Genomic DNA, 56,549 nt, shown 5'->3' on the forward strand with positions numbered 1-56,549 from the left:
TCCGCCAATCAACGATCCGGCAATCTGGCGACGCTTGAAGATCAGGTTGAACACGTCGGGAGACGGATGCGGCTCACCGGGCGCGCCCACCAGCGTCATGGTGCCGTCACGCTTGAGCAAGGAAATGAACGCATCCAGGTTGTGCGAGGCGGCCACGCAGTTGAGGATGAAATCAAAACTGTTCAGGTGTGCATTCATCTCGTCCTGATTTTTCGACACTACCACTTCGTCAGCACCCAGTCTCAACGCGTCGTCTTTCTTGTCGGGCGAGGTTGTGAACAGTACGACATGGGCCCCCATTGCATGGGCAATCTTGACTGCCATGTGGCCCAGGCCGCCCAGACCAACAACACCTACTTTCTTGCCCGGGCCGACCTTCCAGTGGCTGAGCGGCGAGTAAGTGGTGATACCGGCACACAGGAGCGGTGCAACGGCAGCCAGATTTTCGGTATGGGTGATCTTTAGAACAAACTTTTCGCTGACGACGATATTGTCGGAATAACCGCCATAGGTATTCTCGCCGCCAAAGACCGGGCCGTTATAGGTGCCAACGAAACCGTTCTCGCAATACTGTTCAAGCCCTTCATTGCAGGAAGAACATTGCTGACAGCTATCGACCATGCACCCTACGCCAGCCACATCGCCTACCTTGAAGCGGGTCACATGATCACCAACCGCTACGATACGACCAACGATTTCATGTCCCGGTACTGACGGGTATAGCGTGTTCTTCCATTCATTGCGCGCAGTGTGCAGGTCCGAATGGCAGACGCCGCAGTACAGGATATCGATCTGTACATCGTGTGGGCCTACATCACGCCGGTCGAAGTTGTACGGTACCAGTGGATCCTGAGGGGAATGAGCGGCATAGCCCTGAGACTTGATCATGCTTATCGTCCTCTTGCAGAAGGCCGTAACGGCCAGAAAAAGGCAGGAAACAGTGGACTCGTTTCCACCGGCAAAGTTACCGTGCCCCTATCGGGTCCTGGCGCGCCTTGATGCAAACGCCACCACCCTCTTTAGCAAGAAGGACATGACCGCATGACAACCCCTATCATTTTCGACACCGATCCGGGCATTGATGACGCCCAGGCCATTGCCATCATCATGGCTGATCCGGGCATCGAAGTGGTTGGCCTGACCACCACCTTCGGCAATGTCTCGATCGAGACGGCCACGCGTAATGCCTTATCGCTTGTCGAGCTGGCGGGTCAGGACATTCCCGTGGCCCAGGGCATGGGTACTCCGCTGGAAAAAACGCCTCACCCTGTTCCCGCCCATGTGCATGGCGATGACGGCCTGGGCAATCTGAACCTGCCCGCCCCGACGCGTCAGGCGGTGTCCCAGAGTGCGGCCGAGTTCATTGTCGAGGAAACGCGCAAGCGTCCCGGCGAAATCACTCTGGTGGCTGTCGGCCCGCTGGGTAATCTGGCTAAGGCCCTGGAGCTTGATCCAGAGGTTATCCACCGCGTAAAGCAGGTGATCGTTATGGGCGGCTCGATCCGTGAGGGCGGCAACGTTACGCCACTGGCGGAAGCCAACATGTTTTCCGACCCGCATGCAGCCGCCCGCGTCATGACGGCTAGCTGGCCGCTCACGCTGGTAGGCCTGGACGTTACCCACCGCACCTGCCTCGATCCGGTGCGCATGCAGCGCATCACCGAAGCGCACCGCACCCTGGGTCCACTCTTGGCCCATAGTTACGCCTTCTATGCCAAGTTCTACAAATCGGCCCTGGGCATAGACGGCTGTACACCCCATGACAGCTGCGCCGTGGCATTCCTGCGTCATCCGGAGTGGTTCCAGACCGTACGCGGCCACCTGAACGTGATAACCGAGGGGCTTGCCGAAGGCCAGACCGTATTTGCACCCGAAGGCCGCCAGTTCGTAGGAGACCGGTGGAGCCAGTCACCTCTCGTCGACGTGTGCATGGGCATCGATGGCGAAGCAGTCGTGCACTGGATGGAAGAGGTCCTGACGGCCAATACCTAAGCCCGGTCATGGCGCTACGGCTCATTTCGTAGCGCCCGCACGATGGGTGGAGTACAGCGATACCCATCGCCTCTACCGCCACAGCTTTTTCTGCTCAAGCATTGCCGTAGTTCTCAGTTTTCAGGCTCAACCACCGCAGACAGCCGCTTGCGTGGCCCTCGCTGGAACTAACGCAAAGCGGCTGTCTTCCAAGCGACATCATTATGAGAAGGGGGAGTACACCATGCGCCAATGGTTAGCCATCCTGTTTACAGCCTTGGCCCTGACAGGACTCGGCGGGTGTGATGACCAGCCTGAGGACCGCCGCAAGGAGGCTGCTGAACACGCGCAAAAGGCCAAGGAGCATGAAGCCGCCGGTAATCAGCAGGCAGCCGATGCCGAGCGTGCCGCCGCGGCAGAAGCCGATCATGCCGCGCGCCTTGAGGAAGCTGAAAAAGACCCTCAGAAAGAAGGTAATGCCGAATCACCGCGTTAAGCCTTCCAGGCTGACTCACGTAATAACCTGTCTTAAAACCGACCGTGACAGCCCCTACACGGTCGGTTTGCACAAATAGACAAAAAATTTCGGATAAAACCTTCCATATCCTCCGGAACCCTTTGTTTTCAGGGGGATCAAGACAATTTAAAAGCTAAAAAACACGCCTGGATACAATCTCCTGATGGCTCAGTGCCGCTTGTTCATAATTCTGTAACATATTTGTCGCTTTAATTTCACGTACACAAACTAGCTTCTGCCTCACTTAACAGCCAGACATGCCTAGGAGGCATCGTGTACGCCACTCGCACTTTCCGTCTTGCCGCTCTTCTGTCTGCTCTCTGCCTGAGCACGGTCGCTCATGCCACAGACGTTACAGGCGCCGGTTCCAGCTTCGTCTACCCGGTACTGTCGAAGTGGTCTCAGGCTTACAGCCAGAAAACCCAAAACCGTATCAACTACCAGTCCATTGGTTCGGGCGGCGGTATTGCCCAGATCAAGGCGGGCACGGTTGATTTCGGTGCCTCCGACGCCCCGCTGAGCACTGACGATCTGCAAAAGTCAGGTCTGGGTCAGTTCCCCAGCGTGATCGGCGGTATCGTACCGGTCGTCAACGTGGAAGGTGTTGCGCCCGGCCAGTTGAAGCTGGACGGCGAAACCCTGGCCAAGATTTTCATGGGTACCATCAAGACCTGGAACGACCCGGCCATCGCCGCGCTGAACCCGGACCTGAAGCTGCCTTCGGCCAACATCACCGTCGTACACCGCTCCGACGGCTCGGGCACCTCCTACAACTTTACCAACTACCTGGCTAAGGTTAGCCCTGAGTGGAAGGAAAAGGTCAACTTCGGCACTACAATCAACTGGCCGACCGGTGTAGGTGGCAAGGGTAACGAAGGGGTTTCTGCTTACATTAAGCAGATCAAGAACTCCATTGGCTACGTGGAATACGCCTATGCCCTGCAAAACAAGATGTCCCATGCTCAGCTGAAAAACGCGGCAGGCACCTTTGTTGAGCCGAACGCGAAGAGCTTCCAGGCCGCTGCTGATACTGCAGACTGGGGCGCTTCCAAGGACTTCAATCTGTTGATGACCAACGCGCCAGGTGCTGACGCGTGGCCAATCACTGCCACGACGTGGGTGATCATGTACAAGGAGCCGAAGAACGCCGAGCGTAGTAAGGTAGCCTTCGATTTCTTCAAGTGGTCCCTGGAAAACGGCCAGAAGGATGCCGCTGCACTGGACTACGTTCCGCTGCCGGACTCCCTGGTCAAGAAGATCGAGGCGTATTGGGCATCTGACTTCAAGAGCTGATTCCCCACTGCCCCTCCCCGTGCACCCTGCCTCGATCGTCGAGGCGGGGTGCACTGCTGAAGGATCCTGAAAAATGCCCGCTATACCCTATACGACCGCCACCCGGGAACAACGAGAGCAGCGTGCCAGACGCGATACGCGCCATGACCGCTGGTTCCGTATTACCCTGCTGACCGCTGCACTGCTTGTCCTGTTCGTCATGCTTGGCGCAGCGGTATCCACACTCTGGGGTGGTCGCCTGGCCTTTACCACCTTTGGCTGGTCCTTCTTGACCAGCAGCGAGTGGGACGTGGTCAACGGACGCTTCGGCGCCCTAGTGCCTATCTACGGCACACTGGTTACCTCTCTGATTGCGCTGATTCTGGCCGTACCGGTCAGCTTTGGTATCGCGCTGTTTTTAAGCGAGATCGCGCCACCTTGGCTGCGTACGCCGGTTGCGTCCGCAGTCGAACTGCTTGCCGGCATCCCCTCGATCATCTACGGGATGTGGGGCCTGTTCGTATTCGGCCCGTTCATGGCGGAGTATCTGGCGCCCTGGATCAATGACTATCTAGGCGCTATTCCGGTTATCGGCGGTCTTTTCCAGGGCCCGGCGCTGGGTATCGGTATGCTGAGCGCCGGCATTATTCTGGCGATCATGATTCTGCCCTTCATCACATCGGTGATGTACGAGGTCTTCCGAACCGTTCCACAACAGCTGAAAGAATCAGCCTATGCATTGGGCTCGACGACATGGGAAGTCTGCTGGGATATCGTTCTCCCCTACACTCGCTCAGCAGTCGTCGGCGGTATCTTCCTGGGCCTGGGACGGGCGCTTGGAGAAACCATGGCCGTGACCTTTGTATTGGGTAACGCCCACCAGCTTTCCCTGTCGCTGATGATGCCCAGCAGCTCCATTGCTTCGGTCATCGCTAACGAGTTCAACGAGGCCTATACTGATTTGCATCGCTCCTCGCTGATCGCCCTGGGCTTCTTGCTATTCGTCGTCACGTTTATCGTGCTGATGCTGGCCCGTCTCATGTTGGCGCGTATGTCGCGTCGGGCAGGTAATTGATGGCCGTCAACGAAAACCTCTATCGCGCCCGCAAGATCAAGAACGCCATCGCCATGACGCTCAGCAGCGCGGCGGCGATTATCGGCCTTGGCTGGCTGGTCTGGATTCTGGCCACTACCCTGATCAAGGGTGGTAGTGCGCTGAGCCTGACGCTCTTTACCGAGATGACGCCACCGCCCGGCGCCGAAGGAGGCTTGGCCAACGCCTTGTATGGCAGCGTGCTGATCAGCCTGCTTGCCCTGGCCATTGGTGCGCCTATCGGCATTCTGGCTGGATTGTGGCTGGCCGAGTTCGCTCGTACCTCCAAGTTGGGCACGGTGATTCGTTTCGTGAACGATATCCTGTTGTCTGCCCCGTCCATCGTGATCGGTCTGTTCGTCTACACCGCCGTCGTGATCCCGATGAACCAGTTCACCAACGGCTCGATCAGCTTTTCGGGCTTTGCCGGTGGACTTGCGCTTGCCATGCTGGTGATTCCAGTGGTGACCCGGACCACGGACGAAATGCTTCAGCTGCAGCCTGCCTCCCTGCGTGAGGCGGCCCTGGCGTTGGGTATCCCGCAGTGGAAAGTCACTATTGAGATCCTGCTACGCGCGGCCAAAGCCGGCGTGGTAACAGGCGTTCTACTGTCCATGGCGCGTATCACCGGTGAAACAGCGCCTCTGCTGTTTACCGCCTTTGGCAACCAGTTCTGGAACTCCGACCTGCTCAAGCCGATGGCCAGTGTGCCGGTCACCATCTTCCAGTTCGCCATGAGCCCGTTCGAAAGCTGGCAAGCGCTGGCGTGGGCAGGTGCGCTGTTGCTGACTATCTTTGTTCTGGTCCTGAGCCTTCTATCCCGTTTCGTTTTCTCCCGTAATAAAGGTGCCCAATGAGCAATCTTCAGACGCATATGCCAGAAATCTGCGCGCGCAACGTTGGGTTCCAGTACAAGAACCATATCGCGCTGAAATCCATTAACCTGGATATCCCGGCCAACAAGATCACCGCGATCATTGGCCCATCCGGCTGCGGCAAGTCCACGCTTCTGCGTATCTTCAACCGCATCTACGCCGAATACCCCAATCAGAAGGCTACCGGTGAGATCCTGCTTGATGGCGAGAACATCCTTGATCCTAAGTATTCGCTGAGCCGCCTGCGCAGCACCGTGGGCATGGTATTCCAAAAGCCGGTGCCCTTCCCGATGTCGATCTTCGACAACGTGGCCTATGGCATTCGCCATCACGAGAAACTGTCCCGCGTCGAAATGAACGATCGCGTAGAGCAGGCCCTTCGCGGCGCGGCATTGTGGGATGAGGTGAAGGACAAGCTCCAGCAGAGCGCCTTGGGTCTTTCCGGTGGTCAGCAGCAGCGCCTGTGTATTGCTCGGACCATTGCCCTGCGTCCCCGCGTACTGCTACTGGACGAACCCACGTCAGCGCTCGACCCGATCTCAACCATGAAGATTGAACAGCTGATCACGGACCTGAAAGAGCAGTTCACTGTTGTGATCGTGACCCACAACATGCAACAGGCCGCCCGCTGCTCGGATATCACTGCGTTCATGTACCTGGGTGAATTGATCGAAGTGGGGTCGACAGACCTGATCTTTACCAAGCCTAAGCAAAAGCAGACCGAAGACTACATCACCGGACGGTTCGGTTGATGTAACGCAACAGCACGCCACGCCTCGCTTATGGGTGTCTCTCAAGAACCTTGAGCGAGGCGTGGTGCTTCTACCCCCTTTACGTTGTACCGCCCTCCCTGCACTATCTCTTGCTCCCCATTACGAGAAGAGATGATTCACATGCTCTCACCTGAGCAATTCTTAAGCTTTCTGGCCTTGGCTCTTTTGATCACCGCCTCGCCGGGTCCAGACAATTTGATGGTTTTAGGTATTGGCGTCTCCAAAGGGCGATTGCGCGGCATGGTATTTGGCTTTGGTTGTGCACTCGGCTGTCTGGCGCATACCGCCTTGGCCGCGCTGGGCGTTAGTGCGCTGATTGCCGCCTCGGCCACGGCCTTCACTGCCCTCAAGATTGCCGGCGGGCTTTACCTGATATGGCTTGGTATCCAGGCGCTTCGCAGCACCGGGCAGACGCGTATCGACAATGATGTTCAGATTGATGAGTCGCTGAGCAAGCTGTTCTTCAAAGGTCTGTTCGCCAATGCGATCAATCCAAAAGTCGTGCTGTTCTTCCTGTCCTTTTTGCCGCAGTTCGTGATTGCCGAACAGGGTCATGCCAGTCTGCAAATCCTGCAGCTGGGCGTACTGTTCACACTTCAGGCGGCGGTGCTGTTTGGTCTGTTGGGGTACTTCTCGGGCGCAGCCGGGCAATGGCTGCAGCGAAAGCCCCGTATTGGGCTATGGCTCGATCGAGTCGCAGGCGGCATTTTCGTCGCGCTGGGCGTGCGTCTGATCGTTTCACGCTGATAGGCAGGCGGGGCAAGCGGGCCCCGCCATGCGATGTTTACTGCCCGCCCAGCGCGAAGTTGGGCAACTCGCCTACAGGTCTGGCGAAGCGGAAAGGAATGGACACCAGCGCATCCCCCTCGCCCTGCTGAACCACGAAATGCAGGTGCGGCCCGGTACTGCGTCCGGTATTGCCTGACTGCGCCAGGGGTGTACCTGTCGTAACCTTCTGCCCTTCCCTTACGACAACCGAGCCACGCTTGAGATGCAGATAGGCACTCTGCGTACCATCATCATGCTGGATACGAACAAAGTTGCCTGACGGACTCGGTCCATGCCCGAACTGGCGATTCTGGATCTCGATGACAGTACCGCTACGCGCCGCTACGACGGGCGTGCCTTCAGGCATGGCGACATCCACGGCATAACGGCCCTTGGGCGTATGATGGCTGAAGTCACCGTTCGCGCCCTGGCTGATGAAGAACGGACCGCCCTGCCAGGGCAAGGAATAGGCGTAGCCGGCTGTAATACTGGCCAAACTGTTGGGGTTGCCCAGCCCGCCGCCACTGCCTGGTGCGAAATGAGGAGAAAAGCTGAACGCCTGGTCATAGTGCATCGGGAAGCCCTGCTGACGTTTCTGCAGCGTGGCCACGCGAAGCTGACTATTGGCTGGGACCGTCTGGCGAATCACGCCATTACCAACCCCGCCTACATTGACAGTCCGGCTCAAGCGCACCGTCACCGTTACGGGTACGTCCATATCATTGCGGACTTCCAGCGCTTTGCCTGCTTTGGTGTTCAATGTCAGGAGACGAACACCGCCCTTACGCTTGGCACGAGGCTTTTCCGTGAGGCTCGTTTGATCAGCCTTGCTGATCAGGGAGGTTTCCTTGCTTTGCTCTGCCATGGCCCACGTGGGCGAGGCCAGCAGCCATGAAGTCAATAAAGCTGAACACAAATAGCGCATGCTGTGATCCGTCACTCGGTAAGGTCTGTGCCCACGCTTGATTGGGCGGGCGAAGGGTCGCCGATTGCATGGCGGGATCGGCCTATGATCCAGAGCGAGGAGGTTGAGTTCCAGCGCACACTTTCAAAGTGAGAGGCAAATCAAACTTCCTGATAGCGACCTGACATCAGGCATTACCGCCTATCGGCTCTATGACGCCTAGCCCAGCTCAGGTAGACCATTCATCGGTCAGTAAGCGGGTAGCCGATCTCTTCATTTCGGTTTGATCTTTAAGGTTTGTTACTTATGACCAAATGCTCATAACAATGACCTGACCAAGCATTTTGACTTCCTATACTGAAAACAGGCCGCACCTCTCGCAGCGGCCTGCTGCGGAGGACTTACAACGTTTCGCCGATAGCGTCCTTCGGCGAAAGTGAGGTGTGTCATGATCAATCACGTTTGGGGCCTTCTGGCCCATCCTGATCGTGAATGGAAGCAGATCGATAACGAGAGGGAGTCGGTTTCCCATGCGTATGCGCATCACATCCTCTGGTTGGCTGCCATTCCAGCAGTCTGCGCCTTTATTGGCACGACCCAATTGGGTTGGAGCTTTGGCGGTAACCATCTTCTTCGCCTGTCACCCTGGACAGCCTTCACGATAGGGGTAATGTCCTACGCCTTGATGCTGGGCGCCGTTTACGTGATGGGCAGTGTGATTCACTGGCTGGCACGGCGCTATCCTGACCGGCCCAGCAAGGAACGCTGCGTAGTCTTTGCAGGTTACATTGCCACGCCTATGTTTTTAAGCGGCCTTGTTGCGCTTTACCCGCTGGTCTGGCTATGTGCATTGGCCGGGATTGCCGGGCTCTGCTACACCGCCTACCTGCTCTATGTAGGTATCCCGAACTTTCTGAATATCGATCGCCGTGAAGGCTTCATCATGTCAGGCTCGACACTGGCCATTGGCGTGCTCGTGCTGGAACTACTGATGGCGATGACCGTATTGCTTTGGGGTTACGGTCTTCAATTTGGCTGATACAGTGACGCCGCTCCTGCGGTCGGAGCGGCGTGCTCCACGCCCAGCATGAGGGATCGCCAACGCGTTGCAGGAACCTTTAGGCGTCTGACGCTAGCCAGACGCTATAAACCCTGTACCTGATCGCCTGTCTTGACGCCCTGTCGCCTGAACCATCCCTTGTTCATTTCCAGCGCATGCGTGACCTCGGACGGCGCACAGTGCAAGTCCTCGCTTAACGGCTCCATATCCTGAATATCGACAATACGGCCTCGCGCATCGAGAAAGGCAATCGAGAGCGGCAGTATCGTATCGTACATCCAGAAGCACACTTTCTTGGGTTCATCGAACACAAACAGCATGCCATGCATTTCTGGCAACTGATGCCGGTGCATGAGCCCCTGCTCACGCTTACTAGCGGTATCGGCAACCTCGACCGTGACCGTATGAATGCCCACCTGCATCGATTTACGCTCGAATGCCTGAGCATATTCAACCGAGGCGATGAGGACTCCCAGAATAACCGATAGGTCTCGCCGCCGCAGCGCTGAAGCCCGGCGCGCCCAAAAGCACAGCGATGAATACGGCATGATTCCAGAAGCCCTGATGTGATCAACGGAAGGGTAAGGCATGAAACCCAATCGAGCCGCTTAAAGTCCATTTAAGAGTAGCTAAGGCATCGACGTCAGGACAGCGACAGACCCTATCATGACAATAGCCAGGAATGCCGTTCTGCCTTTCTCCGACGGGTTTGTATTTCATATGGGAAGCGAGCATGGTCCTGGGCAAAAGCGATTTCGAACGTGAACAGGCGATTAAGGTTGAAGGCGACGGCCAAAGCGCAGGCGTACCGGCGTCCGGCGAACTGGAAGGCAATGCCTATAACCCCTTGGGCAATCCCGGCGAAAACCATTGGCAGGCAGGTTACGTTACCCACACAGGCCTTGATGAACGTAACAATATCTTTTTTGCCGCGGTGCAGATGACCCGCATGCCGATGGTCGTCTGCGATCCCAATCAGCCTGATACGCCCATCGTATTCGCCAACAAGGCGTTTATGGACCTGACGTAATATACTGAAAAAGACATCCTGGGTCGCAATTGTCGCCTCCTTCAAGGCGAGCAGACCGACCAGACTACGGTTGCCGAAATCCGCACTGCGTTGAGTGAACATCGCGCAGTGGCTGTAGACATTCTCAACTATAAAGCTGACGGAACGCCTTTCTGGAATGCGCTGTTCATGGGGCCGGTGTCGGATCAGAACGGCAAGCTGCTCTACTGGTTTGCTTCGCAGATGGATATCACCCAGCGGCGGCTCACCGAAAACTCGTTTCGGCAGGCACAGAAGATGGAGGCTATCGGGCAACTCACCGCGGGGCTGGCCCATGACTTCAATAATCTTCTACAAGTCATTACGGGCAACCTCGAACTGGCGGGTCAGTACGCACATACTCATCCGATCCTCTCTCAGGCCATTGAGAACGCACAACAAGCGGCCGAACGGGGCGGCAAGCTGACGCAACAGCTGCTGGCCTTTGCTCGCAAACAACGGCTCGAACCCAAACGCCTTAACCTGAACGCCCTGATCGTCGATTTCAGCGAAATGCTGGTGCGGGCGTTGGGCGAGCGAATCGATCTGCGCCTGGACCTCAAACCAGGCCTGCCTTATTGCACGATCGACCCAACGCATATGGAGATGGCGCTACTCAATGTGCTCATCAACGCACGCGACGCCATGCCCAAGGGCGGCAAGGTGACGATTGGAACAGCCACGATAACCAACCGTGAGCGCATTGATGTGCACCACCTGCCTCCGGGTGGGTATGTGGTGATTTGTGTCATCGATGAAGGCGAAGGCATGTCCCCCGAAGTGATTCGCCGTGCAACAGAGCCTTTCTTTACGACCAAGGCGCCAGGCACCGGATTGGGGCTGGCTATGGTTCACGGTTTCGTTCAGCAATCCAATGGACGCCTGGAAATCGAAAGCGAACAGGGCAAGGGGACGGCCGTACGCATGATTTTCCCGATTACGCAGGAGCAGGCTTTTTCTCCGCACCAGCAGCCGTTTCGCGCCTCAACACAGCCTTCAGAGTCGGGCACCATTCTGCTTGTAGAGGACAGTGAAGATGTACGTCGGGTAACTGAGGATTACTTGAGTTCGCTGGGTTATACGGTGCTCTCGGCCCAGAGCGGCGAGGAAGCACTTCAGCTGCTCGACCGCCATGGAAAGGTCGATCTATTATTTACGGATGTGATCATGCCGGGAGGCATGAATGGCCTGGTACTTGTAGAACGTGTCAGGCAGCGGCTGCCTAACCTCCCTGTCCTGCTTGCCACGGGATACATGGATGAGCTGGCCAACCAGAACGTTAGAGACGCTTCGATGAACGTTCTGAGTAAACCCTATCGCCGTAACGAGCTGGTGGACCATATCCATGCGGTGTTCAAGCGTGACAAGCCTTCTTCCACGCCTTGATGCCTTGTGTTCAGTCTGAGGAATACATGCAACACATTCTGGTAGTAGATGACGACACGCAAATCGCCATGTTGTTTGAAGGTTTTCTGGAGGCCAGCGGTTATCGCGTAACCGTCGCGAACAATGCCCTGGCAGCGCTTGAAGCCGATGCCCGAGACGCCGCTGATGCGGTGGTCACAGACCTGTCCATGCCCGGCATGAATGGTCGGGAGCTGATCGATCAGTTGCGGGCGCGGCGGCCACACCTGCCCGCCATGATCGTATCAGGCTATCCCTGCAACAATGATCTGGATAAGGCCAACCGGATCGTAGTACTTATGAAGCCGGTCAGGCTGATGCAGCTTGCCGAACGGCTCAGGGATATCCTGGCCGATGCGCAGACGGCTCATAACCTGACCGCTTAGAGTACAGACCGGAATCACCACCTGATGGGCGCTGTCCAGACGATCTCGTCTAGGCGACCCCGTCTAGGCGACCCCGTCTAGGCGACCTCATCTGCCGATACCCTGTTTAGGCTACACCTTCGATGACGCACATCGGGGTGCCGGCGCAGGGCTCTTTCATGACCTGTACCCGGACGCCAAACACCTCTTTCACCAAAGCAGGGTTGATAACCTCGTGAGGTGAGCCGAGCGCTTGCAGGGCACCCTGTTTCATCACAGCCAAGTGATCAGCATAGCGACAGGCCTGATTCAGGTCGTGCAGTACGGTAATTACGGTCTTGCCCTCTTCTGCAAGCGACTGCATCAGTTCGAGCAGCTCGACCTGATGGCAGATGTCCAGATAGGTTGTGGGTTCGTCCAGCAGAACCACGGATGCATCCTGCGCCAGTACCATGGCCAGCCAGGCGCGCTGACGCTGGCCACCGGAAAGGTCCGCCAACAGCCGACCACGCAGTTCGCCAAGCCCCATGCGTTCAAGCGCTGCTTCCACATGGGGTTTGTCCATCTGGCGCAGACGCCCCCAAAGGCCGTTATGCGGGCTACGGCCGTAGCCCACCAGCTGTTCGACTGTCACCCCTTCCGGCACAGGCAACACTTGCGGCAGAAAGGCAACCTGCTGAGCGATCTCCTTCGCAGACAGAGAGGCATACGCCCTACCGCCCAGCCTTATTTCGCCCTGCGTGGGTGCCAGCACTCGGGCAAAGGCCTTGAGCAAGGTCGACTTGCCGCAGCCGTTGGGGCCGATCAAGGCTGTTACCTGGCCGGCAGGTGCCTTGAAGTGAAGCGTGTCGACAATGGCCTTGCTGCCATATCCCAGTGTCAATGCGACTGCTTCGAGCATGGAGTCACCCCTTGAGCCGCGTGAGCAGCCATAGAAAATACGGCGCGCCAATGATGGCCGTGAGAATACCGGCTGGAATCTCAACCGGTGGGATCAGCCCTCGCCCCAAGGTATCGGCCAGTACCAGCAGAATGGCGCCTACAATGGCGCTTGCTGGCAGTAGCCACTGATGACGGCCACCGATCAGGCGGCGCGCAAGATGCGGTGCGACCAGACCGATAAAGCTGACCGGCCCGATGATCGCCACGCCCAGACTCGTCAGGATCACGGCCAGTACCAGCACGGCGAGTCGTGCTGGGCCCAGGCGAACCCCCAGCCCCGAAGCGGCTTCATCGCCCAACCCAATCAGATTGAGAGGCTTAGCCAGCATAAGCGCCAAGGGCAGCCCTGCCAGCAGCGGTACGGCCAGTCCAACATGGTGCCAGGTGCGGCTCCACAGGCTACCGGTCAGGGCCAGCAGGGCGGTATTGATGTTAAGAGGGTGAGACAGGATTAGAAACTCGATTACGCTGCCAAGGGTGAGTGAGATCGCCACACCCGATAACGCAAAACGTACCCCGGAAAAGGATCGCCCGGCACTGTAGAGTGCCAGGGCACCTGCGCCAAGCGCACCTCCAAGGCAGGCTACCCCGGGTAGCCAGACAAGCGAAAGCGCAGGGAAATAGATCAGCGCGATGGTCAATGCCAGCCCCGCACCCTGGGTTACCCCCAGAATCTCAGGTGAAGCGAGCGGGTTGCGAATCACGCCCTGCACCAACGCGCCTGCCAGGGCAAAGCTTCCTCCGGCCAGCACAGCGATCAATGTTCGCGGCAGACGATGCCGCCAGACAAGAAAGTCCTGCGCGTCATGCGCGATAACGTGCTGGATCGCCTCGACAGGGCTCAACCATTGCGTGCCGATGCATAGACTCGCCAGGCAGACGACGAGCAATACGGCAATAAGCGCGATCAGGCTAGCGGCAGGACGGCTCATCGGGAGCGCCTCGCCAGCCATAGGAAAAACGGCGCCCCCACCAGAGCCGTCACTACACCAGCCGGCGTTTCAGCCGGAAACGCCACTGCGCGAGCCAGGATATCGGAGGCCAGAACGATGACCGCGCCAAGAGCGGCACTGGCGGGCACCAGCACACGGTAATCGTGCCCCAGCCAGTAGCGGGCCATGTTGGGCGCGACCAGACCGACAAAGCCGATCGGCCCGATAGCACAGACGCTCGCGCCTACCAGCAACAGGCTGACCGCAAAGACCAGCAGCCGCAGCCCGGCAAGCCGAACACCCAGCGAGCGGGCCGCGTCATCGCCCAGGTTGATGAGATTGAGCCGGGGCGCGCAGGCCAGCGCCAGGACGCTGCCGACCAGCACGGCAGGCCACAGCAGTCCAACCTGGCTGTAAGTGACGTTGGCAAAGGAGCCTGCCAGCCAGTTCAGGACATTCTGCGCCTGATCTTCGACCAGAATGATGGTCAGCCGTGTCAATGCCGCACACAGCGCCGCGACAATCACACCGGCCAGTACCAGACGGCCCTGGGTATCCCCCACCGACCACGCCTTGCCCAGGCTGAACACGATCCCCCAGGCAAACGCACCGCCTAGCAGGGTCATGATCATGGCACCGCCCGGCAATGGCAGCGCCACCAATCCGGTTGAAAAGAGCGCCAGCCCCAGCGCCGCTCCCGCCGTGACACCAAACAGAGAAGGCGATGCCAGCTCATTGCGGGTAATACCCTGCATGAGTGCGCCCGCCATGGCCAATGCAGCCCCTACCAGGGCAGCCGCCATTGCTCGGGGCACACGCAGCTGCGCAACAACAAAGGCAATCTGCGTACCGCCCTGGCCGCCGGAAAACAGCCCGTGGAAGGCATCCTGCCGGGTAATGACGAAGGGCGAGTAGACCGATAACGACAACCAGAACAGCCCAAGGCCTACCGCACTCATCGCCCCGAAAGCAAAGCACAGCGCCAGGGTACGGCTCACTCCTGGTCCTTGCCGGTCAGGATCTTCAGCGCATCCTCGGCAATCTGCTCGGACGCCATGATGCCGCGGTTGCGTGCCCAGACGTTACCGTCCACATCGGCCACATGCCCGACCTGTACCGCACCGAGGGCCTGCCACAGCGGCTGTTTGCTCCAGGCATCCACCAGACTCGGGTGGCGATAATGCCCGACCAGCAGCCAGCCGGGGTTTAGCGCCAGGAGCTGTTCGAGGCTCACGAACTCGGTCGGTGCTGCGCCAGCACGCACGCTTGGTACCGTCAGGCCAATGGTCTTAAGCACGCTGCCAGCATATGAGTCAGGGCCGTGTACGGAAAAGCTGTCTTCCCGGGCCACACCAAACAGAACCTGGGTGTTGGCAGGAATATTCGCCGCAATGTCCTTGAGGTGCTGGCGATTGGCCGAGATACGATCCTGCATGTCCACGGAACGGTCCAGCGCCTTGCCGATCAATTCAGCTGAGGTAAGGCTGCTTTCGTAATTCTCTCCGCGAGACGGCAGCAGCAGCGTAGGGGCAATGCTGGAGAGTTCGTCATAGAGACCGGCATGACGGCTCTCGTCTGCAATGATGAGGTCCGGCTTCAGCCGGGCAATGACCTCGATATTGGGTTGCGAGCGCAAACCGACAGACGTCCACTCACCAATGGCTTCCCGAGCGCGAGGCAGGACGCGGCTGGCATCGCCGTCATCGGCAACGCCCACCGGCGAGACATGAATTGAAGCCAGCGCATCGACAAAGGAAAACTCCAGCGCTACGACACGCTTGGGTGCTTCTGGCAAGGTAAGGGTGTGCTCGCCATCATTGAGCGTGATCGGATTGGCTTGGGCCGCCTGGGCGAAAACAACCGCCAGGGAAAACAGACAGAGAGACAGAAATGAGCGCTTGAACATGAGTGACCTGATAGCCCACGGGGCCATTAACGGTAAGGCGAAAAAAGCGGGCACTATTCCACATTGGCTCCGCGGGATCAAAACTCTTCACCGTAGCAAGTAAGAGTCATTACCATTTTCCGACCTTGCGGTGACGAATGAAACCCTCGCCGTCTTATGCTGCGTACTTTGCATACAGGCTTTGAACTTGCGCGTTGTTTCAAGCCTCCTTGTTTACAGGTACATATTCAAATCGAAGATGAGGTCTGCATGAGCATCGAGTCATTGAACAGTGAAGAGCATGTCCTGGGAGCCGTTCTGGACGGAGACCGCGAACATCCGCTTTTCGAAGCCTATGTGGCTTATTGCGATGAACGCACCGAGGCCATGCTGGCCTGCGTCAGCTTTCGGCAATGGCTGTCGGAACGTACCCATATCGAGCACGTTGCGGCTGAGCTGGCGGAACGTGCCCGTCAGGCTGGTATTCGGGAGTCGGCTCTGGATGAACTGGTTCGCGATGCGTCAGGGGCTAACCAGCCCGATGTCATCAGCATTCGTACGGACGAGGCGCCGGAGGATGAAGAAGGTGAGATGGAATCGCTGGATACGTTAGAAGCCGAAGATGCGCCACATGGGCTGGAAAGCCAGATCATTTTTCTGATGACCCACTTTGGCATCTCAAAGGTGGAAATCGAAAAGGAGCTGGGACTGCCGCTTGAATAAAAAAGCGGCTACGTCGCTCATGAGTCGACGTAGCCGCCAAACCAGGCCTCAAGGGCCTTTTGGGGAGATTACTTGACGCTGTCAGTCATGACGCTGGCCTGCGTGGGATTGTTTTTGCTATCCCCTTCCGGCTCGCCGGTGTCATAGAGGGTCACGTCCAGATCCTGGCCCGGTGCCGGACGGCCTTCCAACGGAGGCAGTGCCTTGGCCTTTTCGATATCAACACCCACACCGTCGGCCAGACGCTGACCGTAATCCGGATCGCAATGCCAGAAGTGCCAGATCATCCGCAGCTGGATGTTTTCCGGGCACTGCTTGAGATCGCCTGTGATGTTGTTGATCAGGTCCTCACGCTCCCAGTCCTCGAAGGTGCGATAGCGGTCACCGGCCTGCTTGTAATCCGCCGCGGTCTTGGTGGTCTGATAACGTCCCAGATGCCCTTCGACCCACTGGTGGTAGTCCTTCTTGGGCTTGGGTGCTTCACGCAGACCGCCCTGGGTGCTGGGCTCGTAGTTCACATGGGGATTTTCCCCACCATTATCCACGTTGTAGGCCATGAAGCCGTCGCGCTGGTTGGTGGCTACCGTTGTTTTTGCCGCATTGATCGGGAGTTGCAGGTAGTTGGCGCCTACGCGATAACGCTGGGTATCGGAATACGATAGCGTCCGACCCTGCAGCATCTTGTCGTCGGAGAAGTCGATACCGTCTACCAGCACGCCAGTACCAAAGGCAGACTGCTCGGTCTCGGCAAAGACATTGGACGGATTGCGATTCAGGACGATTCGGCCTACCGGCAGCAGCGGGAACTTGTCTTCCGGCCAGCGCTTGGTGTCATCCAGTGGGTCGAAGTCCAGATTCAGGTGCTCGTCCTCGGACATGACCTGGACACACATTTCCCACTCAGGAAATTCGCCTCGTTCGATGGCGTCGTACAGGTCGCGGGTGGCATGCCCCACGTCATTTTTCTGGATTTCAGCAGCCTGCTCGCTGGTCAGGTTCTTCACACCCTGCTTGGGTTCGAAGGAGAACTTGCACAGTACCGCTTCACCCTTGTCATTCACCAGCTTGTAGGTGTTTACGCTGGAGCCCTGCATGTTGCGGTAGGTAGCCGGGCGACCCCAGGGGCTCTTGACCCAAGTCACCATGTGCAGCGCTTCAGGATGATGCTGCACAAAGTCATAGAAGCGCCAGGGCTCCTGACGGTTGCTGATAGGGTCCGGCTTGAACGCGTGGATCATGTCCGGAAACTTGATCGCATCACGGATAAAGAAGACCTTGAGGTTGTTACCGACCAGGTCCCAGTTACCGTCTTCAGTATAGAACTTGATGGCGAAGCCACGGGGGTCCTGAGCTGTCTCGGGCGATTCCTTGCCACCGATCACGGTGGAGAAGCGCAGGAAGATAGGCGTCTGAACGCCGGTCTTGGTGAGCACCTTGGCTCGGGTGTATTTGCTGGCAGGCTCGTCGCCGATCTTGCCATAGGGTTCGAAATAACCATGCGCCGCCGTACCACGGGCATGCACGACGCGCTCCGGGATGCGCTCGCGGTCGAAATGGGTAATCTTTTCGATGAACTGATAGTTTTCCAGCGTAGCCGGGCCGCGCTCGCCTACGCTGCGCAGGCTCTGGTTATTACTGACAGGATGCCCCTGACGGGTTGTGAGTGTTTTCTGTTCGTCAGCCATAGCGATTTCCAAGCCTAAATTCACGGTTGTTGGAGTTATTTAGGTCTGGAAAGCTACGGGGAGTTCGGCCAAGCGAAGCGCCATTAGGCGGACATAGCATGACAATCAGGTGTCAGGCAGCATGGCAAAGTGCCGATGAGAACGGTCTAGCAAACCGCCCCGCCAAAAGCGCATGAATAGCTGGAGCCCTTGCCCAGCCTGCCTTCGGGCATGGTTTGAGTACTTGGAAACAGGGGGTTATTCGAAGTTGGCTTTCGCCTTTATTCAAGCGACCTCATTGATAACGTTAAACCCATCCATTAGTTCTTCTTATCGGTCGAATGTATCGGTTTGTAAAGAAGAGGTAAGGTCAGCCGCTACCTATAGATGCCGGTAGGGCGACTCGCTAGCATTCCGGCCCTGCCTTTTTGTTTTCGCCAGGTATCTATGGACCGCCAGCCTTTTCCTGCATCGCCCGTTGCTGATGAGCCCAGCCGCTGGACGGCCAGGGTCTTACTGGTCGATGACGACGCCCCCATGCGCGAGCTGATCGGTGATTATCTGGCGCGCTTCAATCTGTATGTCGACGGCGTGGCCAGTGGCACCGAGATGCGGCAGAAGCTGGGCGGCAACAGCTACGACATCATCATTCTGGATCTGATGTTGCCTGGTGAAGATGGATTGTCTCTGTGCCGGTGGCTGCGTCAGGACAGCAGTATTCCCATCTTGATGCTGACGGCCCAGTCGGAGCCCATGGACCGGATCATCGGCCTTGAGCTGGGTGCCGATGACTACATGGGCAAACCCTTCGAACCACGGGAGCTGGTCGCCCGTCTTCAATCCGTACTGCGTAGAACTCAGGATACGCGAGGCGTACGCCGGAATGTTGCACGCACGCATATCCGCTTCGATGGTTGGAAGCTCGATGGAGTGCGGCACCAGCTGCACTCACCGGACGGCATGGTCGTTCCGTTATCCAACGCCGAGGTGCGAATGCTCTGGGTATTTATCGATCACCCGCGTCAGGTGCTCAGCCGCGACAAGCTACTGGATGCCACCCGTGGACGCGCCATCGAGGCGTTCGATCGGAGTATCGACCTGCAAGTTTCACGGTTAAGGCAAAAGCTGGGAGACGACCCCCGCTCACCAACGCTTATCAAGACGGTGCGCGGCGAAGGCTACCTGTTCGACGCCCAGAAAATCGGAAACTGACCTGTGCGCCGTCTGGACACCTTATTTGCGCGTCTGTTCGGCGTACTGGTCATTGCCATCGTACTGGGCCACCTGCTGGCCTTCGCCTGGTTCCATTATATGGGAAGGCAGCCCGGCCCATCCCTGCTGCTGCCAGGCGCTGAGTCTCGTCTACCACCACCCGCGATCACAGCATTCAGTGGTCCTCACCCTCTGCCGCCTTTTACCAAGCCATCGCTCCCGCCTCCTGCCGGACCGCCGGTTTCGGCATTAGGTCAGCTTGGCTGGATGTTGGGCGGACCGTTCCCCTTTCAGTTAGGCACTCTGCTGGTTGCTGCCTGGATCAGTGCCCGTCTGCTGACCCGCCCTATCAGCCGTCTCACCGCGGCAGCGCAGGACCTGAGCGATAACCTGGACAGCCCTCCCATACCGGAAACGGGCCCTCACGAAACCCGTGAAGCGGCACGGGTGATGAACCAGATGCGCGAATGCATTGTGGCGCAGATCCAGCAACGCGGACGGATGCTGGCGGCGGTTTCCCATGATCTGCGTACACCACTGGCCCGCGTGAAGCTCAGGCTGGAAGACATCGATGATCCTCAACTGCGCAGCCGTGTAACGCAGGATGTGGACGACATGATCAACTTGCTCAACGCAACACTGGAGTACCTGCGCGAGCAACGCAGTGAAGAGCCCTGGGTGCTGTTCGATATTCAGGCTCTGGCTGAATCACTGACGGAAAACGCTCTGGATGACGGAGCCGATGTATCGCTGAGTGGCCAGTGCAAACCTGTTCGGGCCCAGGCCATGGCCCTGCGCTCATGCCTGACCAACCTGCTCGATAATGCACTGCGCTACGGGGGTAGCGCCGAAATCGTATTGAAGGAACATCCTGACTCCATAGAAATACAGGTGCGCGATCACGGTCCCGGCATTTCGGCCCAATACCGCGAGGCAGTATTCGAGCCGTTTTTCCGCCTGGAAGGCTCCCGTAACCGCAACTCCGGCGGCGTGGGGCTGGGCCTTGCCATTGCGCGGGAGTCCATTCAAAACCAAGGCGGCACGTTGCGCCTGGAAGAAACCCCAGGCGGTGGACTGACCGCCCTCATTATGCTGCCGATACGCTCGGCATGATGCCTTCAACCGCTGTGTATCTCGCCAGATACACAGTCACGATACCCACGACATACTCATGCGTGAAGCTTGAACCTGAGAACTCCCTTTAGCCCTTTCTCAGCCAGGTAGCCCCGTCATGATCAGTGGAATAGGTAACAGTCATTCCAGCTATTTCAGCAGTTACACTGCTAACAAGAACAGTACCACCGTACCCGCCAGCACCACGAGTGATGATGAAAATCCACTCAAGAATCTGTTCAAGGCCTTGGATGCCGACGGTGATGGTTCGATCAGCCAGAGCGAGCTGACCGCAGCCGCCTCCAGCAGCGGAGAGAGTGACGACAGCACGGCAATTGATGTCGACCAGCTGCTCAGCCTGATGGATCAGGACAGCAGCGATAGCATCAGCCCACGTGAATTTGCCAGTGCATTCGCACCACCACCGCCTCCCATGCCGGTAGCTGATGCAGACAGCGACGACCTGACCGACGAGCTGATCGTCAGCCTGGATGCTGATGCCAGCGGTACACTCAGTACCCTCGAACTGGCCGCTCTGGACGACACTAACAGCACGTCGCTGATGTCCGCACTGGACGAAGACGAGAACGGAGAAGTCAGTCAGGATGAATTGAGCCGTGCATTACAGGCCTCGATGATGGCGCAGACGGACAATGACGATAGCAGCACGTCTGGTACGGTCAGTGCAGCCAGCACCTCATCAACAGCCGCCAATGATGCCGTTAACCTGCTGGCGCAAGCGGTGATACGCAAGTACCAGAGCGTTAGCAACTATTCATTGGATGCGTCCAAGGCGTCCCGGATCAGCGTATCGATCTAAGTGAACACGAGGCCATTCTCCGAATGGCCTTTCTCTACGGGACCACTATCCGTTCACAGGCTTGCCGATCAGGTATTCCGTCAGCGTTCGGGCGCAGGCATCCATACCGTCATGCAGGACCACCTCATAGCCATGGGTATTTTCAGTTGGGATGGCGATACACCCTGCCTTACCTTTCGAGCCGGAACTGAGTATGGCACTGGCATCGGAAGCAAAATCCGGCATGAGCGCCGGTTGCGGATTGAGTCCGCAACGCTCGGCAGCCTGCAACAGATCGTCCGTTACGGATTTCGAGTAAAACCCTTTTTCATCACCGGTCAGCACAATCGGGTCGGCGCTAAGCTGCGTATCGTATTCCTCGGCGATAGGCCCCACCTCGACGGCAATGACAATTTCACCGGGTAGCGTTCGGGCTGCATATTGAGCACCGCCATTGGTTTCCTCCTCCTTGGTCGTAAAGACAAACACGGCATCGCGCTTGAGGAGGGAACGGCGCGCAGCCGTCAACGCAGCAGCCTTGAGCGTCGCCACGATAGGCGCACGGTCATCCAGAAAATGGGCTGCGATAGCGTCATTAACATTAAAGGGCTGGCGCCAATGTTGACTCAGTACAACTCGTGTACCAGCCCGTATGCCTGCTTCGCCCAGCTCATCCTTCGAGCGCCGGGTAAGCACATGCACATCCTTCCACTGCACATTGCCGCTGAGCACATCGGCTCCTTGAGGCGATTCGGGCGTGGCGTGCATGGTTCCGAATGACAGTACACCTGGCAGCAGGGCATGCTCACCCATGATATCGACCGGGCACATGCCAAAGTTCACCGGAAAGGCCCCGCCCAGTGCGACGACGCTCAACGTACCGTCAGGGTTGACGCGTTTGACGACCATGGCGATTTCATCCTGGTGCGCCATGATCACGACGCTGCGCTGTGCAGCCTCTTCCCGGGAAATCTCCTCGGTGGCCCGCACGACCCCGATCACGTTATCGGCCGCGTCGACCCATACCTCATCACAGCTGCGCTTGAGCTCACGTAGGCAGATGCGCCTGACTTCATCCTCCTGCCCGCCCGGGCCTCGGGCCAGAAGCAGCTCTTCCAGCAGTTTCAGATCCTCGGTGTTCGCCATGCCTTACCTTCCTGCTCCGGGCGACCTGCTCCGGGCGACCTGCCAGGCAGGCCACCAACCTTCAATCGCGCCCTATTGACTTACTTGCCGCTGTTGGCGTCCTGGTTGTCCTGGCCGGTGGCGTCGTCCTGGGGCGAGTGCATCTGGATGGATGCCTTCTCGGAGCTGGATTCGCTGGATTTGTCATCGGAGCTGCCAAAGCAGCCACTGAGCAGCACGGCACATAGGGTGAGTCCGACCATGCCTATTCTGGAAACCATCTTTCTACCTCCACGTCGATTTCCGGACCCGCCAATACTGAGGCCCGTGTAAGAAAGTCGACCGTCGATCGTTCTGGATGGTTCGAATTGAGGTGAGGGAAACCGGATACAGGCAGTGCCTCTTTCGTGACACAGGTCAACTCCACCGGTCAGTCTTTCACGTTTTTTTGACAATTGAATGATTTCAAATCGCTACCCTGCCGTTTCATTCATTGAAAGGGAGCCTTTACGTGCCCAAGACGTATCCGCTCATCTCCAAAATGAACCATTACCGGTACGGGGTATGGTCGACCAGATCGGGAAATGGCATATTGCCATACCACGATTTATTTGATGATTGAGAAGTACATCATGTCTCTAGCACCCAGTACCGATCAGGTAATCAGTACCCCTCGCCGTGCCCGTCGTACCAAGCACTACGAATCCCAGTACGACTTTCACAATCGCTTGCTCACCCGGTGTGAAGACCGGATCGAAGAGCTTGGCATGCTCGACAATATAAGTCGGGATGAAAAGATGACTCACCTGCAGAACATCGAACTGCTGGCCAATACCGTCTTGGCCCAGACTGAAGAAGAGGACCTGATCAAGCGCGCTCAGGCTGCACTTCAGTACAGTCGCGAGCAGATGCTCGAAGCGTGATCCGCCAGCGCCCAGGGATGGGCTCAGGCATCGTGCCTGTCACGTAGCCGGTAACCCACCCCAGGCTCGGTGATGATGTACTGCGGAGCAGCAGGGTCGTCGCCCAGTTTCTGCCGCAAATGCCCTACCACGACACGTAGGTAATGGGTGTCCTCGACATGGGACGAGCCCCAGATTTCCCTGAGCAGATGTTGCTGGGTCACCACGCGCCCCAGATGTCGAGCAAGGTGCTCAAGCACTGCGTACTCCTTGCGCGTCAGGGCGATGTCACTGTCCTGCACCGTGACGCGGCGGAAAGCAAAATCTACCTTAAGCGCTCCCAGGCTCAGGGCTGACTCCGTCTGCGGCTGGGCTACACCCTGCCTTAACAATACCCGTACCCGGGCCAGAAACTCCTGAATGCCGAAGGGCTTGGTGACGTAGTCATTCGCCCCTGCATCCAGTGCACGGACCTTTTCCTGCTCATCCGCCCGGACCGACAGAATAAGTATCGGTACGGACGACCATTCACGAATTTCCCTGAGGATGGTCTGCCCATCTTCATCCGGCAGGCCCAGGTCCAGCACGACCAGATCAGGCCGCTCCAGTGCCGTCTTGGCCAACCCTTCTGCGCCGGTGGCAGCCTCGATGACCCGATAGGTTTGGGCCGTCAGGCTGATGCGCAGGAATTTACGAATCTGCGGCTCGTCATCGACGATCAGGATCAAGGGTGCATTTGTGGTCATGGAAGCCTTCAGAAAAAGCGAACACTTTCCGCATGCTACGTTATTGAAAGGCGAAACGCCTCAGCCCTCGTTGTCACCGAGCGGTTGTGGATGCAGCGGCAGATGCAGGGTCAAGGTCGCCCCCTTTCCGTCCAGGCCGGTATCAACAGTCACGCGACCGCCGTGCGCGCCCACCATGCCTTGGCAGATTGCCAATCCCAGCCCTGTACCCTGTCCGCCTCTATCACCCCGTGCGGCGGTGTAGAACATATCGAAAATCCGGGCACGTTCCGCCTCTGGAATACCGGGGCCCTGGTCGCTCACAGCCAAGCGGATCTCTTTATCGTCATGCTCGACCGCAACGCGCAGACGCCCGTGCTCCGGGGAAAACCGCGCCGCGTTTTCCAATACGTTGATCAGGGCCTGTTCGATTAGGGCAGGATGCACATAGAGCAGCGGCATATCGGGGGGAACTGACGTTTCGACATGCAGCGGTGCCAGTACAGGCTTCAGTCGGCTCAGGGCGCTGGCCACGACGTCGCCTGGGGAGACCCAGTCGCGGGCCAGCTGCAGCCCGCCATGACCCAACCGGGTCATGTCGAGCAAGTTCTGGATGTACCGATCCAGACGTTCGGCTTCGAGGCGTGTCGTATCCAGAAGGGATTGGCGATCCTCGGCGCTGATGCTGTCGCCCAGCGTGGCCAATGTGTCGATAGAGCCGCGCATGGCGGTAAGCGGGGTGCGCAGGTCATGCGATACGGAGGCCAGCAAGGCGCTGCGTAGCTGCTCGGTTTCCCCATGCAGGCGTGCAGCCTCCAGGTCTTCGGCCAGACGCGCCCGCGCCAGCGCCTGGGCCAGCGGCTGACCCAGCGCAGCAAACAGCCGGCGCTCCTCGGCGCTCAGGCTCCTGCCGTCTTTCAAGGCAATCCCCAGCAGCGCCAGAGGGCCCTCTTCGGATGCCAAGGGCCACCACCACCAGCGCCCATGGGGCAAGGTATCCGTTCCATGACCGGCTGGCTGCTCGTGCTTCCACGCCCAGTCAGCCGCGGCACGCTCGCTTTCATTCAGGACGCTGGCGGTCCCAGCCTCGACATGCCACTGCTCATGGCTATCCCGGCTCATCAGGCAGACCTCGATGTCGGTGGAACTCAGCTGCTGCGCCGCAGCCTTCAGTACCGCCTGCCGGTCAGTGGCGGCCGTCAGCTTGCGGGAGAGTTCAAGCAGGGCGCCGGTTTCGGTTTGGGCCTGTCTGAGGCTGTTCAGCTGCCCTCGCTGGCGGGCCGCCAGATTGCCGGTAAGCGTTGCCATGAACAGAAAGAACATGAGCGTCAGCACATCCTGTTCACGCTGAATGGTGAACGAGAACAGCGGTGGGATGAACAGAAAGTTATAGGTCAGAAAGCTCAGAACCGCGCACAGGATGGCCGGACCACGGCTACTGCGAATGGCGACCAGCAAAACGGCGGTCAGGAATACCAGCGAAATATTGGGAAGCTCCAGCAGGCTGGAGGCGGCCTTGGCCAGAAGGGCTGCGCCCACGGTAGCGCCGATCGCCAGCAGGTAATCCCCGCCATTGCGTTGGGGCGCCTTTGGCAGGGAGGTGCCTACCTCCTCGCGGGCGTCCAGCACACTGATCTCAAGCCCCGTCTCGAACTGTAGCAAGCGCGAGGCCAGCCCCGTACCAAACAGACGGCGAACCCAGGTGGGCCGGCTGCGCCCAACCAGCAACAGGCTGGCCCGGGTCTCCACGGCGTAATTCACCAGGGATTTCGCCACCTCCCCGGCCCGCAGAATGACCACTTCGCCCCCGAGCCGCTCGGCCAGACGCTGGGCGGCTTGCAGGCGGGCGCGCTCGGCCTCGTCCTGTGTCCGCCCGGTCTCGACATGTACCAGGCTCCACGGCAGATGCCGGCGCTCCGCCACCCGGCTCGCATGGCGCACCAGCCGCTCCGCCTGACCGTCACCGTTGACCGCCACCAGCAGACGCCCCAGAAGCGCCGGGGCATCCTCCCCCTGGGCGCGATAACGCCGGGCCAGATCCGAGTCGACCCGCGCCGCTGCCGTCTGCATGGCCATCTCGCGCAGGGCGGTCAGATTGGTCTGACTGAAAAAGGCATCGATGGCTGCCCGCGCCTGCTCGGGCACATAGACCTTACCCTCACGCAGCCGCTCCAACAGCTCGCGCGGCGGCAGGTCGATCAGAACGATCTCATAGGCATCCTGCAACAGCCGGTCCGGTACGGTCTCGCGCACCTGTACGCCGGTCACATCACGCACCTGATCGTTCAGGCTTTCCAGATGCTGGACGTTGACGGTGGTGTAGACATCGATCCCGGCGGCCAGGAGCTCTTCGATGTCCTGCCAGCGCTTGGCGTGGCGGCTCCCCGGCGCATTGGTATGCGCCAGCTCATCGACCAGCACGAGTCGGGGTGGATTGGCGAGTACACCGTCCAGATCCAGCTCCGCCAGGTGCATGCCCCGGTAGTCGTATCGCCGTAGCGGTTGTTGCGCAAGACCAGCGACCAAGGCTTCAGTCTCGGCGCGTCGGTGGGTTTCCACAACGCCGATCCGCACGTCCACACCCTGTCGCTGCAAAGCCTGGGCAGCCTGGAGCATGGCGTAGGTCTTGCCGACACCGGGCGCCGCGCCCAGGAATACCTTCAGCCGACCACGTCCTTCGGCGTGGTCGGCAAGCAGTGCATCGGCGCGCTCGGCGGCATCGGTCATCGCGTACGCTCATCCAGGGCCAGATTAAGTTGCAGCACATTAACCACTGGAGGCCCGATCAGCGAGCGCTCCGTATGCTCGGCGATCAGTTTTTCCAGCTCATCGGCCGGTATGCCGCGCGCCTGGGCTATCCGGGCAATCTGATATCGGGCGGCTTCCGGCGGCAGATCCGGGTCAAGCCCGCTGCCCGACGTCATGACCAACGCCAGCGGCGCCGGCCAACTGCCCTGCTCATTCCCCAGCGACTCGGCGATTCGCTGTACCAGTGCCGGGTTGGATGCCGCGAGATTGCTCGCACAGCTGGACACCGTGGCAAAATCACCCGCCGAGGGACGCGGGTGGAACCATTGGTTTCCGGTAAAGGGCTGTGCGATCAATGCCGAGCCGATGACCTGACCCGCCGGGTTGCGAATCAGACTTCCATTGGCCTGACTGGCAAAGGCGGCCTGTCCGACACCGGCGACCACCAGCGGGTAGGCCACTCCAGTGATCAGGCTCAGGACCAGCATCATGGCCAGGGCGGGACGAACGTGCGCAAACATAACGATTCTCCTAAGGAAGACCGGCCGCTCAGGCCAGCCCTACAGCAGTCAACACCATATCGATCAGCTTGATTCCCACGAACGGCACCAGCAGCCCGCCGAGGCCATAAATCAGCAGGTTACGGCGCAGTAATTGGCTAGCATTGGCGGCCTGGATACGTACACCGCGTAGTGCCAGGGGTATCAGCACCACGATGATCAGGGCATTGAACACAATGGCGGACAGGATCGCGCTTTGCGGACTGTGCAGGCCCATCACGTTAAGTGCACCCAACTGCGGATAAATACTGGCGAACAATGCTGGCAAGATGGCGAAGTATTTGGCCACGTCATTGGCGATGGAAAAGGTGGTTAGCGCACCACGTGTAACCAATAGCTCCTTGCCCACCTGCACGACGTCCAGAAGCTTGGTAGGGTCGGAGTCCAGATCCACCAGGTTGGCCGCTTCGCGAGCCGCCTGGGTGCCGTCGTTCATGGCCATGCCCACATCAGCCTGGGCCAGCGCCGGAGCATCGTTGGCTCCATCACCGCACATGGCAACCAGCTTGCCGTCCGCCTGTTCCTCACGGATGCGGGCCAGCTTTTTCTCAGGCGTGGCTTCGGCGATCACATCATCAACACCCGCCTCGGCCGCAATCGCCGCGGCGGTCAGCGGGTTGTCACCGGTTACCATCACGGTGCGGATACCCAGCTTGCGCAGCTCGGCGAAACGCTCTCGGATACCGGGCTTGACCACATCCTTCAGGTGAATGGCCCCAAGCAGCTGCCCATCGGCACAGACCAGTAGCGGTGTTCCGCCATCCTTGGCAATGCGGTCGATCTCACGGGCCAGCATATCCGGCAGGTGGCTACGTGTCATGCCCAGAAAACGCAGCACGGCGTCCACTGCCCCCTTGCGGTAGACGTGGCCGTCCCAATCAATACCGGACAGGCGTGTCTCGGCGCTAAAAGTGATCGGCGTGACCGCATCACGGGCAGGCTCGTTCATGGGATGTAGAGCCCGCAGGTATTCGACGATGGATTTGCCCTCAGGGGTATCGTCCACCAGTGACGCCAGCAGGGCGCCTTCAGCCAGCTGTTTGGCCGTAACGCCGCTTGCCGCATACATGGCGCTGCACCGGCGGTTGCCAAAGGTGATGGTGCCGGTCTTGTCCAGCAGCAGCGTATGCACGTCCCCGGCAGCCTCCACAGCACGGCCGGATTTGGCAATCACGTTCAGTCGCACCAGACGATCCATCCCGGCAATGCCAATGGCCGAAAGCAGGCCGCCAATGGTGGTCGGAATCAACGTCACCAGCAGTGCCGCCAGGTACAGCATGGGCAGGTCCCCACCGGCATAGCGAGCAAAGGGCTGAAGCGTAGCGACCACCAGGAGAAAGATCAGGGTCAGGCCGATCAGCAGGATATCCAGCGCGACCTCGTTAGGCGTCTTTTGCCGCTTGGCCCCCTCCACCAGGGCGATCATGCGATCCAGCGTAGATTCGCCCGGATTGGTCGTGATGCGTACCAACAGCCAATCTGAGACGATCTGGGTATTGCCAGTTACGGCCGAGCGATCCCCGCCGGACTCACGGATGACCGGGGCGGACTCGCCTGTAATGGCCGCCTCGTTGACAGCAGCGATCCCCTGGACGACCTCACCATCTCCCGGAATCAGCTCACCTGCCTCGACGCGGACCACATCTCCTTTGCGCAACCCCACGGCCGGCACCATTTCGAACAGACCGTCCGAGGTCTGGCGACGGGCCATAAGGTCCTGCCCTACGCCTTTCAGGCTATCGGCACGCGCCTTGCCGCGTCCCTCGGCCAGGGCTTCGGCAAAGTTGGCAAAGAGCACCGTGAACCACAGCCACAAAGTGATTTGTACGGCCACGGCGGTACTCACTCCGGCTTGCGGCAAAAAGCACAGCACGGTGGTGAAGACGGCAGTCAGCTCCACGACGAACATGATCGGCGAGCGCACCAGCTGCCGTGGGTCCAGCTTCACAAAGGCCTGGACCAGCGCTGCCTGCCAGAGCGGTTTGCCGGGCGCAGGCGCAGCGGCAGCAGTGGTCGGTTGGGTATGCATGTTCATATCAATGTCCACCGAAAAGCATCAGTTGATCGGCAATCGGCCCAAGGGCCAGGGTCGGCAGGAAGGTCAGGCCACCTACCAAGAGGATGGTCAGGGTTAGCAGCGTGACGAACAGCGGGCCGTGAGTAGGAAAGCTGTTTGGCCCCTGCGGTACGGTACGCTTGGCGGCGAGGCTCCCGGCAATGGCCAGTACCGGCAGGATGTAGCCATAACGGCCAAGCAGCATGGCCAGTCCCTGCATCAGATTGTGAAAGGGCGTGTTGGCACCGAACCCGCCAAAGGCCGAGCCGTTATTGGCGGTGGCGGAGGTATAGGCATAAAGCAATTGGCTGAAGCCGTGGGGGCCGGGGTTGCTGATGGCCGATACCGGTCCCGGCAGGCTGATGGCCAGAGCCCCCAGCACCAGCACGCCCAGCGGCATGACCAGAAGTGTTGCCACCAGCAGGCGAACTTCCCGCGCTTCAAGCTTCTTGCCCAGGTATTCCGGGGTGCGCCCCACCATAAGCCCGGCCAGGAACACCGCGATCAGCACGTTGAGCAACATGCCGTAGAGCCCGGCGCCTACCCCGCCAAAGATGACCTCTCCCAGCATCATGTTGAACAACGCCACCAGCCCGGACAGCGGCGAAAGGCTGTCATGCATTGCATTGACCGACCCGTTGGAGGCCGCCGTGGTGGCAACCGACCAGAGCACCGAGGCCGTGATGCCAAAGCGGCTTTCCTTGCCCTCCAGCGAGGCCCCCTGCTCAACAGCCAGCGAGGCCAGGGCCGGATTGCTCTGCCATTCGGACCACAGCGATACGCCTATGCCGATCAGCAAAAGGCCCAGCATGCAGGCCAGAATCGCCCGGCTCTGCCGTAGATCCTTCACATAATGGCCAAAGGTAAACACCAGTGCGGCCGGGATCAGCAGCAGCGAGACCATTTCCAGGAGATTGCTCAGCGCCGTCGGGTTTTCGAAAGGGTGCGCGGAGTTCACGCCGAAAAAGCCACCGCCATTGGTGCCCAACTGCTTGATGGCGATTTGACTGGCGGCTGGCCCCAGCGGCAAGGCTTGCGTACCGCCCTGGACCGTTTGGGCGTCGATATAGGCCGAGAAGGTTTGCGGCACGCCCTGCCAGATCAGCAACACGGCCAGCACCAGGCTGAGCGGCAGCAGGATATAAAGCGTCGCGCGGGTCAGATCGACCCAGAAATTACCCAGCGCCAGGGCGCTGCGGCGGGTAATGCCGCGGCTCAAGGCTACCAGCACGGCAATCCCGGTCGCAGCGCTCACGAAGTTCTGTACGCCCAACCCTACCATCTGGCTGAAATACGACAGCGACGCCTCACCACTATAGGCCTGCCAGTTGGTGTTGGTGACAAAGCTGATCGCCGTGTTCAGTGCCAGGGTCCATTCAAGCCCCGGCAGATGCTGCGGATTGAGCGGCAGATACGCTTGCAGCAGAAGCATCAGGAACAAGGCCAGCAAGCCGACCAGATTGAACAGGAGCAGCGCCAGGGCGTATTGCTGCCAGCTCTGCTCCTGCCGGGCGTCAATACCGCCAAGGCGATAGCCCACCCGCTCCAGCGGCGCCAGGACCGGGGTAAGCCAAGTACGCTCGCCTTCGAGGGCACGGTAGAAAAAACGCCCCAGAAGAGGCGCTGGCGCTAGGAACAACGCCAAAAACAGGACAATCAACAGGCCATCGGCAGTGCTCATGGTCGCGGCCTCACGAACGGTCGGCGCGCATCAGCGCCACCAGCAGGTACACGAACAGGCCCACGGCCAATAGCAGGCACAGGCTATCCAGAACGCTCATGACTCTCTCCTTTACGCGGCACGACCGCTGATGGAGAGCATTGTCGGGAGGAGTCCTGTAAAGGATCGAGACGTAAGCCCCCAGGGAGGCGTAAAGAAAGCGTTAAGAAATGCAGGGCGACCCGTCAGGACCGGCCCTGCAAGGGAAGGCATTACACCTTGAACTGGCCGAGCAGATGACCCAACTGATCGGCAATGCCACGCAACTGCTGGCTGGCCTGACTCGTCTGCACGCTCGCCGTGGCGTTGGTCTGGGCAAGGCCGGCCACCTGCACGACGCTCTGATTAATCTCCTCCACCACATGGGACTGCTGCAGAGTAGCGCTCGCAATCGAGGCGTTTACCGCTGCAAGGTTACGCAGGGTCTGGTTGATCTGCTCAAGGCTGTCGCTGGCCTGACCGGCCTGCTCGATGGTGTGCTGCGAAGCCTGCCGGCTCTCCTGAATGACCCGAACCGCCGCGCCCGAATTGGTCTGCAGCCGCTCGATCATGGCATGAATCTCCTGGGTGGACTTCTGGGTACGCTGCGCCAGAAGCCTGACCTCATCGGCCACTACCGCAAACCCGCGCCCCTGCTCACCGGCACGTGCTGCCTCGATAGCAGCGTTAAGAGCCAGGAGGTTGGTCTGGTCGGCAATGGAGCGGATCACGTCGAGTACGGTGCCGATCTGGGTACTCTCCTGCGCCAGTGATTCGATGACCTCGGCGGCCTGAAGAATGGTATCTGACAACCCTTCGGTCTGGTGGAGGCTGGTCTGGATACTGACCAGCCCCTGATCGGCCCTACGTTCAGCACTCTGCACCTCGCCCGAGGCCTGTTCGGCGTGGCGGGCCACATCCTGGATGGCATGCGTCACTTCATTGATAGCCGTGGCGAGCATATCCATCTGCTGGGTCTGGGTGTCGCTGTGCCGCTGACTTTGGGCCGCAATGGCACCCAGCTCGCCCGAATGACGATCCAGCGAATGAGCGGCCGTCAGTAGCTGACGAATGAGTTCACCCAAATGCTCCGAAAACCGGTTGAAATGACGGCCCAGCTCAGACAACTCGTCACGGCCCGACGTGTCGAGCCTGTGGGTCAGGTCGGCCTCGCCACTGGCGATACTGGCCATCGCCTTGACGGTCGACGTCAGCGGTCGGGTGATGCTGCGCTGAATGAGAAAGATCAAGACGCCCATGAGCACTACGATGACGGCCCCGACGCCTGCCGTCTGCCAGACCTGTGCGCGAAACTCGGCCTGCAGATCATCCAGGTAGACGCCTGTCCCCAGCACCCAGCCCCAGGGCTCGAACTGCTTGACGTAGGAAACCTTGGGCACCGGCTCACTGGCACCGGGCTTGGGCCAACGGTAGGCCACAACCCCACCGCCGTTTTTTGCCACGACTACCATCTCATTGAACAGCGCTTTGCCGTCAGGATCTTTATAGGTAGAAAGGTCCTGCCCGTCGAGCTTGGGGTTCATCGGATGCATGACCATACGCGGTTGCAGATCGTTGACCCACAAGTAGTCGTTGCGACCGTAGCGAAGCGCTTTGAGCACAGCCAAGGCGCCTTGCTGCGCCGCCTCACGGCTGAGCGTGCCGCCCGCTTCCAACGCCTGAAAATGTGTGAACACACCCAGGGCGGTCTCGACCACATGCTGCGTCTTTTCGGCCTTGCCCTGATAGAGGTGCTCATAGGAGGCCCTGAGCGTCAGCGCGCCGAAGGCCAGCAGCATCAGGGCCGCGACGGTCAGGATCAACCACAGACGCGCGCGAACGGGGTATTTGCGTAAGACATCCATGCAACAGGCTCCTGTTTATTCTTGTTGAAGCTCACATGACATGACGGTGCCCGGACTCTTTTCGGGCTGTCTTTGGATTCATCGACTCCCTTTCGGGGATCTGAAGCCCGACCCGATGACTGGCTACGCTCGCCCGGCCAGTGGCTCCTCGGGCGGATGCGACAGAATGAAGCAAACTTTCGCCTAAACCTTCGCGTCTATTGGCCGATAGTCCTGGCAGCCAAGTTGAATTCCTGAACAGGTCACCCATGCCCAAGCACAACCCGTCCGATGACTCCCTCTCGCTGCTGCTGTTCTCATTGCGCAGCGGAAAGCTCATGGCCATCAACCTGCTCAAGGTCAGCGAAATCATTCCGTGCCCGCCCCTGACGCGCATGCCTGAGTCGCATCCACATGTCAAAGGCGTCACGACCCTGCGAGGCGCCTCGCTATCGGTGATTGACCTGAGCCGTGCCATTGGCGAACAGCCCCTGGCCGACCCTTCTGGTGGCTGTCTGATCGTGACCGAGATCAGCCGTACCAAGCAGGCGCTACACGTCCAGAACGTTGCCAAGATCATTCACTGCCGGTCGAGCGACATCATCCCGCCCCCCTTCGGCTCGGGTAGTCGCGCGTTTGTCACCGGCGTGACCCAAGTGGAAGGCACGCTGGTTCAGGTGTTGGATATCGAAAAGGTTATCCATGGTATTGCACCGCCTGCCATACCGCAGACGCCTTCGGCCCTGAACGAAGAAGATATCGAAGCCCTGGAGGCAACGCGTATCTTGATCGTGGATGACAGCCAAGTCGCGCGCAACCTGTCGCTTCATGCCCTGCAGACATTGAATATCCGTTGCCATGTTGCCCGCAGCGGCAAAGAAGCCATTGAAAAGCTTCTAGAGCTACAAGGCACAGATGATGAGATCAACGTGGTTGTCTCCGACATTGAAATGCCGGAAATGGACGGCTACGCCTTTACCCAGAGCCTGCGCGAGAGTCCGGACTTCAGCAGCCTCTATGTGCTGCTGCATACGTCACTGGATAGCTCCATGAACAGCGACAGGGCCAAGAAGGCAGGTGCCAACGACGTACTCACCAAGTTCTCGCCACCGGAGCTAACCCGCTGCGTGATTCGAGCGGCCCATGCCGTTCAGGGGCGCTGACCTCACCTGTCAGCCTCGATACGGTAGAATGTCCGGGTCCGGTGAAGATCCGGGCATTCCAACCGTTACCCTGTGAGGCTTTATGGACCCGAAGGATCTGCAACTGCTGGTGACCCGTGAAATGCCCTATGGCAAATACAAGGGTCGCGTCATTGCCGATCTACCCGGTCATTACCTCAACTGGTTCGCCCGTGAAGGATTTCCCAAGGGCGAAATCGGCCGCCTGATCCAGCTGATGCAGGAGATCGACCACAACGGTCTGTCACCGCTGCTCGAACCGCTGCGCAAAGCGCACCCGCCCAAGTCTGGAACCCGCTTTCCAGACAAGCCCCCGCGACCCAAGCGGTTCTCCTTCGACTAGCCGTCTTTCTTCCGCCTAAACACCTGAGGCGTTAGGACAGCGCGTTCCGTGCTCGTTGCATTCCAGACGACGCAATCAAGTTGCTATCAACTCGTTATTGATAACGATTATCATAATATATAGCATCCGCATCCTATCTCCGCGTCTGGCGGTTCTTACCAAGGAAAAGAAGAAGAAATGCGGCGTCTTATCGTCCCCGTGCTCTCTCTGCACGCCTTCACCTGCTATGCCCAGGAAACCCCATCCGACTCCGAGCCAGCCTCGTTATCGCAGATGGAAATCACAGCCAACGTGACCGAAAGCGCTCAAGGCCCCGTTGAGGGTTATCGGGCAACCCGTTCGGCCAGTGCCACCCGTACCGATACGGCCATCCACGAGACGCCGCAGTCCATTAGCGTAGTGCCGCGTCAGGTCGTAGAAGATATTGGTGCTACCCGGCTTGAAGATGCCCTGGACTACGCGGGGGGCGTAGAACGAGGCAACAACTTTGGCGGACAGGGTCTGACTGAGTTCCTGGTGCGGGGCTTTAGTACCCAGGAGTTCTACCGCAACGGCTTTGCCGTCAACCGTGGCTATCCCAATATGCCGGATGCCAGCACGATCGAGCGCCTGGAGGTACTTCGTGGCCCTGCATCCATGCTCTATGGCCGAGGCGACCCGGGCGGCACGTTCAATATTGTCAGCAAGCAGCCCCAGGCCGATCGGAAAACCGTTCTGGGCAGCCAGTTCAACACCCAGGGGCTGCGCCGCGGCACGCTGGACACCACCGGCGCACTGGATGAAAACGCCGAATTTACCTATCGCCTGAACCTGGTGGCTGAAGGCAGCGACAGCTTTCGTGACCATGTGGAAAGCGAACGGTACAACGTAGCGCCCGTGCTGCGCTGGCAGCTGAGCGACCGTACCGCTGTGATCCTAGAGGGCGACTACCTGCACAACCGCCATCCTATGGATCGGGGCGTTACCCGTTATGCCACCCAGGCCGGTCAGCTGCCACGCGATCGTTTCCTGGGCGAGGAAGACGCTGGCAAACTTCGTAATGAAAACGCCACCACCCAGCTGCGTCTGGAACACCAGCTCAATGACGACTGGGCCATTCGTGGCGGCGTGCAGTATCTCGACGGTAGCCTGGACGGCGGCGCCGTAGAGAACAATGGACTGGCAGCCGATGGCCGCACCATTGGCCGGAACTATAGCGAGCGCACCCTGGAATGGGACGATATAGCCTTCCAGACCAACATTGAAGGCCACTTCAAGACGGCGGGTTTTGCTCACACCCTGCTGGCTGGTGTCGAGTATGACGATTTCAATTACACATCCTTTATCCGCCGCTCCAGCGGCAGCGTCAGTGCCTTCCCGCTCGACCTCTATGCGCCGGTGTATGGCCAGCCGCTGCCTGCCCTGACCCGTACGACCACCCATGATGACGAGAACCTGAAGTCTTACGCGCTGTACCTGCAGGATCAGGTCGAACTTACCGACCGGCTCAAGGCCCAGATCGGTGCGCGGCTGGAACGCTTCGAGCAGCAGTACACGAACTACCTGTCCGCATCAGGCAGCTGGGAGCAGGCACATAACGCCGTCTCGCCTCGCTTCGGCCTGGTGTATGACCTGACCGACTCGCTGGCCGTGTATGCCAACACGGCTCGCTCGTTCAAGCCCAACCGGGGCGCCGATCGCAGCAGCCAGGCCTTCGACCCGGAAAAAGGCATCGCCTACGAGACTGGCATCAAGTACGACGTGCCGGAGCATGACCTGAGTATTACGGCAGCCCTGTTCCATATCACCAAGGAAAACGTCCTCACATCGGACCCGCTCGACAGCAATTACCAGATTGCGGCAGGCGAAGTGCGCAGCCGTGGCTTCGACCTCAGCCTGGCTGGCAATATCACGCCGCAATGGCGCGTTATTGGTGGTTATGCCTATGTCGATGCCGAAGTGACCAAGAGCACGACGTCTACCATGCCCACCGGCAGCCGTCTGGCAAACGTTCCCAAGCACAGCGTGAATCTGCTCAATACCTATGAATTCGATTCGGGTCTGTTGAGCGGGCTGGGCGTGGGCGTTGGCCTCAAATACGTAGGCGACCGCAAGGGCAGCACCTCGTCCACGGCGTTCGACATGTCGTCCTATACCGTGGTCGACCTGCTTGCCTATTACCCGCTGACCGACCGTATTCGCCTGAACCTCAACCTCGACAACGTCTTCAACGAGGAATACGACGAGCGTGCCTGGGGTTCGATCTGGGCCTACCCCGGTGCGCCACGCACCCTGCAGGCCGGAGTTTCCATCACCTTGTAAGCCGAACGCGGCGTGTGTCGGATTCATCGCCTGCACACGCTTCGCTTTTATCGAAACGCTGTATCCCGTCACGCTCGCTACAGGAACCTCGACATGAATACCAAGCACACCCTGGTGGCCGCCACCCTTGCGTTGTCCGTTTTCAGCGGCTCGCTGTTTGCCCATGCGCTCTGGCCGGAGGAGCGCCGCGGCCAGATCGAAGTAGTCTTTGGCGAAGGCGCCGAAGAGGACGCCTATGACCCTGCACGGATTTCCGGTGCCTGGGCATACGACACCTCCGGCAAGCCCGTACCGATCACGGTTGAAAAGCAGAGCGACCATGCGCGTCTGAAACCGGCCGCTACACCAGCGGTGCTGGCGGTTGCACTGGACAATGGCTATTGGGCACAAGGCCAGGACAAGAAGTGGGTGAACAAAGGGGCAACTGAGGTATCGGGCGCCCTCGCCTCAGGACGCTATTACAAGTACAGCCTCGCGGTTATGGAAAAAGACGCCAAGCTGCCCTCTCTGGACGCACTTAAATTCGCCATTATTCCTCAGCGCGATCCATTGGCCGTAGAGCCGGGTGAGACGCTGGAGGTGCAAGTCCTGCTCGACGGCAAGCCCGCCTCCGGTATCAAACTGTACGACGATGTGATCAACGACCCTGATCATGTCAGCACCACGACCGACGCCCAGGGCCGGGCACAGATTACGGTGCGCCATCATGGTCGTAACGTGATCGGCGCCAATACAGAGGTCAAGCAGGACGACCCCAACGGCCGTGTGCGCGGGATGTTTTCCACCCTGGTCTTTGTCAGCCCGAGCGACCACCACCATTGATGCCTACGTAGACCTCTGAAACAGCCCAGTCACCGGAAAACCGTTCACGTGCATTTCGGTGACTGGGCTGTCAGTACCGGCCGAACGCAGTATGATCCATGCTCCGCTGATCGCGAAGTCTGCCATGCGCCTGTCCCGTTCCTCGCGTCTGTTTGTTGCCTCGCTCGTCATCGTGGCCGGTGCCGTGCTGGTGGCCTATGCCGCCACACGTCAGGCTGAGCGCTATGCCCTGCGCGAAGCCGGTGCCCTGAGCGAAGAGCAGCTGCACCTTTATGCCCGCAACCTGCAAACCCTGATCGACCGCTACCGCTCCTTACCCGCCGTTCTGGCACTTGATCCCGAGATGAGCCAGAGTCTGGCCGGGCCCCTGAGTACCGAAGCCCAGCATCGGCTCAACCTTAAGCTCGAACAGCTCAACCGGGCAGCTGGTTCATCCACGTTAGAACTGCTCGACCGCACGGGCCTTGCCGTGGCTGCCAGCAACTGGCGCCTGCCCACCAGTTATGTAGGGCATAACTACGGGTTTCGTCCCTATTTTCTACAGACGCGCACCCGGGGAGCGGGTCGTTTCTATGCAGTAGGCGTCACCACAGGCATACCCGGCTACTTTCTCTCCCAGGCGGTGACGGCCGATGACGGCACCTTTCTTGGGGCCATTGTGGTCAAGCTGGAATTTCCAGAGCTTGAACACTCCTGGAGCCAGCAGCCGGATATCATCCTGGTAAGCGATGCGCGTGGAATCGTGTTTATCGCCAACCAGCCGGGGTGGCGCTACCGCATCCTTGAGTCGCTAAGGCCCGATGACCATGCCGAACTTGAGGAGACCCGGCAGTACAACCGTCAGCCCTTGTTGCCGCTCACTTATCAGCCCATGAACACCCTGGCACAGAATCAGCGCCTTACCCGGGTCCACGGCCCCCTGGGCGTGCAGGATTTTCTCTGGACTTCACTGCCCCTCACCGAAGAAGGCTGGACGCTGCACCTGCTGCGTGATCGCTCTCGTCTTCCTGCCACGGCCCAAACCACGGGCCTTGCGGCCGCCGGTGCCTGGTTTGCCCTGGTCTTCGCCCTGCTCTTTCTTCAGCAGCGACGGCGTCTGGCCCGTGAGCGCCAGCGCAGCCGTGATGAGCTGGAGCGTCTGGTCGAAGCCCGTACCGCCGACCTGCGAACCGCCCAGGACGGTTTGATCCAGGCCGCCAAACTGGCCGCGCTCGGGCAGATGTCCGCCGCCCTCGCCCATGAGCTGAACCAGCCGCTCACAGCCCAGCGCATGCAGCTGGCCAGCGTTCGCCTCCTGCTCGACCAGCAGCGTCACGATGAGGCTCGCCAGAGCCTTATCCGTATCGATGAACTCCTGGGCCGCATGGCTGCGTTGACCGGTCATCTGAAAACCTATGCCCGCAAGACGCCTGCCGGTCTTCGCGAACCGCTGGATCTGGCCTGCGTGGTAGACAAGTCCTTCGAGCTGCTGGCACCACGGGTCCAGAACGAGCGGGTCGACGTCAGCCTGCGCATGAGCCGACCCGCCAAGGTGCGTGGTGATGCCATCCGTCTTGAGCAGGTGCTCGTCAACCTTCTGCGCAATGCACTGGATGCCATGGCGGATAAATCGATTCGCCAGCTGGATATTGCTCTGACACCCGAGCGAGGCCGTTGGCTGCTGTCCGTCACGGATTCCGGCGGCGGGATTGCAGAAGAACATCTGAGCCAGGTTTTCGACCCGTTCTTCACCACCAAGCCGGTCGGTGAAGGATTGGGCCTTGGCTTAGCCGTGTCGTACGCTATCGTCCACGAACTGGGCGGCGAGCTGACGGTTGACAATACGGCCCAGGGCGCGCGTTTTATGTTGACCCTGCCCATGGTGATCGAAGAGGACCCGACATGACGGACCGCGTAATCGTCATCGATGATGAATCCACTATCCGGGAAGCCATCCAGCAATGGCTGCAACTCTCGGGGTTCGAGGTCGCGTTGTATGCCAGCGCCGAGGCCTGCCTGGCGCAGCTGACGCCCGACTTCGCCGGTGTGATCATCAGCGATGTCCGCATGCCCGGCCTGGACGGGCTCTCCCTGCTCGAGCAGCTTCAGACCCTGGACAAGGACCTGCCGGTCATCCTGCTGACCGGCCACGGCGATGTGACCATGGCCGTCGAAGCGATGCGCCAGGGTGCCTATGATTTCCTGGAAAAGCCTTTCAGCCCCGAGGCCCTGCTCGGCAGCCTCAAGCGCGCCCAGGAAAAACGCCGTCTAGTGCTGGAGAACCGGCGTCTGCACGATCACTCGGACCAGAAAGCCCAGCTGGCTGCACGTCTGATTGGCTATTCACGCCCCATGGAAACGCTGCGCAGACAGGTGCTTGAACTCGCCAATACGCCCGTCAATATCCTTCTGCGAGGTGAAACGGGTAGCGGCAAGGAGCTGGTCGCCCGTTGCCTGCATGACTTCAGCACCCGTAGCGCCAAGCCCTTTGTGGCGCTCAACTGTGCCGCCATCCCCGATACGCTGTTCGAGGCGGAGCTGTTCGGGCATGAGAGTGGCGCCTTTACCGGGGCAACCGGCAAGCGGATCGGCAAACTGGAACATGCTAACGGCGGCAGCCTGTTTCTCGATGAGATCGAAAGCATGCCTCTCGCCCAGCAGGCCAAGCTGCTGCGGGTCTTGCAGGAGCAGCAGCTGGAGCGGCTCGGCTCCAATCAGAGCATTCCTGTGGACCTGCGCATCATTGCCGCCACCAAGCCTGATCTGCTGGAAGAAGCCCGTGCCGGCCGGTTCAGAGAGGACCTTGCCTACCGTCTTAACGTAGCGGAGCTTTACCTGCCACCGCTGCGCGAGCGCCGTGAGGACATCCCCCTTCTGTTCGAGCATTTTCTCCAGCAGGCTGCCAAACGCCTGGGCCGCGAACCCGGCACGCCCAGTGGCAACCAGTTGGCACGCCTTCTGGCCCATGACTGGCCGGGCAATGTCCGGGAGCTGGCCAACGCGGCCGAGCGGCATGTGCTGGGCCTGGATAGTGGTGCTCCGCAATCAACGGCGGACCTTTCCCTCTATGAGCAAATGGAAGCCTTCGAGGCGCAATGCCTGCGTAATGCGCTGGCCCGGCATAAAGGCGACATAAAGGCGGTACTGGAAGAGCTCAAGCTTCCACGTCGTACCCTCAATGAAAAAATGCAGCGCCATGGGCTGATGCGGGAAGTCTTTCTGGAAACGGACGGCTAACCCAGGCGTAACCAGCGGCGACCATAGGCGGAAATCCGCTTATGGGTTAAAGGCCTTCGGCAAGATTCCGCTTACGTCCTCCTCTACAACCCGCTGGATACGGCCAGCACCCTAATGGCACGCCTCGTGCAGTCAGGATGACAAGCCGTGCGTTCACGCAGCGGCATACAACAATGATAAGAGAGGATTCCGAATGGAAAGCACCGCCACCCTGGCCGCGGGCGTAACGCCCAAGACCACGTCACAGCGCATCAAATCCATCTTTAGTGGCTCCGTTGGCAATCTGGTCGAGTGGTACGACTGGTACGTCTATGCCGCCTTCTCGCTTTATTTCGCCAAGGCCTTCTTTCCGCAAGGCGACCTCACCGCTCAGCTGCTGAACACGGCCGCCATCTTTGCCGTAGGTTTTCTGATGCGTCCCATCGGCGGCTGGCTGATGGGCGTTTATGCCGATAAAAAAGGGCGTAAGGCTGCGTTGATGCTATCGGTCGTCATGATGTGCGGCGGCTCGCTGATCATCGCACTCACGCCCAGCTATGCCACCATCGGGGTAGCCGCTCCCGTCCTGCTGGTGCTGGCCCGGCTCTTACAAGGGCTTTCCGTGGGGGGCGAATACGGCACCTCCGCCACGTACCTCAGTGAGATGGCGACCAAGGAACGCCGTGGCTTTTTCTCCAGCTTCCAGTACGTCACGCTGATCTCCGGCCAGCTCATCGCCCTGGCAGTATTGATCATCCTGCAGCTGACATTGACCAACGAGCAGCTGGAAAGCTGGGGCTGGCGCATTCCGTTCCTGATCGGTGCGGCCTGCGCTGTCACCGCGCTATACCTGCGCCGTGGAATGGAAGAAACCGCCTCCTTCAAGAAAAAGGATGAAAGCGTTGTCCAGGAAAGCCTGATGCGTACGCTGATGCGCCACCCCAAGGAGCTGCTGACCGTGGTAGGCCTGACCATGGGCGGCACCCTGGCGTTCTACACCTACACCACCTACATGCAGAAGTATCTGGTAAACACCGTAGGCATGAGCAAGTCCGACTCGACCATGATTTCGGCGGCCACGCTGTTTCTCTTCATGCTGCTGCAACCCGTAGTGGGCGCGCTGTCCGATAAGATCGGCCGTCGCCCCATCCTGATCGCCTTCGGGGTACTGGGCACGATATTCACCGTTCCGATCCTGTCTGCGCTGCACACGATTCAGTCCATGTGGGGCGCGTTCTTCCTGATCATGGCGGCACTGGTCATCGTCAGCGGCTACACCTCAATCAATGCGGTGGTGAAAGCCGAGCTGTTCCCAACTGAAATCCGTGCCCTGGGTGTGGGTCTGCCCTATGCACTGACCGTTTCGATCTTTGGCGGCACCGCGGAATACGTAGCCCTGTGGTTCAAGAGCATCGGCATGGAGACCGGCTATTACTGGTACGTTACCGGCTGTATCGCCTGCTCACTTCTGGTCTACCTGTTCATGAAGGACACCCGCGACCACTCCCGCATTACCCACGAATAATCCTTCCTCCAAAGGCCCCGCAAGGGGCCTTTTTTGTCGCAGCCAGCATCAATCAGGACGCTTTTGCCATCACAGGGGGATAGCCCTTGAGCGAGGCATGGTCCATGATCCGAACAGCATTTCTTGTGGCTTCGGATTGTTTATGAGGGTCATCACCCGGCTGGTATCGTCCTTTCGTCAAACCTGGCAGCACCTGAGCGAACGACTCGGCGATGCTGAAAGCCTGAGTACTCTGCTCTGGGCCATCCCAATCGGGATCGTCGGGGCGCTGGTCACGCTGGGCTTCCGCCATGCGATTGACCTCATCCATCTCGCGGCCTTCGGCAAAACGGCCGACGTGGTCGAGCTGGCCCAGTCCAGCGAATGGTACATGCGCCTGATCGTGCCTACGCTGGGCGGGATCGTGGCGGGCTTCCTGCTCCTGCTCAGTCGGCGCTATACCAAAGCCACGGCGCATTCGGATTACATGGAAGCCATCACCTTGGGCGATGGCCGTATCCCGGTTCGGCAGACGCTGGCACGCAGTTCATCTTCACTGTGCTCGATTGCCACCGGCTCCTCTATCGGACAAGAAGGCCCCATGGTGCAGCTGGCCGCCCTCTGCGCCTCTTTGGTGGGTCGCTTTCGCACGATCTCACCGGAGCAGATGCGGACCCTGGTGGCCTGCGGGGCCGCAGCCGGGATCACTTCTGTATACAACGCCCCGATTGCCGGTGCCTTCTTCGTGGCAGAGATCGTATTGGGCTCCATCGTGGCGGAGCGCATGCCTCCGCTGATCATGGCATCCGTAATAGCCAACCTCACCATGCGCTCACTGCCGGGGTATCACTCGATTTACAGCGTACCGCTGTTCGAGCCCCTGAGCCTGTCGCAAGACCTGATGTTTATTCTTTTGGGCATCCTGCTCGGCGCGCTGGCCCCGCTCTTTCTCTGGCTGCTGGAACGCTCGCGCAAGCGAATCGACCAGATTCCCCTGCCGCTGCCTATCAAGCTGGGGTGCGGCGGGCTCGTGGTCGGCCTGATTTCGATCTTCTATCCACAGACCTGGGGTAACGGCTATAGCGTCATCAATGACTTCATCAACCACCCCTGGCCCTGGACAGCCGTGGCGGCCTTGCTGGTCTTCAAGGTCCTGGCGACAACCGCCTCAGCCGGTACGGGAACGGTAGGCGGCATTTTCACGCCGACCTTGTTTGTCGGCGCCGCCATCGGTGTGCTGTTTGCCAGCCTGGTCGAGCATCTCGCCCCTACCCTGCATGCGCCAACCTTTACCTATGTCGTGGTCGGCATGGGCGCGTTTCTCGCTGCCACCAGCCGGGCGCCGCTCATGGCAATCCTCATGGTGTTCGAGATGACGCTGAGCTATGACATCGTGCTGCCGTTGCTGCTGTGCGTGGTGGCTGGCTACTACATCAGCGGCGCATTCTCGCCTCGCTCCATGTACGCCGTGACCGCCAAAAACAACGAACTATGGAAAGCCCGTAACCAGACGCGCAACCTTAAGGTTAAAGCCATTCTTAACGAGGGCGCGCAAACCGTACCAGCATCAGCCACGCTGGAAGAAGTGCTGCAAACGTTCCGCGAGCAGATCGTCAAGTTTGTGTACGTAATCGACGAAAATGGCCTGCTGGTCAAGATCGTCGCGCTGCGAGACCTCAACAGAGCCCAGGCGGCTGGAACACTTGATGCCAACCTGCTCGCCAGGGACCTGCCCGGTCATACGCTTCCTCTGCTGCACCCTTACGATAACCTCACGGTTGCCCTGGAAGCCTTCCTGAACCATCCCGGCGAACGCCTGCCGGTGGTGGAAAGCCAGTCCTGCCCCAGGCTTTTGGGCTATATATCGAAAAGTCAGGTCCTGGCGCACCTGAAGCTGTATTTATAAGGCGGGTCTTGCAGGGCATTGTCACCGTTGGCAATGCCCTGCTGTCTCTTGCGTGAGGCTTCAATACAGGAAGACCCAATCCTCTCTCACCTTTTCGCCTTTGTGCTGTCCAAGCCATCATCTATCGAGCGTCCCGCGCCGTGCCTGCACATTCAGGCCCTGCGCACTCGATTCGTTGTATTGATTCACCCTGACAGGAGTGGCCTGCATGACACTAAGCGAATTAATGGGAACACTCCGCTTTCTCAAGGATGCCGAGATGCTGAAGGATACCCTTCGCACCGCCTATACCCGCTCGGGAAAGCAGGAAAGCACCGCGGAACACACCTGGCGGCTATGTCTCATGGCCATGGTGTACGAAGACGAACTCCAAGGCATCGACTTTGCCAAGCTGCTGAAAATCTGCCTTATCCATGACCTGGGCGAAGCCATCAGCGGTGATATTCCGGCCGTGCTGCAGCGACCGGGCCTGAGCAAGTCCGGGCAGGAGCGCCAGGACCTGCAAACCCTGCTGGCCTCGCTCCCCGCGGAGCGTCAGGAACGTTTTCTGGCGTTGTGGGACGAGTACGAGAACGGCTCCTCTCCAGAGGCCAAGCTTGCCAAGGGCCTGGATAAGCTCGAGACCATTCTCCAGCACAACCAAGGCTTGAATCCGCCAGACTTCGATTATGGCTTCAACCTGAACTACGGCCGCCAATACACCTCCGCTCACCCACTACTGGCCGCAATCCGTGAGCAGCTGGACGAAGAAACCGAACGAAAAACCGTCGTATAGCAGACTTACATCAAGTGATACCGGGCCTTCCCGGCCCGCTTCGCCTCGTACATCGCGGTGTCGGCAGTATTGATAAGATCATCTGCCGTACGGGCCGAGCCCGGTATGTAGAGCGTGATGCCTATGCTGGCACTTACCTTGGCTTCATAGCTTTCCAACCAGATCGGCTTCTGGATTTTCTCGAGCAGTTGCCCCGCTAATCGACATGCATCGTTCACTCCGTCGACCAACCCTTCCAGAATGACCGTAAACTCATCGCCGCCCAGGCGGATAGCCTCATCGGACTTGCGGATACTACCTTGCAGCCGTTTCGCGATTTCAATGAGCAACGCATCGCCGGCATTATGGCCTTGAGCATCATTGACAGCCTTGAAACCATCGAGATCAAGAAACAGTAGTGCCAGCGTCGCCCGAGTACGCTCAGCCCGTGCAATGGCCTTGGGCAGGACCTCCAGCAGTGCGCGCCGGTTCAGCAACCCCGTTAGCGCATCATGACGCGCCTCGTGCTCACGCCTCGCTTCGGCAGCCTTGCGCTCAGAGATATCGTGCAAAAAGGCACTAAAAAAGGATTGTCCCTCCACATTCAGTGCTCGAAGGCGTATCTCTATTGGAACATCGGACCCATCTCGCCGTATCGCAGGCAACTCCAAGCGTTGATTGAGGACTTTAGCTTCCCGAGTCGCCAAGTAACGCGCCATTCCTGCCAGATGCGCCTCACGCATCGAAGGAGGAATAATCAGCTCGCTTACTGGCTGGCCCAGGGCTTCTTCTACTGTCCAGCCAAACGTTTCGACGGCCTGACGGTTCCAGGCTGTGATAATGCCGAGCTCATTAACGCGGACATAAGCATCATTAGCATGCTCGATCACGCTACTAAGTTCCGCCTCCCGGCGACGAAGCGCCTGCTCGGACTGTAGCTGGTGCGCCATCGCCTGAGATAACTGCTCATTGGCACGTTGAAGCTCATAGGTTCGAAGCACTACGCGCTGCTCCAGATCCTCCATCAGGGCCGCCAGTGCCTCTTCGGCTTCCTTACGCGCATGAATATCGGTAACGATCGTCACAATACTGCTGGCATTACCGTTTTGATCTTCCAGCCGGCTGACATTCAAACGAACCCATATCGAATCGCCCTGCTTGTTGAGTGCGCGCCGTTCCAGGTCGATGGCATCTACCTTTCCGGTAATCAACCCCTCAGCCAGCTGCTTGAACTCGGCTAGATCGTCTGGATGAATGAGTTCCCAGAACGTCAGTTTCTTAATTTCATCGCGGCTGTAACCCAACATTCGACAGAGTGCATCATTGATATCGATCCAATGATCATTTTTGCCTACCAGGGAAATTCCTACCGCGGCCCGTTCGAAAATGGCGCGAAAGCGCGCCTCACGTGTCTCGAACACCGCTTTCGACCGTTTGACGTGACGGCGGGCCAGCAGGGTTGTTTCGCGCAGCTGAACCTCATGACAGACCAGGGCGGCCAGGTCGTTGAGCGCCTCAAGCTCTTCTGCCTCCAGCCTGCGCGGCGTTGTGTCCATGACACACAATGCACCGAGCGCCAGACCTTCGATACTCGTGATGGGGATCCCGGCATAAAAGCGAATATGCTTGCCACCCTTGACGAGATGATGGTTTTTAAACCGCTCATCCAGCGTTGTGTCTTCGATAAAGATAGCCTGCTGCGCCAATACCGTATGAGCGCAGAACGAGGACTCCCGACTGGTTTCCACGAGATCCAGGCCAATCTGGGACTTGAACCATTGCCGCTTGTCATCCACCAGCGAGATATAGGCGATGGGCATACCCAATGTACGTACCGCCAGCCGGGTAATCCGGTCGAAAAAAGGCTCGGCAGGCGAATCCATCAGCTCAAGCGCATTCAGGACGCGCAAGCGTTCGGTTTCGTAGGAAGGATCGGCTGCTGGCAACATGGCAATGGTCAGGCTAAAGCGGGACTATTTTACAGTCTGACAGATAAGCAGCCGTTTCTGCTCATGGTTTCGTCAGGCTACAGTATGTCATTGATAGCGTTTTGATCCGATAACCTGAACCAGTACGCCCTGTCATGTCTCGAACCATAACGTTTCAGTATCAGGTATCCATGAGCGCATGACTTTCATTCAATGGGCAGGCGTACTCAGTACGTTACTGCTGGTTCTGGCCCTGGCATCGGCCTACCTTCGCTGGCTTCCTGTCACTACATCCGTCGTTTGCCTGGCATTTGGCATTGCTATTGGCCCGCTGGGGCTGGGCCTCTGGCAGGAAAGCTTTCAGGACGTGGCCCCCTGGATGGAGCATCTGACGGAAGTTGCCGTTCTGATCTCCCTGTTCGTGACCGGACTCAAACTGCGATTACCCCTGACAGACCCGGCCTGGCGCGGTGCCTATATGCTGGCCGGACCGATCATGCTGTGCTGTATTACCGGCAGCACCCTGGTCTGTCACTACCTGTTTGGTCTCAACTGGGGCACCTCCCTGCTCATCGGCGCGGCCCTGGCCCCTACCGATCCGGTCCTGGCCGGACTCGTCCAGGTCGTCCATGCCCGGGACTTCGACCGGGTGCGCTACTCGCTGTCCGGTGAGGCAGGCCTCAACGATGGCACGGCCTTTCCGTTTGTTGCCCTGGCCCTGCTGGTCATGCACCACGATAGCGTACAGGCTGACTGGCTGGGTGAATGGGTTCTGCATCGCCTGCTCTGGGCCGTGCCTGCAGGCCTTCTGATCGGCTACACCCTGGGGCGGTTGATGGGGCGATTCTCCATTTACCTGCGGATCAAGCACCGCGATAGCGTCATCTCTCCCAATGACTTTCTTGCACTGGCCCTGATAGGTCTGGCCTATGTACTGGCCGATCTGGTCGGCGCCTGGGGCTTTCTTGCCGTGTTTGCAGCGGGCGTGGGGTTGCGTCGAGTGGAGGTCTCATCCTCCGGCCACGCCAAGATTCCAGCCGAGGAGCAGACCCAGCCGGTACTGGGCCACATGACCGGATCGGTCGTACAGGCCAATCAGCTCGACCAGGACAAACTGAGCAGCCCCACCGTGGCAGCCGGCGTACTAATGGGTGACATGCTGGCCTTTGGCAACCTGCTGGAACGCTCCCTGGAAGTGTTGCTGGTCACGCTGCTGGGCGTATTGCTCTACCCCCACTGGGACTGGCGCGCGGCAGGGCTGGCGCTGATATTGTTCTGCGTGATCCGCCCTTTAAGCGTGTACTTGCTGATGGGTCGACGTTGGGCGACCCCTGCCCAGCGCACACTGATCGGCTGGTTCGGCATACGAGGGATCGGCAGCCTGTACTACCTGAGTTATGCCCTGAACCACGGCCTTACGGAAGGCTCACTCAAGGACAGTATCGACATCACTTTGACCGTCGTGACTATCAGCATCCTGCTGCACGGAGTCACTACCCAGCCCTTGCTGGATCGCTATGAGCGTAAACATGCGAAAGAACAGGCATGAGCTAGCGCGCGGTGCTTATACCGTGTCGGTAAGTGCTTTGACCGTGTCGATGACTTTGAAGACGTCGAAAGGCTTTTCGAAGATGGCATTGAACAGATGCTGGTTCTGCTGAGCGATATGCGCCTGCGCACCGGTGGTCAGGATGATGGGTATCGCCTTGAGATCGGGATGGTCGTGAATGGCCTGGGCCAACTCCATGCCATTCATCAAGGGCATCATGAAATCCGTAATGACCAGCGCAGGCTGCTCGCGCAGCAAGGCATCCAGCGCCTTTTGGCCATTGCTGGCCGTTTTGACCTGGAACCCCGCATCCTCAAGCGCGAACGAGAGAATTTCAGCGATTAAAAACTCATCATCGACCACCAGAATCGTCGTCATGTATTTACCTTCCCTGTAATGACGACATCAGCCCTGACTGTTCGACGTTGCTGAGCCTGAAAGAACCATCTCCGCATTTCTGAAAGCCTTAGCTAAATCAATACCACTATCACTGATAACAATTTCACGAAGTGACGGGTCGAAGTGGCTGTCCCGCACCTTCAATATGGAAATGACCCGCTTGAGTTCGGCATTCAATTCCGCATAGCGCATCATGAACAGATTGTCTGTAATGCCTGACAGTTCAGGCGCAGGCGCGTGAATATCCGACCCGAAGAGGTCTTTCATCTCCCACGTGCCATACACTGTGACACCCATAGACCTGAGCTGGTTGGTGAGCGCGGTAAAGAATTCCATGAGTCGATCCTCTTTGCTGGCCATGCGAGCAATGGCGCCGAGGCTGTCAATCAATAACCGCCTGGCCTTCAATCGGCGGACCTCATCAATAATCTGATGGCCTACTTTATCCAGCTGCAACTCAACCGTTGGCTGCCAATGAATATGTACAGCGCCGCTATCGATCAGGCCGCCCAGATTTAGCCCTATACTGCGTGCCTTGATGCGGAGCCGGTCTGGCGTCTCGTAAAACCCGAAGATCACGCCGGGTTCCTCCAGAGAGGACTGGGCAATAAAGCTCAGGCCCATGGAGGTTTTGCCGCTGCCTGACGGCCCCATCAGCAAGGAGATGGAGGATTGACTAAGGCCTCCTGCAAGCATCTGGTCAAAACTGGTCAGCCCTGTGCCGACTCGGCGCTCATCAATCTGTTCCGGACGATAAGGCGTGTTGTAGACAGCCTCGAGCCTTGGATAGACCACAAACCCATCTTCAGTGATCTGATACTCATGCAGCCCGGCAATCGCAGGGCTACCACGCGTCTTGCGCAGGCTCATGCGACGAATGGAGCGCACGCCACGAATCTCCTCGCCCACGTCCAGCACACCGTCGACCATGGTCAACTCGGGGCTGCCGTCATCGAGACGTGAGCTAGTCAGGAACAGAACCGTACAATTGGCAAAGGCGGCATGGGCCTGCAATTCGGCAATAAATCGCTTCGTGTCCAAAGGCGTTTCGGCTCTGGAGCGGGCATTGAGCAGTCCATCGACCACCAGCAGCGTCGCCTTTTGTCGGGAGATCTCCCGGCGCAGCAGCTTGACGACCGGCTCCAGCCCTTCCTGCTCCATGGTGTCGAACGCACTAAGGTATTGGATATCACCGCCGATCTGGCTGTGATCGAAAAAGCTGAGCGTGGAAAGAAACTGGAACATCCGCTCATGGGATTCGGACAACAACGTGGCGAACAGGACACGCTCACCCTTGCGCACATGGTTGAAGGCAATCTGATTGGCCAGAATTGTCTTGCCGGAACCCGGACGGCCCTGAATGACATATGACGCGCCGGCCACAAAGCCGCCCCGTAATAAGGTATCCAGCCCCTCGATTCCACTTTCCAGGCGCGTTAGTTGCTTCAATTCGATTGGCCCTGCCAGAGAGTAAAAGATCATTGATCGACCACACCGTGGCGGTCTGAACAGGTCGACAAGACTATGGCTCAGCGCCTGAAATATCCAGATGAATGCTTCGGAGAGAGGCCCAGGGTACTTATCAGAGATGACAAATGAGCAGGAGTTCTCAGACGGCAACGCCTGGGGCACCACGCCTGTAGAGACGGGAGCGGCAGCTGCCGCTCCCTGAGGAGAATGTTACTTGTCTGGCTGAGGCGTCATGCGCAGGTAGGGGCGCAGCGCCTGATAGCCTTTCGGGAAGCGCTGCTTGATCTCGTCTTCATCCTTGAGCGAAGGCACGATCACCACATCGCCACCCTGCTCCCAGTTGGCTGGCGTAGCCACCTTATGGTTATCGGTCAGCTGCAGCGAATCGATCACCCGCAGGATCTCATTGAAGTTACGTCCCGTGCTGGCGGGGTACGTGATGATCAGCCGGACCTTTTTGTTCGGGTCGATGACAAACAACGAGCGAACCGTCAGCGAGTCGTTCGCGTTCGGATGGATCATGTCGTACAGGCCCGACACTTTCCGATCTTCATCGGCAATGATGGGAAAGTTGACGGTGGTCTTCTGAGTGTCATTGATGTCATCGATCCAGCGGCGGTGAGAATCGGCCGGATCGACCGACAGGGCAATGACCTTGACGTTTCGGGCTGCGAATTCGTCCTTCAGCTTGGCCGTGAACCCAAGCTCTGTCGTACAGACGGGCGTGAAATCGGCCGGGTGCGAGAACAGCACGCCCCAGCTATCGCCCAGCCACTCGTGAAAACGAATACGGCCTTCGCTGGAATCCTGTTCGAAATCGGGTGCTATATCGCCCAATCTAAGGCTCATGGTGATCCTCCTGTATCGGTTCAAGGGGCCACCTGCCTGGACAGATGGTCCGGATAAGTTAAGCCCGGTATCGTGACGTTCGCTCGATTTGATGCTGCAGCTGGTACAGGAATGTGAAACCGTCCTCCCAGCGTTCATGACCGGACTTCACATTGATGTGACCGACATCGGCCAGGATCGTTGAGGCGGCGCCCCAGATATTCGCCAGATAACGCGCGCGCTCCGGTGTGGCAGCGGGGTCGTTACCGGAGCCGACAAGCAGCGCCGGAAACGGCAGAGCCTGCCGAGGCAATGGCGCAAAATTCTTTAGCGGCGCGGGACAGGCCGGTCGCTCGACGTCTGCAGGTGCAACCAGCAACGCACCGACTACACGCTGTCTTGTTTCAGGGTCGGCCTGCTCGGCCCAATGGGCCACGGTTGCACAGCCCAGGCTGTGGGCGATCAGGATAACCGGAGCGTGGCAGGCCTTCAGGCTGCGCTCCAGTTCATCCACCCATTCCTGACGTTGCGGCATGAACCAATCCTTTTGCTCTACCCGAGAACAATCAGGCAGAACACGCTGCCAGTGGCTTTGCCAATGATTGTCAGGCGAGCCCTGCCAGCCGGGAACGATCAGATAGTGTATCGGGGTGGTGCCCATGGCGATGCCTCTACAGGAGTCATGGCAGCAGTGTACGCACGCCTAAAATACGCACAAAGAATAAGTAATAATTTATTTATTCTTTAATGGAATAAGTCTTGTTCCTCGACAAGCTGCCGCGCTTTGGCCTGGATGATTACGCCCCCTATGCCATTGGTCTTCTTTCTTACCATCAGCCCGTAATATCTGAACTCCCCGCGGATATTCCTCTCCTTACCTAGGAAGGCTGTTGATCATCAATAGCCGAATCAGGGGTTCCCCCTGGAGAATTCAAATGACTGCTAAAAACGACAACCCAGGAAATTTTGCCAACGACCGCGAAAAAGCCTCCGAAGCAGGCAAGAAAGGGGGTCAGAACAGCGGCGGTAACTTTGCCAACGATCGCGAGAAGGCCTCTGAAGCAGGCAAAAAAGGTGGCCAGAACAGCCATGGCGGCGGCCGCAGCTAGCAGCTGAGTGGTTGAGCGGAGGCCCAGCTTCCGCTCAAGCTCTGTTTTCAGGCGCTGCTGAAGACACTTCCTACCGTTTGAATAAATCCACGCTTTTACCAACCTCTAATATCCCTCTTTGATCGTCACCCTCCCTGACATGACCTGATCGCTCGCTTCAGACGTATCTGCCTGAGCGATAGAAAGAGCCTGCTCTTTGGAGTATTTCGGCCTCCAGAGAAGAGCTCAAGCGCATGAGGGTCTGGTATAGCCTCTCTAAAATAGAGCTACACAGAGACATCTGCCTTAAGCGTGTAAAGGTAATAACCTGATGAGGGCAATTGGGAATTGCCGGAGGGCTTATGAATTAAATTGGCAGAACAGACACACCGATAACCAGAGCTTAAAAACAATACCGGTAAAAAGCCGATTTCATCTTCCTATGGTTTGCACAATAGCGGCATCGCTGAACTCTTCCATCCGCAACAATTTCAGCGAAGCGAGAAACGCATGAGCCTGATGTTCATGGCGAAATTCAATAGACGGCCGCTGGGATTCAGTACACATAGCCGGTATGTTTCTTTCCTGCCATACCACCGTGACCAACTTTCCTCGTAATGAACAGCTATGTAGCGTTCTTCCGTCACTGGTCTTGATTGTCCAGGCAGTCATGAAGTACCTGTATAGTTAATGAATAACCGTTGCGCCTCGTTAAACTTTGGCCAGACTATTCTTTCTTCGAATATCAAACTGATTATCTATTTCACGCTTGATGCCCGTCACCCACACTTGCGCCTCAGCCTGGCTCATTTGATAAGGTGAACTATTTCGTCTGGCTTCTAGAATGGTAGTACCGCTTTGCTGATTGAAGATGCGCACGGCGAAGCCTTTTTCGCTCTCTTCCAGCACTTGGAAACCCAAGGGCAGAAACTGCGACTTCATATAGGTGAGAACAGGGGCTGATACGTCAGTCGACATGAATTTTCCTTACGCTAATAAAGGTGAAAAACCCCGGCTTGGCGGGGCCTTATGTCAACGCTCTCTGATCTGTCCCGCTTCGAAGCCCTTAGGCCCTACGATCAACTGATAACTCACAAGCTGGCCTTCATTCGGACCTCTGAAGCTTCGGTTTTCAAAAGATTTCGTATGAATGAAAAGGTCTGGTCCTTCTTGCGGAATAATAAAGCCAAACCCTTTATCTTCACTAAACCACTTGATAGTGCCTTGATGTCTGATGGACATGATTTTTCTCCTGGGTATATGAATCACGGCAGCCTTTGAAATGCGCCGAGACTGCACCTAACGGGCAGAGGAACCGAGGAGATGATTTCAGACAGGCCATCAAGTCAGCATCGCGGTGACAATTAGCTATACAGTAAGGCCACTGTACTCTCTTTCACGTCCATGTGTTGCTTTTATACTGAACCTAGACGGACGGAATAAATGAAAACAAATATGACTATTATTACTCCATTATTTATGCTTCCCAAATATTATAGGTCTGCCATTTATTTGGTCTAACACTCTGATTTCATTGAGCAAGTGTTATTTAAACCGTTTCTTAGCAGAGAAAAATAATCGAGAAAATAAAAATAAAGGTATACAAGAGCTGAAAAAAGCGTATTGTGATCTCACTGCTTTGCAATTGCTACTTCGATACCTGGCTTGATGTTCTGTTTTTCGTTTCATCTCCTCGGCTCGTTTTACTTTCGCACCTCAGTCTCGGCCTGAATGTTTCAGCGCCGCAGCCTTATTTTACCCTGGAGATACATCATGTCTGGTCGTCAAAATGGCACCGTCAAATGGTTCAACGATGAAAAAGGTTTTGGTTTTATCACTCCTGAGAGTGGTCCGGACCTGTTCGTCCATTATCGCTCGATCGAAAGCTCAGGCTTCAAGAGCCTGAGCGAAGGTCAAGCAGTGTCCTTCGTGGCCGTCAAAGGTCAGAAAGGCATGCAAGCTGATCAGGTTCAAGTCGCTTAAGACACCTGATCCAAAAAAGCCCCGCACTGCGGGGCTTTTTTATTGCCTTGGAAAATAGCCTGCCAACCGATTCGCCCAAGGCATACCCCGTGAGCATGCCTGCACCTGGACAATGATCAGGTAGGCACGGGCCCATCCGGTGATATAAACGGCTTTGTAAAACCTGGTGCCAAGGGTGCCAATGCCCACTCACTGCGGAATCGGCTGAGGTACACCATGTTGCTGCGGGTGGCGGCTTTTCGGTTCATTTTCCCAGCCATAACCGCGAGCTGCGTCTTGATACCATCAATAACCGTATGTAACCGCTCCTGATCATCCAGATCGGCTGCGGAAATCACACGTATGGCCACCACATCCTTGTTTTGCGTTGAAAACGTTAGCGTCAGACTGCCGTCAGGTCGAACGGCTGAAATGACAGGCCGGTTAACCTCAAAGGAGGATGACAGGGTCTTGAGATACGCCTTCATGTGAAACACCTCGCCGAGCAGAATGGTAGATATTGGCAGCCAGCGCTGCGTTTATGGCTCCAGAAGCCAGTGCGAGGCACCTAGAGTGCCTCGACATGTTCAGCCTGCATGCCCTTCCCTAATTTGCCTTCAGCGGCAATGTAAGAAACCGGCTGGCCCGCGATCAGCTGCTTGACCGCATGACCACCGTTGACCGACTTGTGGTGCACAAACAATTCAGGCCCCTGGGCCTGAACAATGAAGCCATACCCTTTGACACGGTCGAACCATTTGACGGTACCGGTTTGACGATCAGACATGAAAGGCTCCTGGATAAGGTAGGCCGCAGGGAAACATCCCGTACGAGCCGAGGCGGCAGTGATCCAAAGAGAGGCTGGGGTGTAGATAAAACACCCTCAAGGGGTCATGGCAGCATGATAGCAACGTAGTTACTTCACCATAGGCGCATTCGGCCTGGGGTGTGCGGCTATTTAGGTGTGCGGCGACGGGTGGGAATCCTTGTTCTGCCATGCGATCAAAGCGACAAACTGTTCAGCACAGCGGCAGGCCTGATTGAGCACGTATAGAAAGCCCATGCCAGACGGGTTCTTATCGCTGATACAGGCGCAGGCGCGGTACTGACATGAACCGAAGGCATTCAGCTTGGGAGAACTATGTACTACGGAGAGCGACTCAACGCCTGGACGCACCTGATCGGCGCAGCCCTGGCATTCATGGGTGCGGTATGGCTACTGGTACGGGCCACCCTGGACGGCTCACCAGCCAAGGTCATCAGCATCATTATTTATGGCGTCACGCTGGTGCTGCTCTATAGCGCCTCGACGATTTACCACAGTGTGCAAGGCCGTGCGAAAACGGTCATGCGCAAGGTGGATTACCTCTCCATCTACCTGTTGATTGCTGGCAGCTACACGCCGTTCTGCCTGGTGACATTGAAAGGCCCCTGGGGCTGGACGCTATTCGCTATCGTCTGGGGGCTGGCGGTCATCGGTATGCTGCAGGAGATCAAACCCCGTTCCGAGGCCCGCGTTCTGTCTGTCGTGATTTATGCCGTGATGGGCTGGATCGTTCTGGTCGCGGTCAATCCATTGCTGGCGTCGCTGGGCGCGGCAGGCTTTACCTGGCTGGTCACGGGGGGTTGCCTTTATACGTTGGGGATCGTTTTCTTCGCGTTCGATCACCGTTTTCGCCACTGGCATGGCATCTGGCACTTATTCGTTATGGGGGGCAGCCTGCTGCACTTTATTACCATCGCCCTGTATGTGGTGTGATACCTTCAATTCAGTAGTATTGAGCGAACACAGGTATCAGGCCGGAGCCAAGCCATTTGTCTGCTACTGAAAAAGACCTGAATCAGACGCTATGCTTGAAGGTCTTTGCTCATAGCATTGTTGCTACTTTTGAGCGCTGTCTTGGACACTATAAAAGCTTTAACAGGTTTGCCTGACAGTACTCCTGCGCAAGGCTTGCTACTTACATTTCGCCTCACCCATAGGCGACCCGCTGGATCGTACGGGGTTATATGAACACCACTACCCAACCATCGGTTCCTGACAATCAGAAGAACCTGACTCGCAGCGATATTGATTTTCCGGTGGTAGGTATCGGCGCCTCGGCAGGCGGGCTGCAAGCCCTTCTGAAGTTCTTTGAACACATGCGCAGCGATAGCAACATGGCGTTTGTGGTCATTATGCACCTGTCGCCCAAGCACACAAGCGCGGCTGACCGCATCCTGCAGAACGTAACCAAGATGCCGGTTATTCAGGTCACAAGCCCTGTCCCAGTCGAGAAGAATCACGTCTATGTGATACCGCCGGGCAAAGACCTGAGCATGAACGACAGTTACCTGCGT

General features: G+C 58.3%; 55 protein-coding genes and 3 pseudogenes (2 of these 58 cut by a window edge). 31 read left to right on the forward strand and 27 right to left on the reverse strand.

The window, feature by feature from the left end; all coding sequences use genetic code 11:
- Positions 1-888 carry the 5' portion of an NAD(P)-dependent alcohol dehydrogenase gene (locus tag AC4LF3_RS16920; protein WP_491835946.1) on the reverse strand. 180 nt of this gene lie to the left of the window's left edge, so the window shows 888 of its 1,068 coding nt (coding positions 1-888); the start codon lies at positions 886-888; its stop codon lies off the left edge, out of view.
- Positions 889-1,041: 153 nt separating this feature from the next.
- Here AC4LF3_RS16920 and AC4LF3_RS16925 point away from each other — a divergent pair, with 153 nt between their 5' ends.
- From AC4LF3_RS16925 to AC4LF3_RS16955, 7 genes are all read left to right on the forward strand, one after another.
- A complete protein-coding gene (locus tag AC4LF3_RS16925; protein WP_491835948.1) occupies positions 1,042-1,992 on the forward strand; it encodes a nucleoside hydrolase in 951 nt (316 codons plus the stop codon).
- 223 nt (positions 1,993-2,215) lie between these two features.
- Complete coding sequence (locus AC4LF3_RS16930; protein WP_491835950.1) at positions 2,216-2,467, forward strand: hypothetical protein; 252 nt, start codon at positions 2,216-2,218, stop codon at positions 2,465-2,467.
- A gap of 294 nt (positions 2,468-2,761) precedes the next feature.
- Positions 2,762-3,781 carry a phosphate ABC transporter substrate-binding protein PstS gene (gene pstS, locus AC4LF3_RS16935; RefSeq protein WP_491835952.1) on the forward strand — a complete coding sequence of 340 codons (1,020 nt, stop codon included), beginning with the start codon at positions 2,762-2,764 and terminating at the stop codon, positions 3,779-3,781.
- Between the two features lie 73 nt (positions 3,782-3,854).
- Positions 3,855-4,835: a phosphate ABC transporter permease subunit PstC gene (gene pstC, locus AC4LF3_RS16940; RefSeq protein ID WP_074822064.1), complete on the forward strand. Its 981-nt coding sequence runs from the start codon at positions 3,855-3,857 to the stop codon at positions 4,833-4,835.
- Entirely contained in the window at positions 4,835-5,710 is an 876-nt protein-coding gene (gene pstA / locus AC4LF3_RS16945; protein ID WP_125887552.1) for a phosphate ABC transporter permease PstA, read from the forward strand. Before pstC ends, pstA begins: the two co-directional genes overlap by 1 nt.
- Positions 5,711-5,727: 17 nt before the next feature.
- Positions 5,728-6,480 (forward strand): phosphate ABC transporter ATP-binding protein PstB, encoded by a 753-nt coding sequence (gene pstB, locus AC4LF3_RS16950; RefSeq protein WP_230382260.1) that lies wholly within the window; start codon positions 5,728-5,730, stop codon positions 6,478-6,480.
- A gap of 132 nt (positions 6,481-6,612) precedes the next feature.
- Complete coding sequence (locus AC4LF3_RS16955) at positions 6,613-7,248, forward strand: LysE family translocator (RefSeq protein WP_239383320.1); 636 nt, start codon at positions 6,613-6,615, stop codon at positions 7,246-7,248.
- A 37-nt stretch (positions 7,249-7,285) separates the two neighbouring features.
- Here AC4LF3_RS16955 and AC4LF3_RS16960 read toward each other — a convergent pair whose 3' ends face one another.
- Positions 7,286-8,194 (reverse strand): M23 family metallopeptidase, encoded by a 909-nt coding sequence (locus AC4LF3_RS16960; RefSeq protein ID WP_010795790.1) that lies wholly within the window; start codon positions 8,192-8,194, stop codon positions 7,286-7,288.
- Positions 8,195-8,621: 427 nt separating this feature from the next.
- Between AC4LF3_RS16960 and AC4LF3_RS16965 the strand changes: the two genes are divergently transcribed.
- Positions 8,622-9,212: a Yip1 family protein gene (locus tag AC4LF3_RS16965; RefSeq protein ID WP_010795791.1), complete on the forward strand. Its 591-nt coding sequence runs from the start codon at positions 8,622-8,624 to the stop codon at positions 9,210-9,212.
- Positions 9,213-9,316: 104 nt separating this feature from the next.
- Here AC4LF3_RS16965 and AC4LF3_RS16970 read toward each other — a convergent pair whose 3' ends face one another.
- Positions 9,317-9,823: a DUF192 domain-containing protein gene (locus tag AC4LF3_RS16970; RefSeq protein WP_491835955.1), complete on the reverse strand. Its 507-nt coding sequence runs from the start codon at positions 9,821-9,823 to the stop codon at positions 9,317-9,319.
- 143 nt (positions 9,824-9,966) lie between these two features.
- Between AC4LF3_RS16970 and AC4LF3_RS16975 the strand changes: the two genes are divergently transcribed.
- From AC4LF3_RS16975 to AC4LF3_RS16990, 4 genes and pseudogenes are all read left to right on the forward strand, one after another.
- Positions 9,967-10,263, forward strand: coding sequence for a hypothetical protein (locus AC4LF3_RS16975; protein ID WP_491835957.1), 297 nt, complete (start codon positions 9,967-9,969; stop codon positions 10,261-10,263).
- 12 nt (positions 10,264-10,275) lie between these two features.
- Positions 10,276-10,506 (forward strand): annotated as a pseudogene (locus AC4LF3_RS16980) (PAS domain-containing protein); the annotation flags it as partial.
- Positions 10,507-10,539: 33 nt separating this feature from the next.
- Positions 10,540-11,667: a response regulator gene (locus tag AC4LF3_RS16985; protein WP_491836320.1), complete on the forward strand. Its 1,128-nt coding sequence runs from the start codon at positions 10,540-10,542 to the stop codon at positions 11,665-11,667.
- A 26-nt stretch (positions 11,668-11,693) separates the two neighbouring features.
- Positions 11,694-12,071 carry a response regulator gene (locus tag AC4LF3_RS16990; RefSeq protein ID WP_219651050.1) on the forward strand — a complete coding sequence of 126 codons (378 nt, stop codon included), beginning with the start codon at positions 11,694-11,696 and terminating at the stop codon, positions 12,069-12,071.
- Between the two features lie 106 nt (positions 12,072-12,177).
- On the opposite strand, the gene fecE is transcribed toward AC4LF3_RS16990, so the two are convergent.
- From fecE to AC4LF3_RS17010, 4 genes are read right to left on the reverse strand one after another with little or no spacing between them, the layout of a single operon-like run.
- Positions 12,178-12,951: a Fe(3+) dicitrate ABC transporter ATP-binding protein FecE gene (fecE, locus tag AC4LF3_RS16995; RefSeq protein WP_286790531.1), complete on the reverse strand. Its 774-nt coding sequence runs from the start codon at positions 12,949-12,951 to the stop codon at positions 12,178-12,180.
- 4 nt (positions 12,952-12,955) lie between these two features.
- On the reverse strand, positions 12,956-13,924 hold the full coding sequence (locus AC4LF3_RS17000; protein ID WP_074822050.1) for an iron chelate uptake ABC transporter family permease subunit: 969 nt from the start codon (positions 13,922-13,924) through the stop codon (positions 12,956-12,958).
- Positions 13,921-14,883: an iron-dicitrate ABC transporter permease FecC gene (gene fecC, locus AC4LF3_RS17005; protein WP_286787910.1), complete on the reverse strand. Its 963-nt coding sequence runs from the start codon at positions 14,881-14,883 to the stop codon at positions 13,921-13,923. Before fecC ends, AC4LF3_RS17000 begins: the two co-directional genes overlap by 4 nt.
- A 35-nt stretch (positions 14,884-14,918) precedes the next feature.
- Positions 14,919-15,830: a Fe(3+) dicitrate ABC transporter substrate-binding protein gene (locus tag AC4LF3_RS17010; protein ID WP_434134968.1), complete on the reverse strand. Its 912-nt coding sequence runs from the start codon at positions 15,828-15,830 to the stop codon at positions 14,919-14,921.
- A 249-nt stretch (positions 15,831-16,079) separates the two neighbouring features.
- Between AC4LF3_RS17010 and AC4LF3_RS17015 the strand changes: the two genes are divergently transcribed.
- Positions 16,080-16,532, forward strand: coding sequence for a hypothetical protein (locus tag AC4LF3_RS17015; protein WP_010795799.1), 453 nt, complete (start codon positions 16,080-16,082; stop codon positions 16,530-16,532).
- A 68-nt stretch (positions 16,533-16,600) separates the two neighbouring features.
- Here the strand turns inward: AC4LF3_RS17015 and AC4LF3_RS17020 are convergent, their stop codons facing one another.
- Positions 16,601-18,217: a catalase gene (locus AC4LF3_RS17020; protein WP_150346598.1), complete on the reverse strand. Its 1,617-nt coding sequence runs from the start codon at positions 18,215-18,217 to the stop codon at positions 16,601-16,603.
- Positions 18,218-18,643: 426 nt separating this feature from the next.
- Here AC4LF3_RS17020 and AC4LF3_RS17025 point away from each other — a divergent pair, with 426 nt between their 5' ends.
- The 3 genes from AC4LF3_RS17025 to xopAW all read left to right on the forward strand — a co-directional run bounded on the left by AC4LF3_RS17025 (position 18,644) and on the right by xopAW (position 21,341).
- Positions 18,644-19,408, forward strand: a complete 765-nt coding sequence (locus AC4LF3_RS17025; RefSeq protein WP_491835961.1) for a response regulator — start codon at positions 18,644-18,646, stop codon at positions 19,406-19,408.
- Positions 19,409-19,411: 3 nt separating this feature from the next.
- The gene (locus AC4LF3_RS17030; protein WP_491835963.1) at positions 19,412-20,521 is read left to right on the forward strand and encodes a sensor histidine kinase; all 1,110 of its coding nucleotides are present in this window, start codon (positions 19,412-19,414) and stop codon (positions 20,519-20,521) included.
- Between the two features lie 118 nt (positions 20,522-20,639).
- Complete coding sequence (gene xopAW / locus AC4LF3_RS17035; RefSeq protein WP_491835965.1) at positions 20,640-21,341, forward strand: XopAW family type III secretion system calcium-binding effector; 702 nt, start codon at positions 20,640-20,642, stop codon at positions 21,339-21,341.
- A 45-nt stretch (positions 21,342-21,386) separates the two neighbouring features.
- Here xopAW and AC4LF3_RS17040 read toward each other — a convergent pair whose 3' ends face one another.
- Complete coding sequence (locus tag AC4LF3_RS17040) at positions 21,387-22,466, reverse strand: zinc-binding metallopeptidase family protein (RefSeq protein WP_407362348.1); 1,080 nt, start codon at positions 22,464-22,466, stop codon at positions 21,387-21,389.
- 80 nt (positions 22,467-22,546) lie between these two features.
- Positions 22,547-22,726, reverse strand: coding sequence for a hypothetical protein (locus AC4LF3_RS17045; RefSeq protein WP_074822038.1), 180 nt, complete (start codon positions 22,724-22,726; stop codon positions 22,547-22,549).
- A 351-nt stretch (positions 22,727-23,077) separates the two neighbouring features.
- On the opposite strand from AC4LF3_RS17045, the gene AC4LF3_RS17050 reads away from it, so the two are divergent.
- Complete coding sequence (locus tag AC4LF3_RS17050) at positions 23,078-23,368, forward strand: hypothetical protein (protein ID WP_010795806.1); 291 nt, start codon at positions 23,078-23,080, stop codon at positions 23,366-23,368.
- Positions 23,369-23,391: 23 nt separating this feature from the next.
- Here the strand turns inward: AC4LF3_RS17050 and AC4LF3_RS17055 are convergent, their stop codons facing one another.
- The 8 genes and pseudogenes from AC4LF3_RS17055 to AC4LF3_RS17090 all read right to left on the reverse strand — a co-directional run.
- Positions 23,392-24,093 carry a response regulator gene (locus tag AC4LF3_RS17055; protein ID WP_491835968.1) on the reverse strand — a complete coding sequence of 234 codons (702 nt, stop codon included), beginning with the start codon at positions 24,091-24,093 and terminating at the stop codon, positions 23,392-23,394.
- Positions 24,094-24,153: 60 nt separating this feature from the next.
- A complete protein-coding gene (locus AC4LF3_RS17060; RefSeq protein WP_491835970.1) occupies positions 24,154-26,799 on the reverse strand; it encodes a DUF4118 domain-containing protein in 2,646 nt (881 codons plus the stop codon).
- Positions 26,796-27,341, reverse strand: a complete 546-nt coding sequence (gene kdpC / locus AC4LF3_RS17065) for a potassium-transporting ATPase subunit KdpC (protein ID WP_491835972.1) — start codon at positions 27,339-27,341, stop codon at positions 26,796-26,798. The genes AC4LF3_RS17060 and kdpC overlap by 4 nt, the downstream gene beginning before the upstream one ends.
- A 28-nt stretch (positions 27,342-27,369) precedes the next feature.
- Positions 27,370-29,415, reverse strand: a complete 2,046-nt coding sequence (gene kdpB / locus AC4LF3_RS17070) for a potassium-transporting ATPase subunit KdpB (protein ID WP_491835974.1) — start codon at positions 29,413-29,415, stop codon at positions 27,370-27,372.
- 1 nt (position 29,416) lies between these two features.
- Positions 29,417-31,117: a potassium-transporting ATPase subunit KdpA gene (gene kdpA, locus AC4LF3_RS17075; protein ID WP_491835976.1), complete on the reverse strand. Its 1,701-nt coding sequence runs from the start codon at positions 31,115-31,117 to the stop codon at positions 29,417-29,419.
- Between the two features lie 10 nt (positions 31,118-31,127).
- The gene (gene kdpF / locus AC4LF3_RS17080; RefSeq protein ID WP_010795812.1) at positions 31,128-31,217 is read right to left on the reverse strand and encodes a K(+)-transporting ATPase subunit F; all 90 of its coding nucleotides are present in this window, start codon (positions 31,215-31,217) and stop codon (positions 31,128-31,130) included.
- Between the two features lie 151 nt (positions 31,218-31,368).
- Positions 31,369-31,908: pseudogene (locus AC4LF3_RS17085) on the reverse strand (methyl-accepting chemotaxis protein); the annotation flags it as partial.
- Positions 31,909-32,229: 321 nt separating this feature from the next.
- A pseudogene (locus AC4LF3_RS17090) lies at positions 32,230-33,000 on the reverse strand (cache domain-containing protein); the annotation flags it as partial.
- 248 nt (positions 33,001-33,248) lie between these two features.
- Between AC4LF3_RS17090 and AC4LF3_RS17095 the strand changes: the two are divergent.
- The 9 genes from AC4LF3_RS17095 (at position 33,249) to AC4LF3_RS17135 (ending at position 45,006) form a co-directional block, all read left to right on the forward strand.
- Positions 33,249-34,142 carry a chemotaxis protein gene (locus tag AC4LF3_RS17095; protein ID WP_010795814.1) on the forward strand — a complete coding sequence of 298 codons (894 nt, stop codon included), beginning with the start codon at positions 33,249-33,251 and terminating at the stop codon, positions 34,140-34,142.
- An 82-nt stretch (positions 34,143-34,224) separates the two neighbouring features.
- Positions 34,225-34,503, forward strand: a complete 279-nt coding sequence (locus AC4LF3_RS17100) for a DUF3820 family protein (RefSeq protein WP_083397824.1) — start codon at positions 34,225-34,227, stop codon at positions 34,501-34,503.
- 177 nt (positions 34,504-34,680) lie between these two features.
- Positions 34,681-36,804, forward strand: a complete 2,124-nt coding sequence (locus AC4LF3_RS17105; protein WP_491835980.1) for a TonB-dependent siderophore receptor — start codon at positions 34,681-34,683, stop codon at positions 36,802-36,804.
- A 93-nt stretch (positions 36,805-36,897) separates the two neighbouring features.
- The gene (locus tag AC4LF3_RS17110) at positions 36,898-37,626 is read left to right on the forward strand and encodes a DUF4198 domain-containing protein (protein WP_491835982.1); all 729 of its coding nucleotides are present in this window, start codon (positions 36,898-36,900) and stop codon (positions 37,624-37,626) included.
- Positions 37,627-37,750: 124 nt separating this feature from the next.
- Complete coding sequence (locus AC4LF3_RS17115) at positions 37,751-39,511, forward strand: sensor histidine kinase (protein ID WP_244322596.1); 1,761 nt, start codon at positions 37,751-37,753, stop codon at positions 39,509-39,511.
- Entirely contained in the window at positions 39,508-40,842 is a 1,335-nt protein-coding gene (locus AC4LF3_RS17120; protein ID WP_010795819.1) for a sigma-54-dependent transcriptional regulator, read from the forward strand. The genes AC4LF3_RS17115 and AC4LF3_RS17120 overlap by 4 nt, the downstream gene beginning before the upstream one ends.
- A 193-nt stretch (positions 40,843-41,035) precedes the next feature.
- The gene (locus tag AC4LF3_RS17125; protein WP_010795820.1) at positions 41,036-42,346 is read left to right on the forward strand and encodes an MFS transporter; all 1,311 of its coding nucleotides are present in this window, start codon (positions 41,036-41,038) and stop codon (positions 42,344-42,346) included.
- Positions 42,347-42,488: 142 nt separating this feature from the next.
- Positions 42,489-44,231 (forward strand): ClcB-like voltage-gated chloride channel protein, encoded by a 1,743-nt coding sequence (locus AC4LF3_RS17130; RefSeq protein ID WP_491835985.1) that lies wholly within the window; start codon positions 42,489-42,491, stop codon positions 44,229-44,231.
- A gap of 208 nt (positions 44,232-44,439) precedes the next feature.
- On the forward strand, positions 44,440-45,006 hold the full coding sequence (locus AC4LF3_RS17135) for an HD domain-containing protein (RefSeq protein ID WP_122041592.1): 567 nt from the start codon (positions 44,440-44,442) through the stop codon (positions 45,004-45,006).
- A gap of 5 nt (positions 45,007-45,011) precedes the next feature.
- Here the strand turns inward: AC4LF3_RS17135 and AC4LF3_RS17140 are convergent, their stop codons facing one another.
- Positions 45,012-46,934 (reverse strand): sensor domain-containing diguanylate cyclase, encoded by a 1,923-nt coding sequence (locus AC4LF3_RS17140; protein ID WP_491835987.1) that lies wholly within the window; start codon positions 46,932-46,934, stop codon positions 45,012-45,014.
- Between the two features lie 178 nt (positions 46,935-47,112).
- On the opposite strand from AC4LF3_RS17140, the gene AC4LF3_RS17145 reads away from it, so the two are divergent.
- Complete coding sequence (locus AC4LF3_RS17145) at positions 47,113-48,462, forward strand: cation:proton antiporter (protein WP_173869035.1); 1,350 nt, start codon at positions 47,113-47,115, stop codon at positions 48,460-48,462.
- A gap of 15 nt (positions 48,463-48,477) precedes the next feature.
- Here the strand turns inward: AC4LF3_RS17145 and AC4LF3_RS17150 are convergent, their stop codons facing one another.
- From AC4LF3_RS17150 to AC4LF3_RS17165, 4 genes are all read right to left on the reverse strand, one after another.
- Positions 48,478-48,840 carry a response regulator gene (locus AC4LF3_RS17150; RefSeq protein WP_074822007.1) on the reverse strand — a complete coding sequence of 121 codons (363 nt, stop codon included), beginning with the start codon at positions 48,838-48,840 and terminating at the stop codon, positions 48,478-48,480.
- 27 nt (positions 48,841-48,867) lie between these two features.
- Positions 48,868-50,310 (reverse strand): ATPase domain-containing protein, encoded by a 1,443-nt coding sequence (locus tag AC4LF3_RS17155; RefSeq protein ID WP_491836323.1) that lies wholly within the window; start codon positions 50,308-50,310, stop codon positions 48,868-48,870.
- 231 nt (positions 50,311-50,541) lie between these two features.
- Entirely contained in the window at positions 50,542-51,180 is a 639-nt protein-coding gene (locus AC4LF3_RS17160; RefSeq protein ID WP_010795827.1) for a peroxiredoxin, read from the reverse strand.
- 58 nt (positions 51,181-51,238) lie between these two features.
- The gene (locus AC4LF3_RS17165; RefSeq protein WP_239383338.1) at positions 51,239-51,820 is read right to left on the reverse strand and encodes an alpha/beta hydrolase; all 582 of its coding nucleotides are present in this window, start codon (positions 51,818-51,820) and stop codon (positions 51,239-51,241) included.
- Positions 51,821-52,094: 274 nt separating this feature from the next.
- Between AC4LF3_RS17165 and AC4LF3_RS17170 the strand changes: the two genes are divergently transcribed.
- On the forward strand, positions 52,095-52,268 hold the full coding sequence (locus AC4LF3_RS17170; RefSeq protein ID WP_010795829.1) for a con-10 family general stress protein: 174 nt from the start codon (positions 52,095-52,097) through the stop codon (positions 52,266-52,268).
- A 690-nt stretch (positions 52,269-52,958) separates the two neighbouring features.
- Here AC4LF3_RS17170 and AC4LF3_RS17175 read toward each other — a convergent pair.
- Both AC4LF3_RS17175 and AC4LF3_RS17180 read right to left on the reverse strand, forming a co-directional pair.
- Positions 52,959-53,225 (reverse strand): hypothetical protein, encoded by a 267-nt coding sequence (locus tag AC4LF3_RS17175; protein ID WP_239383339.1) that lies wholly within the window; start codon positions 53,223-53,225, stop codon positions 52,959-52,961.
- Between the two features lie 54 nt (positions 53,226-53,279).
- Entirely contained in the window at positions 53,280-53,489 is a 210-nt protein-coding gene (locus AC4LF3_RS17180; RefSeq protein WP_447109204.1) for a cold-shock protein, read from the reverse strand.
- Positions 53,490-54,020: 531 nt separating this feature from the next.
- Here AC4LF3_RS17180 and AC4LF3_RS17185 point away from each other — a divergent pair.
- Positions 54,021-54,230, forward strand: a complete 210-nt coding sequence (locus AC4LF3_RS17185; RefSeq protein ID WP_010795833.1) for a cold-shock protein — start codon at positions 54,021-54,023, stop codon at positions 54,228-54,230.
- A gap of 116 nt (positions 54,231-54,346) precedes the next feature.
- Here the strand turns inward: AC4LF3_RS17185 and AC4LF3_RS17190 are convergent, their stop codons facing one another.
- Both AC4LF3_RS17190 and AC4LF3_RS17195 read right to left on the reverse strand, forming a co-directional pair.
- Complete coding sequence (locus AC4LF3_RS17190) at positions 54,347-54,697, reverse strand: DUF3509 domain-containing protein (protein WP_010795835.1); 351 nt, start codon at positions 54,695-54,697, stop codon at positions 54,347-54,349.
- An 80-nt stretch (positions 54,698-54,777) separates the two neighbouring features.
- Positions 54,778-54,996, reverse strand: a complete 219-nt coding sequence (locus AC4LF3_RS17195) for a cold-shock protein (protein WP_010795836.1) — start codon at positions 54,994-54,996, stop codon at positions 54,778-54,780.
- A gap of 354 nt (positions 54,997-55,350) precedes the next feature.
- Between AC4LF3_RS17195 and trhA the strand changes: the two genes are divergently transcribed.
- Together trhA and AC4LF3_RS17205 are read left to right on the forward strand one after the other, a co-directional pair.
- Positions 55,351-55,968, forward strand: a complete 618-nt coding sequence (trhA, locus tag AC4LF3_RS17200; RefSeq protein ID WP_491835991.1) for a PAQR family membrane homeostasis protein TrhA — start codon at positions 55,351-55,353, stop codon at positions 55,966-55,968.
- Positions 55,969-56,219: 251 nt separating this feature from the next.
- Positions 56,220-56,549 carry the beginning of a CheR family methyltransferase gene (locus tag AC4LF3_RS17205; protein ID WP_491835993.1) on the forward strand. Its footprint extends 3,813 nt past the window's final position, so the window shows 330 of its 4,143 coding nt (coding positions 1-330); it begins with the start codon at positions 56,220-56,222; its stop codon lies beyond the right edge, outside the window.

This window comes from Pseudomonas sp. C2.3V, from assembly GCF_058536325.1.

Coding starts and splice junctions, on each gene's coding strand:
- AC4LF3_RS16925 (WP_491835948.1), top strand. CDS start 1,042: ATGACAACCCCTATCATTTTCGACACCGATCCGGGCATTGATGACGCC.
- AC4LF3_RS16930 (WP_491835950.1), top strand. CDS start 2,216: ATGCGCCAATGGTTAGCCATCCTGTTTACAGCCTTGGCCCTGACAGGA.
- pstC (WP_074822064.1), top strand. CDS start 3,855: ATGCCCGCTATACCCTATACGACCGCCACCCGGGAACAACGAGAGCAG.
- pstA (WP_125887552.1), top strand. CDS start 4,835: ATGGCCGTCAACGAAAACCTCTATCGCGCCCGCAAGATCAAGAACGCC.
- pstB (WP_230382260.1), top strand. CDS start 5,728: ATGCCAGAAATCTGCGCGCGCAACGTTGGGTTCCAGTACAAGAACCAT.
- AC4LF3_RS16955 (WP_239383320.1), top strand. CDS start 6,613: ATGATTCACATGCTCTCACCTGAGCAATTCTTAAGCTTTCTGGCCTTG.
- AC4LF3_RS16960 (WP_010795790.1), bottom strand. CDS start 8,194: ATGCGCTATTTGTGTTCAGCTTTATTGACTTCATGGCTGCTGGCCTCG.
- AC4LF3_RS16965 (WP_010795791.1), top strand. CDS start 8,622: ATGATCAATCACGTTTGGGGCCTTCTGGCCCATCCTGATCGTGAATGG.
- AC4LF3_RS16970 (WP_491835955.1), bottom strand. CDS start 9,823: ATGCCTTACCCTTCCGTTGATCACATCAGGGCTTCTGGAATCATGCCG.
- AC4LF3_RS16975 (WP_491835957.1), top strand. CDS start 9,967: ATGGTCCTGGGCAAAAGCGATTTCGAACGTGAACAGGCGATTAAGGTT.
- AC4LF3_RS16985 (WP_491836320.1), top strand. CDS start 10,540: ATGGAGGCTATCGGGCAACTCACCGCGGGGCTGGCCCATGACTTCAAT.
- AC4LF3_RS16990 (WP_219651050.1), top strand. CDS start 11,694: ATGCAACACATTCTGGTAGTAGATGACGACACGCAAATCGCCATGTTG.
- fecE (WP_286790531.1), bottom strand. CDS start 12,951: ATGCTCGAAGCAGTCGCATTGACACTGGGATATGGCAGCAAGGCCATT.
- AC4LF3_RS17000 (WP_074822050.1), bottom strand. CDS start 13,924: ATGAGCCGTCCTGCCGCTAGCCTGATCGCGCTTATTGCCGTATTGCTC.
- fecC (WP_286787910.1), bottom strand. CDS start 14,883: ATGAGTGCGGTAGGCCTTGGGCTGTTCTGGTTGTCGTTATCGGTCTAC.
- AC4LF3_RS17010 (WP_434134968.1), bottom strand. CDS start 15,830: ATGTTCAAGCGCTCATTTCTGTCTCTCTGTCTGTTTTCCCTGGCGGTT.
- AC4LF3_RS17015 (WP_010795799.1), top strand. CDS start 16,080: ATGAGCATCGAGTCATTGAACAGTGAAGAGCATGTCCTGGGAGCCGTT.
- AC4LF3_RS17020 (WP_150346598.1), bottom strand. CDS start 18,217: ATGGCTGACGAACAGAAAACACTCACAACCCGTCAGGGGCATCCTGTC.
- AC4LF3_RS17025 (WP_491835961.1), top strand. CDS start 18,644: ATGGACCGCCAGCCTTTTCCTGCATCGCCCGTTGCTGATGAGCCCAGC.
- xopAW (WP_491835965.1), top strand. CDS start 20,640: ATGATCAGTGGAATAGGTAACAGTCATTCCAGCTATTTCAGCAGTTAC.
- AC4LF3_RS17040 (WP_407362348.1), bottom strand. CDS start 22,466: ATGGCGAACACCGAGGATCTGAAACTGCTGGAAGAGCTGCTTCTGGCC.
- AC4LF3_RS17045 (WP_074822038.1), bottom strand. CDS start 22,726: ATGGTTTCCAGAATAGGCATGGTCGGACTCACCCTATGTGCCGTGCTG.
- AC4LF3_RS17050 (WP_010795806.1), top strand. CDS start 23,078: ATGTCTCTAGCACCCAGTACCGATCAGGTAATCAGTACCCCTCGCCGT.
- AC4LF3_RS17055 (WP_491835968.1), bottom strand. CDS start 24,093: ATGACCACAAATGCACCCTTGATCCTGATCGTCGATGACGAGCCGCAG.
- AC4LF3_RS17060 (WP_491835970.1), bottom strand. CDS start 26,799: ATGACCGATGCCGCCGAGCGCGCCGATGCACTGCTTGCCGACCACGCC.
- kdpC (WP_491835972.1), bottom strand. CDS start 27,341: ATGTTTGCGCACGTTCGTCCCGCCCTGGCCATGATGCTGGTCCTGAGC.
- kdpB (WP_491835974.1), bottom strand. CDS start 29,415: ATGAACATGCATACCCAACCGACCACTGCTGCCGCTGCGCCTGCGCCC.
- kdpA (WP_491835976.1), bottom strand. CDS start 31,117: ATGAGCACTGCCGATGGCCTGTTGATTGTCCTGTTTTTGGCGTTGTTC.
- kdpF (WP_010795812.1), bottom strand. CDS start 31,217: ATGAGCGTTCTGGATAGCCTGTGCCTGCTATTGGCCGTGGGCCTGTTC.
- AC4LF3_RS17095 (WP_010795814.1), top strand. CDS start 33,249: ATGCCCAAGCACAACCCGTCCGATGACTCCCTCTCGCTGCTGCTGTTC.
- AC4LF3_RS17100 (WP_083397824.1), top strand. CDS start 34,225: ATGGACCCGAAGGATCTGCAACTGCTGGTGACCCGTGAAATGCCCTAT.
- AC4LF3_RS17105 (WP_491835980.1), top strand. CDS start 34,681: ATGCGGCGTCTTATCGTCCCCGTGCTCTCTCTGCACGCCTTCACCTGC.
- AC4LF3_RS17110 (WP_491835982.1), top strand. CDS start 36,898: ATGAATACCAAGCACACCCTGGTGGCCGCCACCCTTGCGTTGTCCGTT.
- AC4LF3_RS17115 (WP_244322596.1), top strand. CDS start 37,751: ATGCGCCTGTCCCGTTCCTCGCGTCTGTTTGTTGCCTCGCTCGTCATC.
- AC4LF3_RS17120 (WP_010795819.1), top strand. CDS start 39,508: ATGACGGACCGCGTAATCGTCATCGATGATGAATCCACTATCCGGGAA.
- AC4LF3_RS17125 (WP_010795820.1), top strand. CDS start 41,036: ATGGAAAGCACCGCCACCCTGGCCGCGGGCGTAACGCCCAAGACCACG.
- AC4LF3_RS17130 (WP_491835985.1), top strand. CDS start 42,489: ATGAGGGTCATCACCCGGCTGGTATCGTCCTTTCGTCAAACCTGGCAG.
- AC4LF3_RS17135 (WP_122041592.1), top strand. CDS start 44,440: ATGACACTAAGCGAATTAATGGGAACACTCCGCTTTCTCAAGGATGCC.
- AC4LF3_RS17140 (WP_491835987.1), bottom strand. CDS start 46,934: ATGTTGCCAGCAGCCGATCCTTCCTACGAAACCGAACGCTTGCGCGTC.
- AC4LF3_RS17145 (WP_173869035.1), top strand. CDS start 47,113: ATGACTTTCATTCAATGGGCAGGCGTACTCAGTACGTTACTGCTGGTT.
- AC4LF3_RS17150 (WP_074822007.1), bottom strand. CDS start 48,840: ATGACGACGATTCTGGTGGTCGATGATGAGTTTTTAATCGCTGAAATT.
- AC4LF3_RS17160 (WP_010795827.1), bottom strand. CDS start 51,180: ATGAGCCTTAGATTGGGCGATATAGCACCCGATTTCGAACAGGATTCC.
- AC4LF3_RS17165 (WP_239383338.1), bottom strand. CDS start 51,820: ATGGGCACCACCCCGATACACTATCTGATCGTTCCCGGCTGGCAGGGC.
- AC4LF3_RS17170 (WP_010795829.1), top strand. CDS start 52,095: ATGACTGCTAAAAACGACAACCCAGGAAATTTTGCCAACGACCGCGAA.
- AC4LF3_RS17175 (WP_239383339.1), bottom strand. CDS start 53,225: ATGTCGACTGACGTATCAGCCCCTGTTCTCACCTATATGAAGTCGCAG.
- AC4LF3_RS17180 (WP_447109204.1), bottom strand. CDS start 53,489: ATGTCCATCAGACATCAAGGCACTATCAAGTGGTTTAGTGAAGATAAA.
- AC4LF3_RS17185 (WP_010795833.1), top strand. CDS start 54,021: ATGTCTGGTCGTCAAAATGGCACCGTCAAATGGTTCAACGATGAAAAA.
- AC4LF3_RS17190 (WP_010795835.1), bottom strand. CDS start 54,697: ATGAAGGCGTATCTCAAGACCCTGTCATCCTCCTTTGAGGTTAACCGG.
- AC4LF3_RS17195 (WP_010795836.1), bottom strand. CDS start 54,996: ATGTCTGATCGTCAAACCGGTACCGTCAAATGGTTCGACCGTGTCAAA.
- trhA (WP_491835991.1), top strand. CDS start 55,351: ATGTACTACGGAGAGCGACTCAACGCCTGGACGCACCTGATCGGCGCA.